The organism is Mesorhizobium wenxiniae, from assembly GCF_002284535.1.
In the GTDB taxonomy this organism is placed as follows: domain Bacteria; phylum Pseudomonadota; class Alphaproteobacteria; order Rhizobiales; family Rhizobiaceae; genus Mesorhizobium; species Mesorhizobium wenxiniae.
Map to the genome: position 1 here is coordinate 56,891 of NZ_NPKH01000004.1, position 57,671 is coordinate 114,561.

At 62.6% G+C, this 57,671-nt stretch carries 48 protein-coding genes, 1 tRNA gene and 1 pseudogene (2 of these 50 running past the window's edge); 30 read left to right on the forward strand and 20 right to left on the reverse strand.

All coding sequences use genetic code 11. From position 1 onward, the window contains the following. Together CIT31_RS01770 and CIT31_RS01775 are read right to left on the reverse strand one after the other, a co-directional pair. A protein-coding gene (locus tag CIT31_RS01770; RefSeq protein WP_095517214.1) for a cation diffusion facilitator family transporter crosses the window boundary here: on the reverse strand, window positions 1–563 show its 5' portion. 424 nt of this gene lie to the left of the window's left edge; 563 of the gene's 987 nt are visible here — the first part of the coding sequence; its start codon is at window positions 561–563; its stop codon lies beyond the left edge, outside the window. Window positions 564–614: 51 nt separating this feature from the next. Then, a complete protein-coding gene (locus CIT31_RS01775) occupies window positions 615–1,301 on the reverse strand; it encodes a GNAT family N-acetyltransferase (RefSeq protein WP_095517269.1) in 687 nt (228 codons plus the stop codon). A gap of 83 nt (window positions 1,302–1,384) precedes the next feature. Here CIT31_RS01775 and CIT31_RS01780 point away from each other — a divergent pair, with 83 nt between their 5' ends. Both CIT31_RS01780 and CIT31_RS01785 read left to right on the forward strand, forming a co-directional pair. Beyond that, window positions 1,385–2,569, forward strand: a complete 1,185-nt coding sequence (locus CIT31_RS01780) for a pyridoxal phosphate-dependent aminotransferase (protein WP_095517215.1) — start codon at window positions 1,385–1,387, stop codon at window positions 2,567–2,569. A gap of 126 nt (window positions 2,570–2,695) precedes the next feature. Next, window positions 2,696–3,076 (forward strand): YciI family protein, encoded by a 381-nt coding sequence (locus CIT31_RS01785; RefSeq protein ID WP_029349689.1) that lies wholly within the window; start codon window positions 2,696–2,698, stop codon window positions 3,074–3,076. A 23-nt stretch (window positions 3,077–3,099) separates the two neighbouring features. Here the strand turns inward: CIT31_RS01785 and CIT31_RS01790 are convergent, their stop codons facing one another. The 3 genes from CIT31_RS01790 to trhO all read right to left on the reverse strand — a co-directional run bounded on the left by CIT31_RS01790 (window position 3,100) and on the right by trhO (window position 6,071). Beyond that, a complete protein-coding gene (locus tag CIT31_RS01790; protein ID WP_095517216.1) occupies window positions 3,100–3,855 on the reverse strand; it encodes an SDR family oxidoreductase in 756 nt (251 codons plus the stop codon). A 280-nt stretch (window positions 3,856–4,135) separates the two neighbouring features. Beyond that, window positions 4,136–4,933 carry a tellurite resistance TerB family protein gene (locus CIT31_RS01795; RefSeq protein ID WP_095517217.1) on the reverse strand — a complete coding sequence of 266 codons (798 nt, stop codon included), beginning with the start codon at window positions 4,931–4,933 and terminating at the stop codon, window positions 4,136–4,138. Window positions 4,934–5,147: 214 nt separating this feature from the next. Beyond that, window positions 5,148–6,071: an oxygen-dependent tRNA uridine(34) hydroxylase TrhO gene (gene trhO, locus CIT31_RS01800; protein WP_095517218.1), complete on the reverse strand. Its 924-nt coding sequence runs from the start codon at window positions 6,069–6,071 to the stop codon at window positions 5,148–5,150. A 191-nt stretch (window positions 6,072–6,262) separates the two neighbouring features. Here trhO and CIT31_RS01805 point away from each other — a divergent pair, with 191 nt between their 5' ends. Further along, window positions 6,263–6,901 (forward strand): 2-dehydro-3-deoxy-phosphogluconate aldolase, encoded by a 639-nt coding sequence (locus CIT31_RS01805; protein WP_095517219.1) that lies wholly within the window; start codon window positions 6,263–6,265, stop codon window positions 6,899–6,901. A gap of 107 nt (window positions 6,902–7,008) precedes the next feature. Here CIT31_RS01805 and mepK read toward each other — a convergent pair whose 3' ends face one another. Further along, window positions 7,009–8,928, reverse strand: coding sequence for a peptidoglycan L,D-endopeptidase MepK (gene mepK / locus CIT31_RS01810; RefSeq protein ID WP_095517220.1), 1,920 nt, complete (start codon window positions 8,926–8,928; stop codon window positions 7,009–7,011). A gap of 379 nt (window positions 8,929–9,307) precedes the next feature. Next, complete coding sequence (locus tag CIT31_RS01815) at window positions 9,308–10,843, reverse strand: sigma-54-dependent transcriptional regulator (RefSeq protein ID WP_095517221.1); 1,536 nt, start codon at window positions 10,841–10,843, stop codon at window positions 9,308–9,310. 193 nt (window positions 10,844–11,036) lie between these two features. Between CIT31_RS01815 and CIT31_RS01820 the strand changes: the two genes are divergently transcribed. From CIT31_RS01820 to CIT31_RS01835, 4 genes are all read left to right on the forward strand, one after another. Further along, window positions 11,037–12,875 (forward strand): M3 family oligoendopeptidase, encoded by a 1,839-nt coding sequence (locus tag CIT31_RS01820; RefSeq protein WP_165778323.1) that lies wholly within the window; start codon window positions 11,037–11,039, stop codon window positions 12,873–12,875. 378 nt (window positions 12,876–13,253) lie between these two features. Continuing rightward, window positions 13,254–14,057 carry an NADH-quinone oxidoreductase subunit E gene (locus CIT31_RS01825; protein WP_095517222.1) on the forward strand — a complete coding sequence of 268 codons (804 nt, stop codon included), beginning with the start codon at window positions 13,254–13,256 and terminating at the stop codon, window positions 14,055–14,057. A 172-nt stretch (window positions 14,058–14,229) separates the two neighbouring features. Then, on the forward strand, window positions 14,230–15,375 hold the full coding sequence (locus tag CIT31_RS01830) for an aminodeoxychorismate synthase component I (protein ID WP_095517223.1): 1,146 nt from the start codon (window positions 14,230–14,232) through the stop codon (window positions 15,373–15,375). Further along, a complete protein-coding gene (locus CIT31_RS01835) occupies window positions 15,324–15,986 on the forward strand; it encodes an aminotransferase class IV family protein (RefSeq protein ID WP_095517271.1) in 663 nt (220 codons plus the stop codon). The genes CIT31_RS01830 and CIT31_RS01835 overlap by 52 nt, the downstream gene beginning before the upstream one ends. Window positions 15,987–16,119: 133 nt before the next feature. Here CIT31_RS01835 and aztD read toward each other — a convergent pair whose 3' ends face one another. Both aztD and aztC read right to left on the reverse strand, forming a co-directional pair. Next, window positions 16,120–17,331 carry a zinc metallochaperone AztD gene (gene aztD / locus CIT31_RS01840; protein WP_065007648.1) on the reverse strand — a complete coding sequence of 404 codons (1,212 nt, stop codon included), beginning with the start codon at window positions 17,329–17,331 and terminating at the stop codon, window positions 16,120–16,122. Window positions 17,332–17,399: 68 nt separating this feature from the next. After that, a complete protein-coding gene (aztC, locus tag CIT31_RS01845; RefSeq protein ID WP_095517224.1) occupies window positions 17,400–18,386 on the reverse strand; it encodes a zinc ABC transporter substrate-binding protein AztC in 987 nt (328 codons plus the stop codon). A gap of 509 nt (window positions 18,387–18,895) precedes the next feature. On the opposite strand from aztC, the gene CIT31_RS34850 reads away from it, so the two are divergent. The 9 genes from CIT31_RS34850 to CIT31_RS01890 all read left to right on the forward strand — a co-directional run bounded on the left by CIT31_RS34850 (window position 18,896) and on the right by CIT31_RS01890 (window position 27,921). Continuing rightward, window positions 18,896–19,102 (forward strand): transcriptional repressor, encoded by a 207-nt coding sequence (locus tag CIT31_RS34850; RefSeq protein WP_245316079.1) that lies wholly within the window; start codon window positions 18,896–18,898, stop codon window positions 19,100–19,102. Between the two features lie 84 nt (window positions 19,103–19,186). Further along, a complete protein-coding gene (locus CIT31_RS01855) occupies window positions 19,187–20,191 on the forward strand; it encodes a CobW family GTP-binding protein (protein ID WP_095517273.1) in 1,005 nt (334 codons plus the stop codon). 33 nt (window positions 20,192–20,224) lie between these two features. Beyond that, window positions 20,225–20,485, forward strand: a complete 261-nt coding sequence (locus tag CIT31_RS01860) for a nitrate reductase (protein WP_206073310.1) — start codon at window positions 20,225–20,227, stop codon at window positions 20,483–20,485. A 344-nt stretch (window positions 20,486–20,829) separates the two neighbouring features. After that, the gene (locus tag CIT31_RS01865) at window positions 20,830–22,275 is read left to right on the forward strand and encodes a homospermidine synthase (protein ID WP_095517226.1); all 1,446 of its coding nucleotides are present in this window, start codon (window positions 20,830–20,832) and stop codon (window positions 22,273–22,275) included. Between the two features lie 196 nt (window positions 22,276–22,471). Further along, window positions 22,472–22,846, forward strand: a complete 375-nt coding sequence (omp10, locus tag CIT31_RS01870; protein WP_065007649.1) for an outer membrane lipoprotein Omp10 — start codon at window positions 22,472–22,474, stop codon at window positions 22,844–22,846. Between the two features lie 178 nt (window positions 22,847–23,024). Next, window positions 23,025–25,139, forward strand: a complete 2,115-nt coding sequence (locus CIT31_RS01875; protein WP_095517274.1) for a bifunctional metallophosphatase/5'-nucleotidase — start codon at window positions 23,025–23,027, stop codon at window positions 25,137–25,139. A gap of 144 nt (window positions 25,140–25,283) precedes the next feature. Continuing rightward, a complete protein-coding gene (gene hemH / locus CIT31_RS01880) occupies window positions 25,284–26,348 on the forward strand; it encodes a ferrochelatase (RefSeq protein WP_095517227.1) in 1,065 nt (354 codons plus the stop codon). Between the two features lie 147 nt (window positions 26,349–26,495). Beyond that, on the forward strand, window positions 26,496–27,446 hold the full coding sequence (locus tag CIT31_RS01885) for an SPFH domain-containing protein (RefSeq protein ID WP_029349653.1): 951 nt from the start codon (window positions 26,496–26,498) through the stop codon (window positions 27,444–27,446). Window positions 27,447–27,456: 10 nt separating this feature from the next. Beyond that, window positions 27,457–27,921, forward strand: a complete 465-nt coding sequence (locus CIT31_RS01890; protein ID WP_095517228.1) for an NfeD family protein — start codon at window positions 27,457–27,459, stop codon at window positions 27,919–27,921. A 52-nt stretch (window positions 27,922–27,973) separates the two neighbouring features. Here CIT31_RS01890 and CIT31_RS01895 read toward each other — a convergent pair whose 3' ends face one another. Then, window positions 27,974–28,975, reverse strand: coding sequence for a KpsF/GutQ family sugar-phosphate isomerase (locus CIT31_RS01895; protein WP_029349650.1), 1,002 nt, complete (start codon window positions 28,973–28,975; stop codon window positions 27,974–27,976). A 151-nt stretch (window positions 28,976–29,126) separates the two neighbouring features. Here CIT31_RS01895 and CIT31_RS01900 point away from each other — a divergent pair, with 151 nt between their 5' ends. Beyond that, window positions 29,127–30,869 (forward strand): outer membrane beta-barrel protein, encoded by a 1,743-nt coding sequence (locus CIT31_RS01900; RefSeq protein ID WP_095517229.1) that lies wholly within the window; start codon window positions 29,127–29,129, stop codon window positions 30,867–30,869. Window positions 30,870–31,020: 151 nt separating this feature from the next. Here CIT31_RS01900 and galU read toward each other — a convergent pair whose 3' ends face one another. Next, a complete protein-coding gene (gene galU, locus CIT31_RS01905; RefSeq protein ID WP_095517230.1) occupies window positions 31,021–31,926 on the reverse strand; it encodes a UTP--glucose-1-phosphate uridylyltransferase GalU in 906 nt (301 codons plus the stop codon). A 212-nt stretch (window positions 31,927–32,138) separates the two neighbouring features. Between galU and CIT31_RS01910 the strand changes: the two genes are divergently transcribed. Both CIT31_RS01910 and CIT31_RS01915 read left to right on the forward strand, forming a co-directional pair. Beyond that, window positions 32,139–33,365, forward strand: a complete 1,227-nt coding sequence (locus CIT31_RS01910; RefSeq protein WP_095517275.1) for a lytic murein transglycosylase — start codon at window positions 32,139–32,141, stop codon at window positions 33,363–33,365. A 128-nt stretch (window positions 33,366–33,493) separates the two neighbouring features. Next, entirely contained in the window at window positions 33,494–34,732 is a 1,239-nt protein-coding gene (locus CIT31_RS01915) for an SGNH/GDSL hydrolase family protein (RefSeq protein ID WP_095517231.1), read from the forward strand. A gap of 173 nt (window positions 34,733–34,905) precedes the next feature. Here the strand turns inward: CIT31_RS01915 and CIT31_RS01920 are convergent, their stop codons facing one another. Then, on the reverse strand, window positions 34,906–36,360 hold the full coding sequence (locus CIT31_RS01920; RefSeq protein ID WP_095517232.1) for a glutamate synthase subunit beta: 1,455 nt from the start codon (window positions 36,358–36,360) through the stop codon (window positions 34,906–34,908). Window positions 36,361–36,504: 144 nt separating this feature from the next. Then, window positions 36,505–41,350 (reverse strand): annotated as a pseudogene (locus CIT31_RS35990) (glutamate synthase-related protein). Between the two features lie 253 nt (window positions 41,351–41,603). Between CIT31_RS35990 and CIT31_RS01935 the strand changes: the two are divergent. Next, window positions 41,604–41,822, forward strand: coding sequence for a hypothetical protein (locus tag CIT31_RS01935; RefSeq protein ID WP_095517233.1), 219 nt, complete (start codon window positions 41,604–41,606; stop codon window positions 41,820–41,822). Continuing rightward, the gene (locus tag CIT31_RS01940; protein WP_095517234.1) at window positions 41,819–42,871 is read left to right on the forward strand and encodes a threonine aldolase family protein; all 1,053 of its coding nucleotides are present in this window, start codon (window positions 41,819–41,821) and stop codon (window positions 42,869–42,871) included. The genes CIT31_RS01935 and CIT31_RS01940 overlap by 4 nt, the downstream gene beginning before the upstream one ends. A 73-nt stretch (window positions 42,872–42,944) precedes the next feature. Here the strand turns inward: CIT31_RS01940 and CIT31_RS01945 are convergent, their stop codons facing one another. Then, entirely contained in the window at window positions 42,945–43,412 is a 468-nt protein-coding gene (locus CIT31_RS01945; RefSeq protein ID WP_029349636.1) for an Hsp20 family protein, read from the reverse strand. Between the two features lie 541 nt (window positions 43,413–43,953). On the opposite strand from CIT31_RS01945, the gene CIT31_RS01950 reads away from it, so the two are divergent. Further along, window positions 43,954–44,928: an alpha/beta fold hydrolase gene (locus CIT31_RS01950; RefSeq protein ID WP_095517276.1), complete on the forward strand. Its 975-nt coding sequence runs from the start codon at window positions 43,954–43,956 to the stop codon at window positions 44,926–44,928. A gap of 188 nt (window positions 44,929–45,116) precedes the next feature. Here CIT31_RS01950 and CIT31_RS01955 read toward each other — a convergent pair whose 3' ends face one another. From CIT31_RS01955 to CIT31_RS01965, 4 genes are all read right to left on the reverse strand, one after another. Beyond that, entirely contained in the window at window positions 45,117–45,551 is a 435-nt protein-coding gene (locus tag CIT31_RS01955) for a DUF1579 domain-containing protein (protein WP_245316076.1), read from the reverse strand. A gap of 95 nt (window positions 45,552–45,646) precedes the next feature. Beyond that, window positions 45,647–46,420, reverse strand: coding sequence for a histidinol-phosphatase (gene hisN / locus CIT31_RS01960; protein WP_095517235.1), 774 nt, complete (start codon window positions 46,418–46,420; stop codon window positions 45,647–45,649). Between the two features lie 243 nt (window positions 46,421–46,663). Then, window positions 46,664–46,798, reverse strand: coding sequence for a hypothetical protein (locus tag CIT31_RS35655; protein ID WP_280950297.1), 135 nt, complete (start codon window positions 46,796–46,798; stop codon window positions 46,664–46,666). Window positions 46,799–46,824: 26 nt separating this feature from the next. Continuing rightward, window positions 46,825–47,781 (reverse strand): N-formylglutamate amidohydrolase, encoded by a 957-nt coding sequence (locus CIT31_RS01965; protein WP_065007600.1) that lies wholly within the window; start codon window positions 47,779–47,781, stop codon window positions 46,825–46,827. 146 nt (window positions 47,782–47,927) lie between these two features. Between CIT31_RS01965 and cpdR the strand changes: the two genes are divergently transcribed. Further along, entirely contained in the window at window positions 47,928–48,290 is a 363-nt protein-coding gene (gene cpdR, locus CIT31_RS01970; protein WP_006199474.1) for a cell cycle two-component system response regulator CpdR, read from the forward strand. A gap of 118 nt (window positions 48,291–48,408) precedes the next feature. Next, window positions 48,409–48,483: transfer RNA gene (locus tag CIT31_RS01975), tRNA-Val, on the forward strand. A 217-nt stretch (window positions 48,484–48,700) separates the two neighbouring features. Here CIT31_RS01975 and fcl read toward each other — a convergent pair. Both fcl and CIT31_RS01985 read right to left on the reverse strand, forming a co-directional pair. Next, window positions 48,701–49,663 (reverse strand): GDP-L-fucose synthase, encoded by a 963-nt coding sequence (fcl, locus tag CIT31_RS01980; RefSeq protein WP_095517236.1) that lies wholly within the window; start codon window positions 49,661–49,663, stop codon window positions 48,701–48,703. A gap of 144 nt (window positions 49,664–49,807) precedes the next feature. After that, window positions 49,808–50,962: a dihydrodipicolinate synthase family protein gene (locus tag CIT31_RS01985; protein ID WP_095517237.1), complete on the reverse strand. Its 1,155-nt coding sequence runs from the start codon at window positions 50,960–50,962 to the stop codon at window positions 49,808–49,810. 239 nt (window positions 50,963–51,201) lie between these two features. Between CIT31_RS01985 and CIT31_RS01990 the strand changes: the two genes are divergently transcribed. The 6 genes in view from CIT31_RS01990 to CIT31_RS02015 are tightly spaced (at most 59 nt apart) and all read left to right on the forward strand, a layout consistent with a single transcriptional unit that may run on beyond the window. Beyond that, window positions 51,202–52,245: a LacI family DNA-binding transcriptional regulator gene (locus CIT31_RS01990; protein ID WP_095517238.1), complete on the forward strand. Its 1,044-nt coding sequence runs from the start codon at window positions 51,202–51,204 to the stop codon at window positions 52,243–52,245. Then, window positions 52,242–53,258 carry a Gfo/Idh/MocA family protein gene (locus tag CIT31_RS01995; protein ID WP_095517239.1) on the forward strand — a complete coding sequence of 339 codons (1,017 nt, stop codon included), beginning with the start codon at window positions 52,242–52,244 and terminating at the stop codon, window positions 53,256–53,258. The genes CIT31_RS01990 and CIT31_RS01995 overlap by 4 nt, the downstream gene beginning before the upstream one ends. Continuing rightward, complete coding sequence (locus CIT31_RS02000) at window positions 53,255–54,856, forward strand: acyl CoA:acetate/3-ketoacid CoA transferase (protein ID WP_095517240.1); 1,602 nt, start codon at window positions 53,255–53,257, stop codon at window positions 54,854–54,856. Before CIT31_RS01995 ends, CIT31_RS02000 begins: the two co-directional genes overlap by 4 nt. Then, complete coding sequence (locus CIT31_RS02005) at window positions 54,849–55,625, forward strand: enoyl-CoA hydratase/isomerase family protein (protein ID WP_095517277.1); 777 nt, start codon at window positions 54,849–54,851, stop codon at window positions 55,623–55,625. Before CIT31_RS02000 ends, CIT31_RS02005 begins: the two co-directional genes overlap by 8 nt. 25 nt (window positions 55,626–55,650) lie before the next feature. Then, window positions 55,651–57,162, forward strand: a complete 1,512-nt coding sequence (locus CIT31_RS02010) for an aldehyde dehydrogenase family protein (protein ID WP_095517241.1) — start codon at window positions 55,651–55,653, stop codon at window positions 57,160–57,162. Window positions 57,163–57,221: 59 nt separating this feature from the next. After that, window positions 57,222–57,671: the 5' portion of an ABC transporter substrate-binding protein gene (locus tag CIT31_RS02015; RefSeq protein WP_095517242.1), read on the forward strand. It continues 804 nt past the right edge of the window; 450 of the gene's 1,254 nt are visible here — the first part of the coding sequence; it begins with the start codon at window positions 57,222–57,224; its stop codon lies beyond the right edge, outside the window.

A 57,671-nucleotide genomic window follows, 5' to 3' on the forward strand; every position in this document is an offset into this window, starting at 1 on the left:
GTTGCCAGGATGATCAGCGCAGCTATGATCGCCGCCGCCGAGCCAAGCAGGTCGCCGAGCACGTGCAGGATGGCACCGCGCATGTTCAGGCTGTCGCGGTCGCCGCCATGCAGCACGACGAAGGAGCCGATATTGACCAGCAGACCGGCGATCGCGACGACCAGCATCGGCCCGCCGAGCACGGGCGCAGGCGTCAGCAGGCGTTCCCAAGCCTCATAGATGATCCACAGCGCAATGGCGAAGATGGCGATGCCGTTGGTATAGGCGACCAGCGTTTTGACCCGGCCGAAACCATAGGTGAGGCGAACGGTGGCCGGCCGGCCGGCCAGATGAAAAGCATACCAGGCAAGGCCGAGCGCGATACAATCGGCGAGCATGTGGCCGGCATCCGCCAGCAGCGCCAGTGATCCGGTGAAGAGACCGCCGAGCGCTTCCACGACCATGAAGCCGGCGGTCAGGCAGGCTGCGATCAGCACCCGTTTCTTGTCGGTCGAGCCGTGCACAGGACCGGCGCCGTGGCTGTGGTCATGCCCTTGCGAACCATGGTCATGGGTGTGCGCCATCTGCGAACTCCTGTTAGAGCCTGATCCATCCCTGCAGAATCGGGATCATGGTCAGGCGCCGAACTCGGCGCGGAAATCCTCGAGCCGTCGCTTCTGGCGGCCGTCGCCATCGAAATTGGCCGGATCGAGCCATGCCTCATAGGCTCTGCGTAGGGCCGGCCACTCCTTGTCGATGATCGAGTACCACGCGGTATCGCGGTTTTCGCCCTTGACCACAAGATGCTGGCGGAAAATGCCCTCGAACTTGAAGCCGAAACGTTCCGCTGCGCGCTTCGACGGCTCGTTGCGGTTGTTGCATTTCCATTCGTAGCGGCGATAGCCAAGCTCGTCGAAGATGTATTTCATGAACAGAAACTGCGCTTCCGTCGCCGCCGGCTTGCGCGAGATCAGCGGCCCCCAATAGATGTTGCCGATCTCGATCACGCCATAGGCCGGATCGATGCGCATCAGCGTCTGGCGTCCGGCGACCTTGCCGCTGGCCTTGTCGATTACCGCGAAGAAGAGCGGGTCCTCGCTGGCTTCGGCCTTGTCCAGCCATGGCTGGAAGGCGGCGCGGGTCTGCGGTGGATAGTCGAACAGCCAGGCAAAGCGGCCATCGATATCGGGCACCGACGAGGCATCGAACAGGCCGTCGCCGTGCTTTTCGGCGTTGAGCGGTTCCAGCCTGACAGTGCGCCCCTCCAGGACTTTGCGTTCGGGCCGCGGGCGCGGTTGCCAATTCTTGAGATTTTCCGACACCCAAAGCTCCAATCCGTTTGACTTTTGTGAGCGGACGCTCACAAAAACGCTCGCTCGGTGAAAGAACCACACGGACGGGAAAAATGCTCCACACGATTTCGGCCTTCGATCGTCTCGGCGAGGAAAACGCCTTCGCGGTGCTGGCTCGTGCCACCGCGCTCGCCCATCAGGGCCGCGATATCGTCAATCTTGGCATCGGTCAGCCCGACTTCAAGACGCCGCAGCACATCGTCGAGGCGGCGATCAAGGCGCTGCGTGACGGCCACCACGGCTATACGCCGGCCAACGGCCTGCTGGCGACACGCGAAGCGGTGGTGCGGCGCACGCTGACCACCACCGGGGTCGAGGTTTCGCCCGAAGCGGTGATGATCCTGCCCGGCGGCAAGCCGACCATGTTCGCCGCGATCCTGATGTTCGGCGAACCGGGCGCCGAGATTCTCTATCCCGATCCCGGCTTTCCCATTTATCGCTCGATGATCGAGTTCACCGGTGCTGCTCCGGTGCCGGTGCCGATGCGCGAGGAGAATGGCTTTGCCTTCTCGGCGCAGGAGACGCTGGCGCTGATCACGCCGAAGACCAGGCTGCTGATCCTAAACTCGCCGGCCAACCCGACCGGCGGGGTTACCCCCCGCGCCGAGATCGAGAAGCTGGTCAAAGGACTGGAAGCACACCCGGACATCGCCATCCTTTCGGACGAGATCTACGACGTGATGACCTATGACGGCGAGACGCATTGCTCGCTGCTGAATTTCCCTGAAATCCGCGACCGGCTGATCGTGCTCAACGGCTGGTCGAAGACCTGGGCGATGACCGGCTGGCGCATGGGCTGGTCGATCTGGCCGAACGGCGACAAGGGCGCCCACCTCTACGACAAGGTGCGCAAGCTGGCAGTCAATTGCTGGTCCTGCGTCAATGCCCCGAGCCAATATGCCGGCATCGCCGCCATCGAAGGTCCGCAGGACGACGTCGACAAGATGATGCGCGCCTTCGACCGCCGCAGGAAGGTCGTGGTCGAAGGGCTGAACGCCTTATCAGGCGTTTCCTGCATCACACCGAAGGGCGCGTTCTATGCCTTCCCCAATGTGTCAAAGACTGGCTGGAAGGCCAAGAAGCTGGCGTCTGCCTTGCTTGAGGATGCGGGCGTGGCGCTGATTGGCGGACCTGATTTCGGCATTCTCGGCGAAGGCTATATCAGGCTGTCCTACGCCAATTCCGAAGAGAACATCCTGCGCGCGCTGGAGCGGATCGAGGCGTTTCTGGGCAAGTGAGGACAAAACGTATGACCGCGAAAATCGAAATCGATTTTTCGCTGGGGATCATGCGCAAATCAAAGTGCTACAGCGCTCATTGCGCGTCCGGCGAAAGAATTCACGACCGAAGAAAGGTGACGTCAGATGTTTTATGCCATCCTCGCCTATCACGTGGAAGAAGTGGTCGCGGCGCTGACGCCGGAGGAGGATGCGGCGCTGATGACCGACCTGCTCCAGATCAACGAACGGCTATACCGCGAAGGCTCCCTTGGCCCGGCAGCGCGGCTCGGGGCGACACAAGACGCGTGTACCTTGCGCGGGCCGGGCGCCGGAATGGTCATTGACGGGCCTTTCGCCGAGACCAAGGAGCAATTGTTGGGACTTTACGTCGTCGATTGCGCCACGCGTGATGCCGCGATCGCGATTGCGCGCGACCTACGCCGCGTCAATCCAACCGCCGTCTACGAAATCCGCCCCATTTCGCTGTATCTTCCCGGCGTGCCGCTTTCGGCTACTCAGTCTTAGACCGCCGTCGAGTCTTCGAGCGACTACCCTCGCCCGACATACGGCATCTTCGTCGCCATCACGGTCATGAACAGCACATTGGCGTCGAGCGGCAGGCTGGCCATATGGACGACGGCATTGGCGACCTGCTGTGCATCCATCACCGCTTCGGCGGCGATGGAGCCATTGGCTTGCGGCACCCCGACCGTCATCGCCTGCGCCATGTCGGTCAAGGCGTTGCCGATGTCGATCTGGCCGCAGGCGATGTCATAAGGCCGGCCGTCCAGCGCCAGCGTCTTGGTCAGTCCGGTAATGGCGTGCTTGGTCGCGGTATAGGGCACTGAGCCCGGCCGCGGTGCGTAAGCCGACACCGAGCCGTTGTTGATGATGCGGCCGCCCATCGGCTGCTGCCTGCGCATGGCGCCGAAGGCGGCGCGGGCGCACAGGAACGAGCCGGTGAGATTGACCCCGACGACTTCGTTCCACACCTCGACGGGGATCTCGTCGATCAATGTCGACTTGTAGCTTGTGCCGGCATTGTTGAAGAGCAGGTCGACACGACCGAAAGCCGCCGCCACGGTCTCGAACATCTCGTCGACCTGATCGGCCTTGCTGATGTCGCAGGCGACCGCCAGCGCCTTGGCTTGTGTCGATCCGGCGTCGGCGATCGCCTTGTTCAGCACCGGCTTGCGGCGTCCGCAGAACACCGTGTTCCAGCCGGACCTGAGCAGCGCCGTAGCGACGGCTTTGCCGATGCCCGTGCCGGCGCCGGTGACGATGGCCGTTTTGTAGTTTGTCATAACTGTCCTCCTACAGCGCCGCGTGTCCGCAAGGACGCTATAGCAGCTTGATTTCGAGCAATTTGATTTTGCGCATGATCGCTTCCAAAAATCGATTCCGATTTCGGGTTATGCGCCAGCCGGCTTCAACAAAAGGGCGGCCATTGGCGGCCGCCCTGATCTGAACCGGACTTGGGAGGAGGAAAGCCGATCCGACTACCTAAAGTTATGCGCTTCCTAGGTAAACGAGACATTAACGCGAGAGCGGCGCCCGGATTGCCGCCCTCCGCGGCCCTGAAGCCTACCAGCGCGAGCTGGCGGTTGCCTTGTCCGACTCCGGCGCCCCTGACTCCGGCACCCCTGACTCCGGCACCCCTGACTCCGGCACCTTTGCCGCCGGTACCTTTGCCGCTGACACCGTCGCCTCGACATGGTCGACCAGTGCGTCCGGCAGCCCGAGGCGGCCGGCGAGCAGATCGAGATAGCCGCGTTCGGAACGCGTATCCGGATCGATGGTGAGGCGCGAGGCGGTGTAGAGTTCGAGCTTCTGCGCGTCGGTTTGGGCGCCGGCGACCAGCGTATCCAGGTCGAGCGGCGTTTCCAGCTCCGACATCAGGAACTTCTCCGCGTCGGAGCCGATGCCCGAGAGGCTGAGCTTGCCGGCGATCTTTTGCCGTTCGTCGTCGTCGATATGGCCGTCGGCCTTCGCCGCCGAAATCATCGCCCGCACCAGCATCAGCGTGAATTCGTCCTCGCCTTGCGGCGCTTGCGAGGGATGGAAGCTGGTGTCGGCGGGCGGCGGCAACAATTCCGGCGAGCCGGCTGCGGCCGTTTCCGCAGGCGCCTTGCCGTTCTTGTAGTTCTGGTAGGCCTTGTAGGCGAGACCGCCGATCATGGCCAGGCCGCCGAGCTTCACCGCAGTGCCGGTGACCTGACGGCCAGCGCCGGTTCCGAGCAGCACGGCGGCCAGTGCGCCGGCCGCCAGCGGATTGTCCTTCGCCATCTGCACCGCCTGACCCCCTTTGTCGCGGACGGTCGACCCCGTTCCGGGAATTTGCGAGCCGAGCAGATCGTCGAGGAGCTTCTTGGGATCGAACATCAATGCCTCCAGAATTGGCCCGGCCCAACGTGGACGGGCGGGTTTTCGGACGTTGAAGAGGTAGGCCCCGCATATTGACATTACAATGACCGATGAGCGCTTTGCCAATGATGGCGGAAACGAGATGATGTCAGGATCTGCCGTCTCCTAACGCATCGGCCCGAAATGCAATGTGTTACAGCGTAATTTGTGCGTCCAGCGGACGCACGTCGCTCTAACGTCCGAGGTGCGGAGCCCTGTCTTGCGCTTCTGCAAGCTCGACCTGGCGCTGACGCTCGGCGTAGCGCGCGCGATCCTCGTCGGAACGGGCATCGAAGCAATGCGGGCATGAGATGCCGGCGGCGTATTTCGGCGATAACAGGTCCTGCCCGATCAGCGGATGCCGGCAGGCGCGACACAGTTCCGCCTCACCCTCGACCAGCCCGTGCGACACCGAGACGCGCTCGTCGAAGACGAAGCACTCGCCCTGCCAGAGGCTCTGTTCGGCGGGCACCTGTTCGAGATATTTCAGGATACCGCCCTTGAGATGGAACACATCCTCGAAGCCGAGCGACTTCACATAGGCCGTTGCCTTCTCGCAGCGTATGCCGCCGGTGCAGAACATGGCCACCCTCCGGCCGACGAGCTCGGCCCGGTGCTGCTCGACCCAGGCCGGGAATTCGCGAAAGCTCGTCGTGGCGGGATCGACCGCGCCCTTGAAGGTGCCGATCGATACCTCGTAGGCATTGCGCGTGTCGATGACGATCGTGCCCGCATCCGAGATCAGTGCGTTCCAATCGGCCGGTGCCACATAGGTGCCGGCGCTTGCCGCCGGATCGATATCCCTAACGCCCATGGTGACGATCTCGCGCTTCAGCCGCACCTTCATGCGGTGGAACGGCGTCTGCGCGGCGCTGCTGTACTTGACCTCGAGACCGGCGAGACCTTCGATGGATTGGAGATGATCGATGAGCGCGGCGATGTCAGCTTCGCTGCCGGCGACCGTGCCGTTGATGCCCTCATGCGCCAGAAGCAGCGTGCCCTTGATACTGCGTCCGCAGCAAAAGGCGGCGAGTGGTGCGCGCAACGCCTCGAAGCCGTCGAGCCGGGCAAACCTGTAGAGCGCGGCAACGCGGAAAGGTTGATTGGGCAGTGTCATCGCCGAAGCCACTAAACGCTCATGAAAGCCGATTCAAGGCTGACGCGTGGATCAGCCTCTCCCTGGTGGCTTTGACGGCCGGTGCTGACGGCATTGCCGGCAGTGCGTGACATCGCGACACGCTTCGTTTCGTGGACAGAAAAACGGCCTTCTGCTAACCGGTTGAACGGATCAATACCGGAGAGACGACAATGCCCTGCAAGACCGAAAAGCTCCTGTCGCTCCTCAACGGCCAACCGGTAATCCCGGTGCTGAAGATCGCCAACGTCGCCGATGCCGTGCCGCTGGCGCGTGCCCTGGCGCGCGGCGGCCTGCCAGCGGTCGAGATCACGCTGCGGACAGCTGACGCGCTGGAGGCGATCCGGCTTGTGGCAAGCGAAGTCGAGGACGCCGTCGTCGGCGCCGGCACCATTCTGGACGCCCGCCAGTTCGGCGAGGCGGCAGCAGTCGGCTCCAAGTTCATCGTCAGCCCCGGCATCACCCGCGAGCTTCTGGCGGCGGCGAAGGACAGCGACGTTCCGTTGCTGCCCGGTGCCATCACGCCGGGTGAGATCATGGCCGCCCGCGAGGCAGGCTTGCGTTTCCTGAAATTCTTCCCGGCGGAACAGTCGGGCGGCATCGCGTCGCTCAAGGCATTCGCCTCGCCGCTGGCCGATGTGCAATTCTGCCCGACCGGCGGCATCACCGGCAAGAACGCCGCCGACTATCTGAGCTTGCCCAACGTCATCTGCGTCGGCGGCTCCTGGGTGGCCCCGGACGATTTGGTCAAGGCCGGCAGGTGGGACGAAATCGAGGCGTTGGCGCGCGCGGCGAGCAAGCTCGGGCGGTAGAGAAACTCTTATCCCCAAGCGGACTGGCTGCATCGCGGCGTTTGTTTGCGAACAGCAAAAAGCCGCGCGGGTTGTCCGGCGCGGCTTTGTTTTGCTTGGTCGATCCGCTACTTGGTCTGGAAGCGGGCTACCGACATGAACTTGACGGCATTGCCGGTGAACCGGTTGGCGTCGGCCAGCTGATCGTTCGGCTGGAAGCCCGCGGTGTAGACCTCGGTCGGCGGCGTGTGCACGATATTGTAGGCATAGCGCGGCGCCGTCGTCGCGCTGGAGACGGTGGCGACATTCTCGCCGCTGTTCAATGCCCAGCGCGCGGCCTTCGGCTCGGCGGCGACCACCACGGATTTGGGACCAGGTTTCAGGTCACGAGCGGTTGCCCTGGCTGCCTTGCGGGTGGTCTTCACACCCGCACCGATCGCCGCGGCCGGATCCGAGCCGGCCGGACGGGTAAAGACAGCCTCGCGCGGCGATGCGGCATTGCCGTTCGTCGCATCGCTGAGAATCGAGCTCGGCTGGGAGAGCGAAGCGACCTGGTATTCGTCGGTTGCGCTGACCCGCTCGAGGACGGCCTTGACAGCATCGGATTGAACCTGGTCCGTCTGGGCCAAATCGGGCCGCTCCAAGTCGGGCTGGGCCAAATCAGGCTGGGCCAAATCAGGCTGGGCCAAGTCAGGCTGCGCCAGATCGGGCCGAGCCGACGGCAGCACCGGGAACGCATCGGTAGCGGTCTTGCGGTGCCCGGCCGTATCCGCCAGCGCCAGAAGCACATCCTTGTCCTGCGGGGCAAGGTCGGCCGCTGCAAGGTCGGCCGGCAGCGAGTGATCGGGACGCCAGGTCGGCAACGGAATGTTGTTGGCCGCAACCTGCGCCGCATCGGCGACAGCGGACGGCTCGGCCATGCCGAAGGGAGCGCTTGCCGGCGCTTGCGCGGTCGCCACCGCCTGTTCAGTGGTGGCAGTGGCATCCGCCACGCCGAACGGAACGTTTTCGGGCGGCTGAGCGCCGACATCGGTCTTCGGACGCGGGGCGAAATCAGGCAGCGGCACACTGCGCGCCGGCAGCGCCGCGATGATCGTTTCCGGCGTGTCCTCCTCCGGTTCCGGAGCAGGCGCATCGGCGATTTGCGGAATCTCGGCGCGCTTCGCATCCTGAGGCGACACGATGGCAATGCCCGGAAGCTTACTGTTCTTGGCGGCCGGCGTCGGCTTCGCGGTCGCCAGCTTCACGCTCTTTGACTTCGGCGCTGGCGCGGCTGCCACATCGGCGCTGTCATCGGCCTCGTCTTCACCGCCGCCGAAGAAAGCCGCCAGCAGACCACCGGACTTTTTGAAACCGCCACCTGCGCTGGCCAGTTCGATGGCGGGAGCGCCGGCGCCCTTGCGCGCCTTGTAGGAGGCGAGCGCCTGTGAATAGCCGGGCAGCGGCTTGCCGTCGCTCGGCACATGCAGCGTCTTGCCATTGGGGAACACACGCGCCAGTTCCTGGCGGCTGATGCCCGGCCAGTGGCGCACATTGCCGACATCCATGTGGACAAAGGGCGAGCCGGACCTCGGATAATAGCCGACGCCGCCGCCCTGCATCCGCAGACCGATGTCGCGCAGTTTCTTCAGCGGCACGCCGGGAATGTAGAAGTCCATGGCCTTGCCGAGCATATGCTGGCTTTTCTTGGCGACGCCCCTGCTGCGGCTGCGCAGCATCGAGTTGGTGGACGACGAACGATAACCGCAAACGACCTGGATATAGTCGGTGGCACCGCTCTGCCGATAAGCCTCCCAGACCAGGTCCAGCAGGCGCGGATCCATCTTGGTCGGCTCGTTGCGGCGCCAGTCGCGCAGGATGACGTTGATCTTTTTCAGACCCGCCTGGTCGTAGCGGCCGCCGCGCTTGAAGACGATCTCCGCCTTCTCTTTGGTGTGGAGGTTATAGAGTTTCAGCGAACGTGTCTGGGCGCTGGCGCCGGTCGCAGCCGCTGTAAGGAAGCCAAAGGCGAGAATCACTGCTGCCAGCCATCTCGGCCAGACGCTCATGTGATAATGCCGCCCGTTTGTGTGTCGTTCGACTTTGTTCAAATCAAAAGGCCTTGCAGGCTGCCGTTTGTCCCCGGATTTGACCAACGGATGCGGTGGTGTTCGCATCCGAATATCGATCCTAATGGTTAATCATCGCTTATTGAAGCCGAAATGCGGTAACACCGTGGCAATATCCCGTCAAAAATATTGCGCGGGGTTTCTTGGTAAACTGCTGGTTTAGATCATGTTTCGGCCTTTGCCTGAACACGATCTGTTACCGGCTGCCTCAATGCGTGAACACTGCCGGCAAGCGCGTCACCCCGACGCGCGTCACGCCCGGTCGATGACTGTCGATTGTCCTGGTGCCAGGCTGACAAGCTGGTCCGGACTTGCTTAGTCAGGAAGCAAGCCGGTCGATACGGCCTGTTTCCGGATCGATGCCGTACTCCTTGAGCTTCCTGTAGAGCGTGGAGCGGCCGATGCCGAGGCGGCGGGCAACTTCGCTCATCTGGCCGTTGTAATGGTCGATGGCGAGCTTGATCATTTCGAGTTCGACGTCGGCCAGCGCGCGCACATTGCCGCGTTCGTCGAGTGCCCGCAGCGTGCCGAATCGGGGCTGCGGCCTGGCCGGCGGATCGAGCTCGGTTGCAGCGATGCCGTTATCGGCCGGCACGTCCTCGCCAGGCGGCTCGATGACCAAAGGCGACGCGTGCAACGCGCCATCCGCATCGAGGTTGACGGTGCCCTCGACCTGCGCCCGGATCTGCGGAAACTCCTCTTCGGTCAGCACATCGCCTTCGCAAAGCACCGAGGCCCGGAAGACGGCGTTTTCCAGCTGCCGGATGTTTCCCGGCCAGTCGTAGGCCTGCAGCATGGCGAGCGCCGCAGCCGAAATGCCGTGCAGGCGGTGACGTGGATCGGTGGGCGCAACCTTCTCCAGGAAGTGCTCGACCAGATACGGGATGTCGTCGCGACGATCGCGCAGCGGCGGCACGAAGATCGGATAGACGTTCAGGCGATAGAACAGATCCTCCCGGAATTTGCCGTCTTTGACCTGCTGCAGAAGATTGCGGTGTGTCGCCGAGATCAGCCTGATGTCGACCCTGATGGTCGAACGCCCGCCGACCGGATCGACTTCACCGTCCTGCACGGCGCGCAACAGCTTGACCTGCACGTCGAGCGGCAGGTCGCCGATCTCGTCGAGAAATAGCGTGCCCGAATGCGCTTCGACGAACTTCCCGGTGTGTTTTTCGGTGGCGCCGGTGAACGAGCCCTTCTCGTGGCCGAACAGGATCGATTCGACCAGATTGTCGGGGATGGCGCCGCAATTGACGGTAACGAAGGGTCTGGAGCGGCGATCGCCGCTGCCCTGGATGGCGCGCGCCACCAGTTCCTTGCCGACACCGGATTCGCCCTCGATAAGGATCGGGATGTTGGACGCGGCCGCCTTCTGGCCGAGACGGATCACCCGGTCCATCGCCGGGCTGTGCGTGATCATGTCCTTGAAGGTCAGATGGCCGCCGCGCCGCCGCGACGTGCGCTTCACTTCGCCCTCGACCGCCTCGACCTTGAGCGCATTGCCGATCGATGCCTGCAGCCTGTCGGGAGATGCCGGCTTGACGACGAAATCGAAAGCACCATGACGCATGGCCGAAACGACGGTCTCGATGCCACCCTGGGCGGTCTGTACGATGACCGGAACTTGGATGCCGCGCTCACGCATCGCCTTCAGCACGCCGATGCCGTCGAGGCCCGGCATGACGAGGTCGAGGATGACCACCGACACGTCGCGCGCGTTGGGCCCGTCGAGCGCGTCGAGACCGGCCTCGCCGCCATCCGTGATAATCGCGCTGTGGCCGAATTTCGTCACGGCCGCCTCGAGCAGCCTGCGCTGCACGGGATCATCATCGACTATGAGTATGGAACCTGTCATGACTGGTTCAACGATGTTCGCCCAATATGCCCACCCAAGGGAATCCGCCCTATGGATCATCTTGGCACAGGGTTCTAAATAAGGTTTCAAAAAACCCGGTGAACGAATTCCTTAGGATTTGACCGGCTTTCTCATACCCATTTGAATCTTTGAGTCTGGCCGCTTGGGTCCTGCAATCTGGAAAGTATCGGCAATGCGCATGGTTTTTGGTCGGCAGCTTGCGGCGGCAGCGTCCGGTCAGGGCGCGGCGGAGCTTGGCGACCTGCCGGAATGGGATCTCGCAGATCTCTATTCGGGGATGGACGCCCCCGAGCTGAAGCGGGACATCGCCAGGGCGGCGGCCGATGCCATCAGCTTCGAGAGCCGCTGGAAAGGCACGCTCGCAGCCGAGGCGGAGCGTGCCGACAGCGGCAGGCTGGGCGAGGCACTTGCCGAATATGAGGCGCTGGAGGAACTGATCGGCCGGATCGTCTCCTATGCCGGACTGATCTATGCCGGCAACACCGCGGATCCGCAGCGCGCCAAGCTCTATGGCGACATTCAGGAGAAGATGACCGACGCCAGCGCGCATCTTCTGTTTTTCGCGCTCGAACTGAATCTCATCGACGACGCCGCGATCGAAACCGCGCTTGCTGCCGATCCCGCATTCGCTCACTACCGGCCGTGGGTGCTCGATCTGCGCATGGACAAACCCTACCAGCTGGAAGATCGCGTCGAGCAGCTTTTCCATGAGAAGTCGATTACCGGACGCGGCGCCTGGAACCGCTTGTTCGACGAAACGATGACCGATCTGCGCTTCGACATCGATGGCGAGGAGCTTACCCTGGAGCCGGCGCTGAACCGCCTCCAGCACGCCGATGGCGAGGTGCGCCGCCGGGCCTCTGAAGCGCTGGCCGCAACCTTCCGCAACAATCTGCGCACGTTCACGCTGGTCACCAACACGCTGGCCAAGGACAAGGAGATTTCCGACCGCTGGCGCGGCTTCGAGGACATCGCCGATTCTCGCCATCTCGCCAACCGCGTCGAGCGCAGCGTGGTGGATGCGCTGGCCTCAGCCGTTCGCGACGCCTATCCGCGTCTGTCGCACCGCTACTACCAGATGAAGGCGCGCTGGCTCGGCATGGAAGTGATGAATCACTGGGACCGCAACGCGCCGTTGCCGGAGACCCCGCAAGCGATCATCGGCTGGGAGGAGGCCAAGAACACGGTGCTTTCCGCCTATCAGCGCTTTTCACCTGACATGGCGGAGATCGCCCGGGTTTTCTTCGACCGCAACTGGATCGACGCGCCGGTAAGGCCTGGCAAATCGCCGGGCGCCTTCGCGCATCCGACCGTGCCGTCGGCGCATCCCTATGTTCTGCTCAACTACATGGGCAAGCCGCGCGACGTGATGACGCTGGCGCATGAGCTTGGTCACGGCGTGCATCAGGTGCTGGCTGCAGGCCAGGGCGCGCTGATGGCCTCGACGCCGCTGACGCTGGCCGAGACCGCATCCGTTTTCGGCGAGATGCTGACCTTCCGTTCGCTGCTGGACCAGACCACGGACAAACGCGAGCGCAAGGCCATGCTTGCCCAGAAGGTCGAGGACATGATCAACACGGTCGTGCGCCAGATCGCTTTCTACGAATTCGAACGCAAGGTGCATGCCGAGCGCAAGAACGGCGAACTGACATCCGACAGGCTCGGCCAGTTCTGGCTGGAAGTGCAGGCGGAAAGCCTCGGGCCGGCGATCAAGCTGCGCGACGGTTACGAGGTCTTCTGGACCTATATTCCACACTTCATCCATTCGCCCTTCTACGTCTACGCCTATGCTTTCGGCGACTGCCTGGTGAATTCGCTCTATGCGGTCTATCAGAATGCCGAGCGTGGCTTTCAGGAGAAATATTTTGCCATGCTGCGCGCCGGCGGCACCAAGCATCATTCCGAGCTCCTGGCACCCTTCGGCCTTGACGCCACAGACCCTGCCTTTTGGCAGATCGGACTTGGCGTGATCGGCGGGCTAATCGACGAGCTCGAAGCTTTGGACAATTGACGCACGGCGCTGAACATCCGGGGCTGACAGAACAGTTTAGCCGCAATGCATATTGAGACCATTCTATTCTTGCCCCTAAATATCTGTTCTTAAATAACTCTCCGTGGAATTTTTCCGTTAGCTTTCCGGAAGCTGTATGATAGCGTCCCGCCTCAAGCTCAGTCGGGCGCGGGGCTCAGGCCAGGAAAAAATCTTCGGTCCGGTCACGGCGCTTCGGCAAATGCGACAGCGGCCGTTGGCCATGGCAGGAAAAGCCGGTCGCCGACAGCTCGATCTAAGCCGGCTGTTCCGCGAACAGCGGAGCCACCATTGAATGGTCCTTGTGCCAAGGTCACCACTCCAGGCCACGGCAGATGGATCGGACTGGAGAGAAAGACAATGGGCACTTTTTTCTACATGCTCCTGGCGTTCCTGGTAGGTGTGTTGGTTGGCTGGTTCATCTGGGGACGCCTGCGTGGCGAGCTCGACAGCCTGCGCGGTGACATGGACCGCACGCGCAGCGAGCGCGACAGACTGCGCGCCGACGCCGACCGCCTGACCGGTGAGCTGGAAGTCTGCCGCGGCGCCCGCGCCGACCTGGAGCGCCAGTTGGGCGAGGCACAAGGCACCAAGACCGGTGCGACAAAGGCAGCAATCCCGGCTCCGTCGGCATTGATGGCGACATCCGCGCCGGCCAAGACCGCGCCGGCCAAGTCGACGCCGGCAAAGACCGCGTCCAAGAACGGGCCAGCAAAGACCGCGCCAGCCACGACCACGTCCAAGAAACCGGCGGCCGCGAAGGCCGCAGCCGCGCCGAAGGCCAGTGCGTCGAAAGCGAGCGCGTCGCAGGCAAGTGCGCCAAAACTTCCCGCATCGAAAACGGGTGCTGCACCGAAGAGCGCTGCGCCAGCGGCAAAGAAAGCCGCGACAACAAAGGCGGCGGCTGGCAAAGCCAGCAATCTGCGCCGCCTGATCGGCATCGGCCCGGCCAACGAGCGACTGCTCAACGGGCTCGGAGTCACAACCTATGCGCAAATCGCCGCCTGGACGGCCGCCGACGTCAAGCGAATCGAGGAGACGTTGAACTTCGACGGCCGCATTGAGCGTGAGCGCTGGATCGAGCAGGCGAAACTGCTTGCCGCCGGCGATGAGGAGGAATTCGCGCGTCGCTTCCCGACCGGGGGAACCGCGAGCAACACCTGAATTGCCTGCGGTATCGAGCACATAACAGACCGGCGGTCCCTTCGAGGTGCCGCCGGTTTGCTTTTGCACCAAGGCTGCCTTTGCGTCTTGAGACGCCGCTCTCTCGATTGCGCGCGTTCGAGCCCCCATATAGAGCGATAGCTGGCGTCATCGATCGCAGCATCCGAGTCACATGCCCCTGCCCTCTGCAATTTTCAGAAATGACGAGCGCGCGCATCAGCTCGTTTTCGACCGTCCGGCCGACATCATCGTGGCGCATGAGGCGGAGGATTTCCTGCCGGCGCTGGAAATCGCGCAGGCCGCGCATGACGCCGGCAAATGGCTGGCCGGATATTTCTCCTACGAGGCCGGCTACCTGCTCGAACCGAAGCTCGTTCCGCTGCTGCCGGGCGGACGCCGCGCCCCGCTTGTCTGCCTGGGGATCTTCGACGCGCCTGTCGAACAGGCGGTCGTGCCCAGCAACGCGCCGGCGACCAACGGTCCGATCTTCGATGCAAGGGCTGCCTGGTCTTCAGAAGACTACGCAAAACGCTTTGCGCGGCTCCACAATCACATTCGCAAGGGCGATTGCTATCAGGGCAATCTGACCTTCCCAGTTCATGCGCAGTGGTCGGGCGATCCGCTGGCCGCCTTCGACGCGCTGACGGAGCGCCAGCCGGTGAAATACGGCGCGCTGATCGCGCTCGGCGATCCGGTCGTCTTGTCGCGTTCGCCGGAACTGTTCTTCGAGGTCGACGCCGAAGGCATGATCGAGACGCATCCGATGAAGGGCACCGCCCCGCGCGGCGCGACCAAGGCGGAGGACAAGCGGCTGAAGGCGTTCTTGCGCAATGACGAGAAGAACCAGGCTGAGAACCGGATGATCGTCGATCTCCTGCGCAACGACATCTCGCTGATCAGCGAGGTCGGCACGCTGGAGGTGCCGGAGCTTTTCCGCATCGAGAGCTACCCGACCGTCCATCAGATGGTGAGCCGCGTGCGGGCCAAGCTCTTGCGCGACCTCACCATCCGCCAGATCTTCGCTGCGCTGTTTCCATGCGGATCGATCACCGGCGCTCCAAAAATCCGCGCCATGGAAATCCTACACGACCTGGAAGCCACGCCGCGCGATGTCTATTGCGGCGCCATCGGCTGGATCGCGCCCGGCGGCAGGATGCGCTTTTCGGTGGCGATCCGCACCATATCGCTCTTTTCCAGTGGCGAAGCCGTCTACAATATCGGTGGTGGCGTCGTCTTCGATTCGACCGCCGAGGAGGAGTATCAGGAGTGCCTGCTGAAAGCACGCTACGCGACGGGAACACCGCCGATTTCGAGCTGATCGAAACCATGCGCTGGCAGCCGGGCCAAGGCTTCCTCCGTTTCGACCGCCATTTGGCCCGCCTTTATGGCTCGGCAGCCGAACTGGGTTTTGCCTGCGATCCGCAGAAGGTCGGCGAGATGCTCAGGAACGCCGTCGACCGGCCGGACATGGCCTTGCGCACACGCCTCGTCCTGTCGCGCAGCGGCAAGGTGACGGTCTCGGCGCTGCCTTACGAGCCGCATGCAGCCGACAAGGTGTGGAGGCTGCAACTGGCGCGGGTGCGGCTCGAATCAAGCGACACGCTGCTGCGCCACAAGACGAGTCGCCGGGACACCTATCAGCGGGCGCGAGCCGAATATCTGATCAGCCGGGCCGACGAGGTGCTGCTGGCCAACGAGCGTGGCGAAATCTGTGAGGGCACGATCACCAATCTCTTCGCCGATTTCGGCGACGGCGCGCTGGCAACGCCGCGGCTCGATTGCGGCCTGCTGCCTGGCGTACTGCGCGGCGAATTGCTGGACGAAGGCCGCGCCCGCGAAGCAATCTACACCTTGGATGATCTGAAATCGGCCAAAGCGCTGTTCGTCGGCAATTCCCTGCGCGGATTGATCCCGGCGCGGCTGGGCTGAAAACGCAGCGAAAAGGCACCAGACGACACGCCCATGACTTTGTCTCGAGCATGGTTTTGCTTTGCGAGTTGGGAAGATGCGTCCGGCCCGGCAAGAATGGGCCGGACGCGCGGCAGCCGCTTGGGAGGAGCGACTATTCGCCTTCGTGGGTCTGACCGGAGCCGCCGACGGAAACGATGTTGAAGGGTTTGCCTTCGACAGCCATGTCGCCGGTTTTCTCGAACGATGTCGCATCAACGAGACGCAGCACGCCTTTCAAAGGATCCGTAACCACGATCCTGTCGCCGGCCACCGCGACGCGCGGCCTCGGCTCGCTCCAGTGACCGTCCATCGAATAGGGATCGGTCAGCTTGAGCGAGTTTGCGATCTCCCCCTTCACCACGTCGAGTTGGTGAAGCTGGCCGTCCTCGGTGAAGACGTAGGCGAACTTCGCACGAACGGGATCGACCACGAAATGCACGCGGCGCGTCGGAAGGCTGATCAGCCGGAATGCGTCGCTCTCGACCGTCGGATCGATCAGCACCACCTTGTCGGCGCCGTAGTTGCCGAGGAAATATTGCAGGCCTCTGCCGCCGATCAGCGTCGTCGTTTTGCCGTCCGGCAGGCTATCGGCATAGGGTAGGTGACGGATCGCCGGGGTGCCGTCGCCATCGGTGACAACAAGCAGACCGGTCGCGCAGGCGAAAGCCAGGATATTGCCGGAAGACGCCTCCCCGTGGAGGTCGGGGCAGGCGTGGATGCCGCCGATCGGCGCGCCGGCTTCGTCAGCGACCCTGATGCCGACCGGGAGTTCGTCCGGCTTTTCCCTGTTCGGCTCCGACAGGAGAACATGGGAGCCATAGGCGACTGCGACGCCGTGCTGCGGCGCGTCCGTCTTCACTTCCCTGAAATCCGATTTGCCTTCCAGAACGGCCTTCTCGGAGATGATGCGGGCGACACCTTCGCCGTCGAAAAAAGCGGCGAGGTCTCCGTCATGCTCGACGAAATGCGACGGCTTCTTGCCTGCGATCTCGACGCCGGCAAGCTTCGGCGCTTCGACGTCGATGTCGCCGTGCTCGCCGTGGTCCTCGAAGGAAATGCCGCTCGCGATCCCGGTAACGACGCCGGCCGCGCCCTGCACGGCGAACACGGTCCGGCCGCTTTCGCTCCGATGGAGCGATGCCGGCCCTTTGAGATGGAACGTGTCGAGCTTTTCGCCATCGACTGCATCGACTACGGTCACCTTCGGGTCCGCGTGATCTGAGATGAAGAGGCGCCAGGCGGTCACCTCCTCGGCATGGGCAGCACTTGTTGATAGAGACAGAAACAGCGCGATGGCCGTGGCTGACGCCCAATTTGTCCTCACGGTATTCTCCTTGAATGTTATCACACAACTGATTGTGGTCGACGAAGAGGCGGATTGCTCCGTGGCGGTCAGCTTCCGAGGATCGCGCCTTTCATCGTCGTGATGTTGTGCCGCATCATCTCGAGATAGGTCGCAGCCGGGCCGTTCCTATCCGACAGGGCGTCGGAGTAGAGTTCACCGCCGACTTTCAGGCCCGTCTCGCTGGCGATCTGTTCGATCAGGCGGGGATTGGTGACGTTTTCCACGAAGATTGCCGAAGCCTTGTCTTGCCTGATCTGTTTGATGAGGGCCGCGACGTCGGAGGCCGAAGCCTCAGATTCGGTGGAGACGCCCTCCGGTGCGAGGAATTTTATGCCGTATTCGTGCTCAAAATACCCAAAGGCGTCGTGGGAGCTGATGATCGTGCGCTTGTCCTCGGGGATCTCAGCTACAGCAGCTTTGATCCCCGCTTCCAGTCCCTCGAGCTGCCGGCCGTATGATTGGGCATTGGCCCGATAGGTGTCACAGCCGGCCGCATCGGCGGCACAGAAGGCATCGGCGATGTTCTTCACATAGAGTTCGGCATTGTGCACCGACTGCCATGCATGAGGATCGGACTCGCCGTGATGATGGTGCCCTTCCTCACGGCCCTCTTCCGCCTCCGCGGCGTGCCCTTCCCCGCCCTTGGCGGCCTTATCCTGTTCGTGGTGACCTTCTTCCTCAATGTTGCGCAACACCTCGCCGCCTTTGGTCAACTCCACGACCGGCGCCTTCGTCGCGCTCGCCTCGACGAGACGCTGAAGGAAGCCCTCGAACTGAAGGCCGTTGACCAGCACCACGTCGGCAGAACCGACGGTGGCCGCGTCGGCCGGCTTCGGTTCGTAGACATGGGCGTCACCATTCGGGCCGACCAGCGTGATGATGTCGACACGGTCGCCGCCGACATTCTTGGCGAAATCGGCGATGATCGAGAAGCTCGCGACAACCTTGAGGTTGTCGGCCGCGGCCACCGACGGGATGATTGGCAATGATGTTATGACGCCCACCACGGCGGCAAGCTTAAGCGTCCAGGACATTCGATCAGCTCCTTCTGTTCAAGTGGCTCTGTGGGGACATATGCCGGACGCGTGCCGAGCACGCTGCGCGCCGGCAAAGATGGAAGAATGTACGCCCGCCGACCGGATGACCGCCGGGCCGGACCATTCCGTCGGGATGGCTGTTGTAGCCCAGCGTGAGGTCTTGAAAGGTCACACCGACCGCCATTTGCTCCATCTCCACGGAAAGCATCAAAGTCAGCCCCGCTCTTGACGATTCGTTATGTTATGTTATCACGTTCGTCAATCGAAAACGTGATGTTATAACTCACGGTGACCGTTGTGCTCGAAACTGCGTGGAACACTAAGGAACAACGGATGCCTGGACGTAATCAGCAGTTGGTTCTCGGTGCGCTCGCGCGCTCCGAGCGGCCGATGGGGGCCTACGAACTGCTTGAATTCCTTCGTCAGGAAGGGCTCCGCTCACGCTACAGATCTATCGCGCGCTGGATCGGCTCATCGAGGAGGGCCTGGTTCACAGGATCGAGAGCCTGAGCGCGTTCTCGCTTTGCGTCCACAGCGAATGCACCCATGGGCGCGCCGCCTTTGCAATCTGCGCGAATTGCGGGCGGGCAAGTGAGGTTCACGATCCGGCATTGGAGCGGGTGCTACGCCGGATTGCCCGACGGCAGGGCTTCCGAACCAAATCGGCCACGGTGGAGCTTTCGGGTCTGTGCGGGGCTTGCGCGCATGGATGAGACACCGGCCTTCCGTCCGCGGGCGATCCAATTGGCTTGTGCATGACCCAGCTGAAATCCGCAATCGAACATTTGGAGACGACTATGCCTCTCAAAGCCCCCCAGCAAATGCCAGTCACGGTTCTTACCGGTTACCTCGGCGCCGGCAAGACGACGCTGCTCAACCGCATCCTGACCGAACAGCACCGCAAGCGATACGCCGTGATCGTCAACGAGTTCGGCGAGGTCGGCATCGACAACTACCTTATCGTCGATACTGACGAAGAAATCTTCGAGATGAACAACGGCTGCATCTGCTGCACCGTGCGCGGCGACCTGATCCGGATCATCGAGAGCTTGATGCGGCGCAGGGATAGCTTCGACGCCATCCTGATCGAGACAACCGGCCTTGCCGATCCCGCGCCAGTCGCCCAGACCTTCTTTGTTGACGACGATGTGAGGCAGAAGACGAAACTCGACGCGATCGTCACCGTGGTTGATGCGAAGCATCTCCTCGGCGAGTTGTATCATGCGCACGAGGCGCAGGAGCAACTCGCCTTCGCCGACATCGTCATACTCAACAAGACCGACCTGGTAACGCCGACCGAACTCAATGCAGTGGAGGCGCGCATTCGCAGGATCAACCCGACGGCTGCAATCAAGTATTCCACACGTTGCAATGTTCCACTCGACGAGGTTCTGGATCGCGGCGCGTTCGATCTGAACCGTGTCCTCGAAGTCGAGCCGGACTTTCTCGACGCAGAACACGAGCATGAGCATGACGATCACGTCACCAGTTTTTCTCTCGTCACAGAAGCTTTGATCGATCCGGGCAAATTCTTGCCGTGGATCCAGATGATCACACAGAAATTCGGCACCGACATGCTACGCATGAAGGGCATCCTGGCATTCAAGGGCGATGACGACCGCTTTGTCGTCCAGGCCGTCCACATGCTGCTCGAAGGCGACCACCAGCGCCCCTGGAAAGCGGGGGAGAAGCGCGTGAGCCGGCTGGTGTTTATCGGCCGCAACCTGCCCAAGGGCGTGATTGAAGACGGCTTCCTCAAATGCTGTGTCGACGTGGCCTCTGTAGAGGCTCTGAGTGCGTAGATTCGGCAAGGCGCCTTTGGGACAGGATTGTCTATGAATCGCCTCGCGAACCCACTCGCCCCGCGCGGGCTTGCCCTTCCCGAGAAGACCAGCCAGATCAAGGTCTGGGTTCGCGAGGCCCGCGGGCTCGATGGCGACGTCGTGGTGTCCGTCACGGAGCTCGTATGCCGCAAAGACGGCTGTCCCGACATCGAAACGGTGATCGGCATAATGCGTCCCGGCAAGAAAATCGAGACGATCCGGATTCACAAGTCAATCGCCGATGTCACCTCGCGCGATCTGCCGCAAGGGTGAATAGATTGGCGTATCCGCAGAATGCTTGGCCTGTAGGCCAAAGCTGTGAGCGCTTGCGGAAGAGTCGCCGAGGCATCGTGCTGCGACCCGGATCGGGAACCGTCGACGAGAGCTAATGCTCGCCGCATCTTTCGCCGCGCAATTTGCTGGCGCTCGACTTTGCCCAACGCGACTACAAGGTTCTGACGGCCACGATCGGCTGGTCGTCCTCTTAACCACGTGGCGAATGCGGCGTAGCTCGCGGTTTTTCGCTGGTTTATGACAATGATCTGTGGTTGTAGCGCTTGGCCGTCCGGCAAAGAACGCCCCGGCTTTTCAGCGTGTCTGAGGGAGTAATCGATAAAATGGCGAATGAAAACTGGCCCGTTTACGGCGAGATCACCGGCCCTGTCGTGATGATCGGCTTCGGCTCGATCGGGCGGGGAACGCTGCCGCTGATCGAGCGCCATTTCAAGTTCGACAAGTCCCGCATGACGGTCATCGACCCACGCGATACCGATCGCAAGCTGCTCGACGAGCGCGACATCACCTTCGTGCAGGATGCGGTGACCAAGAAGAACTACAAGAAGCTGCTGGCGCCTTTGCTGACCAAAGGCGGTGGCCAGGGCTTTTGCGTCAACCTCTCGGTCGACACCGGCTCAGTGGATTTGATGCGGCTCTGTCGCAAGCTGGGTGTGCTTTACATCGACACCGTCGTAGAGCCGTGGCTCGGCTTCTATTTCGATACCAAGGCCGACAATGCCAGCCGCAGCAACTACGCGCTGCGTGAATCCATGATCGAAGAAAAGCACGCGCGTCCCGGCGGGGCGACCGCAATCTCTACCTGCGGCGCCAATCCAGGCATGGTCTCGTGGTTCGTCAAGCAGGCTCTGGTCAACCTCGCCACCGATCTCGGCCTCGAGTTCTCGGAGCCCGCGCAGCACGATCGCGAAAGTTGGGCCAGGCTGATGAAGAAGGCCGGCGTCAAGGGTATCCACATCGCCGAGCGCGACACACAGCGCACCAAGAAGCCGAAGCCGATGAACGTGTTCTGGAACACCTGGTCGGTCGAAGGCTTCATCTCGGAAGGGCTTCAACCGGCCGAGCTAGGCTGGGGCACGCATGAGACGTGGATGCCGAAGAACGGCAAGAAGCACAAGCATGGCTCGAAGGCCGCGATCTATCTGGAGCAGCCGGGCGCCAACACGCGTGTGCGCAGCTGGTGCCCGACGCCCGGTCCGCAATACGGTTTCCTGGTGACGCACAACGAGTCGATTTCGATCGCCGACTTTTTCACCTTGCGCGGCAGGAAGGGCAAGGTTCAATATCGTCCGACCTGCCACTACGCCTACCACCCCTGCAACGACGCCGTGCTGTCGCTGCACGAGATGTTCGGTGCCGCCGGCAAGGCGCAATCCGTGCATCACGTGCTCGATGAAAACGAACTGGTCGACGGTGTCGACGAGCTCGGCGTGCTGCTCTATGGCCACGACAAGAACGCCTATTGGTACGGTTCGCAACTGTCGCTGGCGGAAGCGCGCAAGCTGGCGCCTTATCAGAACGCCACGGGCATGCAGGTCACGTCTGCAGTGCTGGCGGGCATGGTCTGGGCGCTGGAAAATCCCGAGGCCGGCATCGTCGAGGCAGACGAGATGGACTACAGGCGCTGCCTGGAAGTGCAGTCCCCCTATCTGGGGCCGATCAAGGGCTACTACACCGATTGGACGCCGCTCGATAACCGCCCTGGTCTGTTCCCGGAAGACCTCGACAAAAACGACCCATGGCAATTCCGCAACATCCTCGTTCGATAGTGCAACATCCTCGTTCGATAGCAATGTTTCACTGCCTTGCAATCGCCTGGAAATCGGGCGATTGAAGGAAAGGTGGGGCCTAGAGCGACGTGCGTCCATTTGGACGCACAAAGTATAGCGCTTTGAATGTACGCATCGTGCTTACCGAAAAATCGGATCGATTTTCCGGCCGATGCGAGAGGAGAGGATTTTGATGATGACGATTGCGCGCAAACAGCTTTCGGCCGGCATTGTCGCGGCCGCTGCCGTCGCCTTGGCGGCGTGCACCACCGCGGGCCCGGGCGGGCCGTCATTGGCCACGCGCAACGCGGTCGAAGGCTCATGGATCGACGCGCAAGGCACCGGCCTGTCGACCTTCGCCGCCGGCAGCTTCAATACCGTCGCGACCGACACCGGCCAGAAACTTGCCGACGGCAGCTACACCATGACCGGCGGTACTTCGGTCGCGATCAATGGCACTTCGCTGATCCGCCAGACGCCGATAAGCTTCAACTGCTTGTTGATCTCCACCTCGCAGCTTAATTGCACCAGTGCGAGCGGGCAGAACTTTGTGCTGACGCGACGCACCTGAGCCCATACTGAACTGCTTTGCAAAGGACGGCGGCTTGAGGACGCCGTCCTTTTTGCGCCGGCAAAGCTGGCCCCGATTCCGCTTGCATCACCTAAAAAGCGATGTGAACATGGGCGAAAAGCTGGCTGTTATGTTCCAGTCGAGCAAGGGCGTTAAACAGGTCATCCGGGAGACGAAGATGAAGAAGATCGCCGCCATTGCCGCCCTGTCGGCGTCTACGCTTGGCCTGTCAGCCGGCGTGTCCTTTGCCGACTACACGCTGAACATCCTGCACATCAACGACTGGCATAGCCGCATCGAAAGCAACAACAAATATGAATCGACCTGCTCTGCCGAAGAGGAGGCCAAGGGCGAGTGCACCGGCGGCGCGGCGCGGCTGATCACGGCGATCGGCCAGGAGCGCAAGAAGCTGGAAGGTCAGAACGTGCTGCTGCTCAGCGCCGGCGACAATTTCCAGGGTTCGCTCTTCTACACCACCTACAAGGGCAAGACCGAAGGCGAATTCCTCAACCAGATGAAATTCGACGCCATGGCGGTCGGCAATCACGAGTTCGACGACGGCGAGGCGGCGCTGGCGCCGTTCCTGGACATGATCAAATTTCCGGTGCTCGGCGCCAATGTGAAGGCCAACGCGCAATCCAAGCTGGGTGACCGCGTGAAACCGTCGATCGTGATCGAGGTCGGCGGCCAGAAGATCGGCGTCGTCGGCGCGGTCACCAACGACACGCCGGAGCTCGCTTCGCCAGGCCCTAACGTCACGATCGAGGACGACGTCAAGTCGATCACGTCAGAGGTCGAGAAGCTGAAGGGAGAAGGCGTCAACAAGATCATCGCGGTCACCCATATCGGTTACAAGCGCGAGCGCGACGTCATCGCCAAGATCCCGGGTGTCGACGTGGTGGTCGGCGGCCACAGCCATTCGCTGCTGTCCAACACTGACCCCAAGGCTGAAGGCCCCTACCCGACGATGGTCGACAATCCGGACGGCTACAAAGTGCCGGTCGTCCAGGCGGCGTCCTATTCGAAATATCTCGGCGAGTTCAAGGTCGTGTTTGACGACAACGGCGTCGTCAAGCAAGCCAGCGGCGACCCGATCTACCTCGACAAGTCGATCACGCCAGATCCCGCGGTGCTTGCCCGCATCAAGGAGCTCGGCGCGCCGATCGAGGCGTTGAAGAACCAGGAGGTCGCCGAAACCACCAAAGCGATCGACGGCAGCCGTGAGAACTGCCGCACCCGCGAGTGCGAGATGGGCAATCTCGTCTGCGATGCCGTCCTTGACCGCGTCAAGGACCAGGGTGTGGAGATCGTCATCACGAATGGCGGCGGTCTGCGCGCTTCGATCGACCAGGGCACCGTCACCATGGGCGAAGTGCTGAACGTGCTGCCGTTCCAGAACACATTGGCGACCTTCCAGATTTCCGGCAAGGATCTGATTGCCGGGCTCGAGAACGGTCTCAGCCAGATCGAGGACGGCGCCGGACGCTTCCCGCAGGTTGCCGGCCTGAAGTACTCATTCGACAAATCGGCTGCCCCGAATGCCGGGCGCGTCAAGTCGGTCGAAGTCATGCAAGGCGGCGCGTGGACCCCGATCAATCCGGACAAGGATTACCTGGTCGCCACCAACAACTATGTGCGCCAGGGCGGCGACGGCTACAAGGTGTTCGCCGACAAGGCCAAGAACGCCTATGATTACGGACCGGGCCTCGAACAGGTGGTCGCCGATTATCTCAGTGCACATCGGCCCTATACGCCGAAGCTCGATGGCCGCATCACCGAGATCACGGCCGCCGCCGCGGCGGAACCGGCCAAGGAACCGGCCCAGGAACCGGCCCAGGAACCGGCGAAGCCGGCCGAGGCTGCGCCCGCTCCGGCCGAGCCCGCAAAACCAGCAGAAACGGCTCCAGCCGCGACTGCGGAGCCAGCGATGCCCGAACCGCCGGCCGGTTCGGACGATATCGCCACGACGCCGCCAGCCGTGCCGGCGGAGCCCGCCCCGGCAACGCCGGCACCTGCCGAGCCGGCAAAGCCAGCCGAGACGGCGCCCGCGGCACCGGCTCCTGCGGCGGAACCGGCCCAGGAACCAGCCAAGCCAGCCGAAGCTGCGCCTGCCGAGCCGGCAAAGCCGGCCGAAAGCAGCCATGTGATCGTAGCCGGCGACACCTATTGGGATCTGGCGGAAAAAGCCTATGGCGATGGCGCCAAGTGGAAAACGATCTCCGACGCCAACAAGGACTATGAGGCGCGCCGCCTTCCCGTCGGCGTGACCTTGACCATCCCGGCCGCAAACTAAATTCTTCCGTCATTGTTGGAAAACCCGTCCGGGTAACCGGGCGGGTTTTCTGCTTTCCGCCTGAGGTAAGATAAGGTGCGGCCAGACGCTGCATTGAAAACCGGCGCGGCATCGCTAGTTTCGCGCGGAGTCCGGAGATCCCTTATGACGCTTTCCAACCCTGTCGATCCCAAGGCTGCGAAGGTCCTCGGCCCGCCGCCGGCAGGACAGCCGCCGGTCGGGGCGGGCAGGATCGGCGTCATGCTGGTTAATCTCGGCACGCCCGACGGCACAGAATTCAAGCCGATGTGGCGCTATCTCAGGGAATTCCTGTCCGATCCGCGCGTCATCGAGCTCAACAAGGCGATCTGGTACCCGATCCTCTACGGGCTGGTTCTCACCACGCGGCCGAAGAAGTCGGGCGCCAACTACGCCAGGATCTGGAACCGGCAGCGTAACGAGTCGCCGCTGCGCACCTACACCCGCGCTCAGAGCGAAAAGCTGACCGAGGCGCTGCGCGACCTGCCCGGCGTCACCGTCGACTGGGCGATGCGTTACGGCAATCCTTCCACCGAGAGCGTCGCCAAAGGGCTGGTCGGGCAGGGCTGCGACCGCATACTCTCTTTTCCCCTTTATCCGCAATATTCCGCGACCACCACCGCGACCGCCAACGACCAGCTGTTTCGCGCGCTGATGAAGATGCGCCGCGCCCCGGCGATCCGCAGCGTGCCGCCCTACTATGCCGAACCGGTTTATATCGAGGCGCTTGCCCGTTCGATCGAGCGTCATCTGGCGACCCTCGCTTTCGAGCCGGAGGTGGTCATCGCCTCCTATCACGGCATTCCGAAACCCTATTCCGACAAGGGAGACCCCTATCAGGCCCATTGCCTTGAGACGACCCGGCTGCTGCGGGAAAAGCTCGGCTGGGATGAGAAGAAGCTGATCACCACGTTCCAGTCGCGCTTCGGTGCGCAGGAGTGGCTGCAGCCTTACACCGACAAGACGGTCGAGAAATTGCCTGGAGAAGGCGTGAAATCGATCGCCATCGTCAATCCGGGCTTTTCCGTCGACTGCATCGAGACGCTGGACGAGATCGGCAGGGAAGCGGCCGAGACTTTCCATCATGCCGGCGGCGAGAAGTTCGCGCACATCCCTTGCCTCAATGACAGTGCCGAGGGCATGGCGGTGATCGAGGCGATGGTGCGGCGCGAATTGTCGGGCTGGATCTGAAGCGGATACAATCGCGCGCCGCTAACCCGCTTTCTATGCACCGTAATCCACTATCACCTGATTGTAACGTTCCTGAAACACACTTAAGTGTTTGGTGAAGTCGGCCGCGTGAAACACTTCCGTGGCCGGCATCTGAGGGAGGGCCAAATGGATTTCAGTGGTTTCGATATCGCGCTTCTTGTTCTTGTCGCTCTTGTCGTGCTCGTGCTTTTCAAAGGCATCCGGACAATCCCGCAAGGCTATAATTATACCGTCGAACGCTTTGGCCGCTATACCAAGACATTGAGCCCCGGCCTCAACCTAATTGTGCCGTTCGTCGACCGCATCGGCGCCAAGTTGAACATGATGGAGCAGGTGCTCGACGTCCCGACCCAGGAGATCATCACCCGCGACAACGCCACCGTCGCCGTCGACGGCGTGGCCTTCTACCAGGTGCTCAACGCCGCGCAGGCCGCTTACCAGGTCGCCGGGCTGGAGAACGCCATCCTCAACCTGACGATGACCAACATCCGTACCGTGATGGGCTCGATGGACCTTGACGAGCTTTTATCGAACCGCGACGCCATCAACGAACGCCTGCTGCGCGTCGTCGACGAGGCGGCGCATCCCTGGGGCATCAAGATCACCCGCGTCGAGATCAAGGACATCAACCCACCGGCCAATCTCGTCGAATCGATGGGTCGCCAGATGATGGCCGAACGCAACAAGCGCGCGCAGATCCTCGACGCCGAAGGCCTCAAGCAGTCGCAGATCCTGGAAGCCGAGGGCCGCAAGGAAGCCGCCTTCCGCGACGCCGAGGCGCGCGAACGCTCGGCCGAGGCCGAGGCTCGCGCCACGCAGGTGGTGTCGGAAGCGATCGCCAAGGGCGACGTGCAGGCGCTCAACTACTTCGTTGCGCTGAAATACACCGAAGCGCTGACCAGGATCGGCTCCGCCACAAACAGCAAGGTCGTGCTGATGCCGATGGAAGCTTCATCATTGATCGGCACGCTCGGCGGCATCGGCGCGATCGCCAAGGAAGTCTTCGGGAGCGAGGGCAATGCCGGCCCGCCGCGGCAAGCTTCACGTCCGCCGGTAGTTCGCCCGAGCGAAAGCTGAGGCCGATCCGATGTTCGACCGCATCATTTCGGAACTCGGTCCCTGGAATTGGATGGTTCTCGGCTTTGTTCTCCTCGTAATGGAGGTCATCGCACCGGGCATCTTCATGCTATGGATCGGCATCGCCGCGCTGCTGATCGGTGCAGTCTCCCTGCTCATCTGGGACGCAGGATTCTGGACCTGGCAGATCCAAGTTCTCGCCTTCCTCGCTTTGTCGCTGATCTCAGCCTATGTCGGCAAGAGACTGGCGGGCGGACGCCATGACCCGACCGACCAGCCGCTGCTCAATCGCCGCGGCGAACAAATGATCGGCAGAATGGCGACACTTGCCGAGCCGATCAAGGACGGGCGCGGCCGCATAAAGCTGGGCGACACGCTATGGCGCGTCTCAGGCCCCGATCTGCCGGCCGGCACGCAGGTGCGCGTGACGGGCGCGGCCGACACCGATCTGGAGCTGACGGTCGAGGCGGTTTAGGATCGATCCTACCCATCTCGGCGGGCGACTTTTCAAACAGGCCTGAGGTCTGTCAGGCCGCGCCGATGCGCAGCAGGTCGTGCAGATGGACAAGTCCGACCGGCCGTCCTCCCTCGACAACCATCAGGCTGGAGATGGCCGAATTGTTGATCGTCTGCAGCGCCGTCGCCACCAACGTATCCGGCCCGGCGGTCTTCGGCTTCTTGGTCATGACCTGATCGACACTCATCGCCAGAAGATTGCTGCCGATGTGGCGCCTGATATCGCCATCGGTGACGATGCCGATCAGCGCACCATCCGCGGCGGTTATCGCCACGCAGCCGAACCCCTTGCGCGACAATTCGAGGATCGCTTCGCGCATTCCGGTGCCCGAAGGCACCAGCGGCAGCCTGTCGCCGACATGCATGATGTCGCGGATCTGCGTCAGATTGGCGCCAAGTTGCCCGCCGGGATGGAAGGTGCGGAAATGATCCGGCGTGAAGCCGCGCGCTTCGAGCAACGCGATGGCCAGCGCATCGCCGATCACCAGTTGCAGCAGCGTCGATGTCGTCGGTGCCAGGCCGTGCGGGCAGGCTTCCGGCGCACGCGGCAGCAGGAGCACCACATCGGCCGCACGCGCCAGCGCCGATCGCTCTCCGGCGGTGACCGCGATCAGCGGAATCGAGAAGCGCCTGGAATAGGCGATGATGCCCTTGAGCTCGCGGCTCTCGCCCGACCACGACATGGCGATGATGGCATCGTCCTTGGCGATCATGCCGAGGTCGCCATGATTGGCCTCGGCAGGATGGACGAAGAAAGCCGGCGTGCCGGTCGACGCGAGCGTTGCGGCGATCTTTGAGCCGATGTGGCCGCTCTTGCCGACGCCGGTGACGATGACGCGGCCCTCGATTTGCGACACCATGTCGACGGCGTGCGCGAACGGTTCGGTCAATCCGTTTTCGAGCGCGGCCGCCAGCGCCGCGACACCGGCCTGCTCAGTCGCTACCGTTCTAAGCGCCGAGGCGATCGAAGCTTGCCCATCGAGCCGCTTCTTGTCTGGGGATCTCGCATGCATGGCTGATGCGATTAGCGCTTTGCCGCGCGCCTGTCCAACGGAATTGCCATCCAGCGAGGCCTGATCCACCGCTGCCTCAACCCTCCGTTAACCATCCCCATTTACGGTTCGGTAAGTATGGCGCGCGTGCGCCGCGCAAGCAGTGGTGGCGATGTCCGGGGCCCAGCCTGAAAAGAAAAGAAGACGAAACGGCAAAGCGGTCTGCGCCTTGCTGCTGGCGACCAGCGTCTTCGCCTTGCTGCGGCCTGCGCAGCCCTATGCCCAGGTAACCGAGCTGCGCGGCGAGGTTTCAGAATCGGCAATTCTGGACGACCAGCAGCGCAAGACCAGGCAATTGAGCATGGCCAGCGCCGAGGATCAGACGGCGCAGGCCGGCGCAACCACCCAGAGCACTGCGCCGGCGCCGACCTATCAGCCGGCCAGCCCGGGCGCCGTACAGGACGACGACACGGCACCCGCGACTGGCAGCATTTTTGATCCGCCGGAGGCCACCGACGATGCGTTTGCGGACACCCCCGCTCCCGTCCCGCCGCGCCGGCCATCGAGCGCAACGCAAGGGGCGGCCGATCAAGACGAAGCCGCCGAGACACAAGCCACCGCCGCGACTGCAGCCACGACGGATGACACGGACACCGGCGAAACTGACCAGGACGCCACCAATCGCCGTGCCATGACCATTGATTCCGCCGACAGGCAGCAGCTCGATCCGGGCGCTGAGCGCGCCGAAGCCATCGAAGGCCGCGATAAGAGGGCCGAGGACGACCCGTTCGCCGCCACCGGCATCAACCTCGGCTCCTTCGTGATCAGGCCAACGCTCGAGCAAGGCCTGACGGCGACATCAAATGCCGATTCAAGCAGCGAAGGCAAGCCGGCCCTGCTGTCGGAAACGACGCTGCGCTTCAATGCCATCTCCGACTGGCGGGAGAATTCGGCTGTCATCGACGGCTACGGCACCTTTCTCAAGACTATATCGGGCGACGAGGTTCAGGAGGCACGGGGCCGTGTCGATGGCACGCTTAATGTCGACCTCGACAACGATCTGCGCGCTATCGCCAAGCTCGGTTACGAGTCGGCGCCGGAATCGGCTTCGTCGCCAGTCGTCATCGAAGGCACCGTCGAGCAGCCGGTGCGCCAGACCATTGACGGCAGCCTTGCGCTCGAGAAGGATGCCGGCAAGATGCGCTTCGCCCTGACCGGCGCTGTCGAACACGACATTTACGGCGACGCCAAGCTTTCGACGGGCGGAACGCTGTCGCAGAAAGACCGCGACTCGACGCTTTATACCGCCACCTTGCGCACCGGCTATGAGATTTCTCCCGCCATCACCCCTTTCACCGAGGTCGAAATCGGCCGCCGGGTCTATGATTTGCGCGTCGACACCAATGGTTTCGAACGATCCTCGACGCGGCTCGGCGTTCGGGCTGGCGCCGAGGTCGATCTTGGCGAGAAGCTTGCCGGCGAATTCTCGGCCGGCTGGCTGCGGGAGGCGATCGACGACGACCGCCTGCCGGCAATTTCGGGTGCCACGGTGAACGCCGACCTCAGATGGTCGCCGGAACGCGGCACCACGATCGGCCTCACCGGGCAGACGATCGTCGAGGGCACGACGACCGCCAACGAAAGCGGCGACATCCTTTACTCCGGCCGCCTCACCGGCGAGCGGGAAATCCGTGCCAACCTGATCGGGAACGCAGCTCTCGGCGTGGACTGGCGCGACTACATCGGGTCGGACGGCCATGATCTGACGCTGAGCGCCGAGGCCGGACTGACATGGTGGCTGAACCGGTATGCCGGACTGACCACCCGCGCCAGAACTGAAAAACAGACCAGCAATCTGGAGGGCCGCGACTACACCGCCCACAGCATCTTCGTCGGGGTGACACTGCAGCCGTAAAGCAAACCGTTGAAGGTTGGGGCATGTCGAGATTCAAGTCAGGCCGTGGCGAGAACGGTGGTTTCGAGAACCTTGTTCTTATGCTTGTCGTTGTCCCAAAACCGTTGCGCACCATCGGTTCAAGCCCGAGGGCATGCTTTGGGCGACATAGCTAGACCGCCGCGCCCCGCTGCTCTGAGGGTTTCATCTCGTCCAGAAGCTGGCGGATAACGCCCGCCATGCGTCCGTTTATGTCGCTGCGCCACAGCGCGAAGGCGACATTGGCCTCGACAAAGCCTTCCGGCGATCCGCAATCGAAGGTGCGCCCCTGGTAGTGGCACCCATAAAAGGGCTGTTGCTTCTCCAGCTTCAGCATCGCATCGGTGAGTTGTATCTCGTTGCCGGCGCCCTTCTCCTGGCCCTCGAGAATCCCAAATATCTCCGGCTGCAGGATGTAGCGCCCGTTGATGTATAGATTGGAGGGTGCCGTGCCGGTCTTCGGCTTCTCCACCATACCGGTGATACGGAAACCGTGATGTGTATCCTCGCCACGGCCGACGATGCCGTATTTATGGGCCTCGGCGGGGTCGCATTCCTGAACCGCGACGATGTTGTTGCCGGTCTCGGCATAAAGCTCGACCATCTCTTTCATGCAGCTTTTTTCCGACTGCATGATCATGTCAGGCAAAAGCAGCGCGAAAGGCTCGTCGCCGACCAGTTCGCGGGCACACCAGACGGCATGGCCAAGGCCGAGCGGCACCTGCTGGCGCGTGAAGCTGGTCTGCCCAGGCGAGGGTTGCAGCCGCTGCAGGCGGGCGAGCTCGTCGTCCTTGCCGCGCTGGGCGAGCGTGTCATAGAGTTCGAACTGGACGTCGAAATGGTCCTCGATGACCGCCTTGTTGCGGCCGGTCACGAAGATGAAATGCTCGATCCCGGCTTCGCGTGCCTCGTCGACCACATACTGGATGACTGGCCTGTCGACGACGGTCAGCATTTCCTTGGGTATGGCCTTGGTGGCCGGGAGAAAACGCGTGCCGAGACCAGCGACCGGGAAAACTGCCTTGCGAACTCTCTTCATGCTGTCAATTATCCGCTTCTAAGCCTGTTCGGCAATCCCGCTTCAAGACATTTTCGTGCCGGAATCGAGGATTATGGAACGGCTGGTCAGAAGAAATTCGTAGTCTGTAAAGCACCAACCCGCCTTTTCGTTCCCAACGGCACCTATGGTAAACTAAATGCTAACCGGGTTCGGCGATGAATAGTCTTCCTGTGATGAAGAAGGAGGAAAAGATGTCCGTTCGCAACGCCGCAAAGCGCTTCACAAGCATCGTTGCGGCCGCCAGCCTGTCGCTTGCCTTGCTGATGCCCACCGGATCGGCTTTTGCCGACGCCGGTTTCCGGCAATGGGTGGCCAGCTTCCGCGCCACCGCGGTGCGGAGCGGTGTTTCCGGCGCCGTTTACGACCGGGCATTCGAGGGCATCAGCGATGCCGACCCGGTCGTGCTGGAAAAAGCGCGTTATCAACCCGAATTCACCGCGCCCGCCTGGGACTATTTCGACAACCGCGTCCATGACCAGTCGGTCGCTGTCGGCCAGCAGATGGCCAGGAAGTGGAAGCCGTGGCTGGACAGGATCGAGGCAAAATACGGCGTCGACCGTCATATCCTGCTGGCAATTTGGTCTATGGAATCGAATTACGGCGAAATCCTCAAGCGCGACGATGTCATGCGCAATGTCGTGCGTTCGCTGGCAACGCTTGGCTATGCCGACTCGAGACGATCGAAATTTGCCCGCACCCAGTTGATCGCGGCGCTGAAAATCCTGCAAAGGGGCGACATCGACAAAAGCCACCTCAGCGGCTCATGGGCCGGCGCCATGGGCCATACCCAGTTCATTCCCACCAGCTATCAGGCCTATGCGGTCGATATGGACGGCGATGGCAAGCGCGACATCTGGAATTCGATTCCCGATGCATTGGCAACGGCCGCCAATCTGCTCAAGAAGAACGGCTGGCAGGCCGGCAAGACCTGGGGCTATGAAGTCAGCCTTCCCGACGAAAAGAAGTTCCCGGCCGGATCGAAGTCACTGTCGCAATGGCAAGCGCTGGGTGTCAGGCGTGTCAACGGCAAGCCGTTCAAGAATAGCGCGGAGAAGGCCACGCTGAAGGTGCCAGGCGGCCGCGGCGGCCCGGCTTTCCTGATGATCAAGAATTTTTCGGTCATCAAGCGCTACAACAATGCCGACAAATACGCGGTTGCCGTTGGCCTTCTTGCCGACGAAATCGCCGGCCATGGTGGGCTGGTGCAGGACTGGAAGCGGCCTTTCACGAAGCTCTCCTTCGAGGAGAGGCAAGAGCTTCAGCAGCGGCTTTCCCAGTACGGCTACTATGACGGCAAGTTCGACGGCAAGATCGGCGAGGGATCGAAAGCCGCCATCATGGCCTTCCAGGCGAAGGCTGGCTTGACCCAGGACGGACATCCGAGCATGGAAGTGCTCAAATGGCTCAGGCAGAACTAGCCTCGCATAGGGAGACGACCTAGAGCCTCGGACCCAACCGGTTTTTGGGATCCGATGCTCAAACTAAGATAGAGCGGCGGCCGGGTTGGATTTGAGGGTCCGGCGCTCTTAAGGGATGGAGAGGGTAATTGGTTTCGGCTGGGCGTATCCGGGTGATCCTTCGTCGCGTGCCGATCCTGATTCTGGCTATTGCCGTTCTGGCCGTCAGCACTGCCGCCGTCTTTCACACGCCGGCCATTGCGCAGGAAGAACAAAGGCGTGGCTGGTCGCTGCGCGACTTGTTGTTTCTGCGCCGAAGCGAGCGGGTGGGCCGAACCGAGTGGATGGAACCACCGCGACAGATCCAGAGGGCCGGGCCACGGAAGCTAAAAGCAAGAAAGCCCCGCGCCGCGCCGCGCCGGCCGGCTGAGCCGGCAACCCCGATTGTCGAGAAGGCGCCGGATGCCCGCACCGTTCTGGTGGTCGGCGATTTCATGGCGAGCGGCCTCGGCGAAGGTCTCGATACCGCCTTTGCCGAAAACACCAACGTCAGGATCGTCGTCCGCAGCAACGGTTCGTCCGGTTTCGTGCGTGACGATTTCTACAACTGGCCCGAACAGATCAAGTCGCTGATCGAGACCGAAAAGCCCGCGGCCGTAATCGTCATGCTGGGCTCCAACGATCGGCAGCAAATGCGCGTGAACGGTGAACGCGAACAGCCGCGGTCCGAGGCCTGGACCAAGGAATACGGACGCCGGACCGAAGCGTTCGGTAAGGCCATTGCAGCGGCCAAGGTGCCGTATCTATGGGTCGGCATGCCGGCATTCAAGGCGCCGAAGATGACCTCAGACATGCTGGCTTTCAACGACATTTACCGCTCGACGGCCGAAAGCCATGGAGGCGAATTCGTCGACATCTGGGACGGTTTCGTCGACGAGGACGGCGCCTTTGTCACCAGCGGGCCTGATATCAACGGCCAGCCGGTGCGCCTGCGCACCGACGACGGCATCTATGTGTCGAAAGCCGGCAAACGCAAGCTCGCCTTCTATGCCGAAAAACCCTTGATGAAGATCCTTGGAATGACCGCGCCCACGGGCACACCGGCAGCTTACGCGCCAGCAGGCGCTCCCGTCGGGGCGCCGGCACCGGCACCCATGGCCGTCGATCGCACCGTGCCGATGCTGCTCAACGATCCGGCGCTCGATGGCGGTTCTGAACTTCTCGGCGCCGCATCGCCGGCGAAGGCGGACGGGCCCGGCGAAAAACTTGTCGTCGAGGGCAAGGCGCCCGCTGCTTCGCCCGGCCGCGCCGACGATTTTTCCTGGCCGCCCAGGGGACAGCCTGCGGCGGCGGCCGCAACCGAAACGACCACGGCGATCACTCCCTAAAGCGCGTCGCGTGTGACCGGCCTCATGCGACGCGCTTTAGGTTGTTGTTTTTTAGCATGTCGTTATCGCAAAACCGCTGCACACTTTTGCGCGACATGCATTAAACCTGCCCCGGGCACCGGAAGGGCAGAAAGCGCCTTCAGATGGCCGCAGGAGTAGCGCTCGAGACAGACTCAGCGCGGCAGCACGCTCGATCCCATCAGCGCCTCGTCGATCGAACGAGCCGCCTGCCGGCCCTCGCGGATCGCCCAGACGACCAGCGATTGACCGCGGCGCACGTCGCCCGCCGCATAGAGCTTTTCGACGCTGGTCTTGTAGTCGCGGTCATTGGCCTCGACGTTGTTCGAGCGGCGGCTGTCGATGACGATCTTCATCTGGCCAGCCAGTTCCGACACCGGTCCGACGGTAGCCGGCCCGGCAAAGCCGATGGCGATGAAGGCGAGATCCGCGCGGATGACGAATTCCGTGCCGGCGATCGGCTTGCGCTTTTCATCGACCTCGCAGCATTTGACGCCGGTCAAGGCGCCGTCCTCGCCGATGAATTCGAGCGTCGCCACCTGGAACTCGCGCTCGGCGCCTTCGGCCTGCGAGGACGAGGTGCGCATCTTCGTCGCCCAGTAGGGCCAGACCGAAAGCTTGTCCTCCTTTTCCGGCGGCTGCGGCCGGATGTCGAGCTGGGTGACACGAACGGCGCCTTGGCGGAAGGCGGTACCGACGCAGTCGGATGCGGTGTCGCCGCCACCGACGACGACAACATGCTGGCCGCCGGCGACGATCGGCCGCGAGGGCCACGCCACCGACTGGATCGGCTCGCCGCCGATGCGCTTGTTCTGCTGCACCAGATAGGGCATCGCATCATGCACGCCGTCGAGATCGTCGCCGGGAATGTTGGCCGGGCGCGGTGTTTCCGAACCGCCGCAATAGAGCACCGCATCGTATTCGGCGAGCAGCTCCGCCACCGGTTTGTCAACGCCGACATTGACGCCGCAATGGAAGCTCACGCCCTCGCCCTGCATCTGCTCGATGCGCCGGTCGATATAGTGCTTCTCGATCTTGAAGTCGGGGATACCGTAGCGCATCAGCCCACCCGGCCGGCTCTCGCGCTCATAGACGTGAACGTCGTGGCCGGCGCGGCCAAGCTGCTGGGCGGCCGCCATGCCGGCCGGCCCCGAACCAATGACGGCGACGCGCTTGCCGGTCTTCTTTTCCGGCGGATAGGGCCGGATATGACCGGTTTCATAGGCCTTGTCGGCGATCGCCTGCTCGATCGTCTTGATGGCGACCGGAATGTCCTCGAGGTTGAGCGTGCAGGCTTCCTCGCAAGGCGCCGGACAGATGCGGCCGGTGAACTCCGGGAAATTGTTGGTCGAGTGCAGGTTGCGGATCGCATTGTCCCAGTCGCCATTGTAGACGAGGTCGTTCCAGTCCGGGATCTGGTTGTGGACCGGGCAGCCGGTCGGCCCGTGGCAGTACGGGATGCCGCAATCCATACAGCGCGCGGCCTGTTTCTCGACCTCCTTGTCCGACATCGGCAGCGTGAACTCGCGAAAATGCCGGATGCGGTCGGAAGCCGGCTGGTACTTGTGCACCTGCCGGTCGATCTCGAGAAACCCTGTTACCTTGCCCATAGTCCAGTCCCTGCTGTCCAGATGGCGCGCTCGAAGACGCACCCGTTAACCTCATAAGGCAGCCATGGCAACCTTCAGTCCGAGGCTAGGATTGTTGATGAAGGCGTCGACAGGGAAGCCTGGCTTCCCGGCAACTCCCAAAGCCTATTCCGCCGCCACGCCCATGCGCATGCGCTCCATTTCGATCAGCGCGCGGCGGTATTCGACCGGCATGATCTTCCGGAATTTCGGCCGGAAAGTCGCCCAGTTGTCGAGGATCTCGCGGCCGCGCATCGAACCCGTATAATGGACGTGGTTCGAGATCAGCTGATAGAGCCGCTCCTCGTCGTGGCTGGTCATGTCGCCGGACACGTCGACGCGGCCTTTGTGGTCGAGGTCGCCGCCATGATGGAGCAGTTTCTCCATCAGGTCGTCTTCTTCGGGAACGGGTTCCAGTTCGACCATCGCCATGTTGCAGCGCTCGGCGAAATCACCTTCCTCGTCGAGCACATAGGCGACGCCGCCCGACATGCCGGCGGCAAAGTTGCGGCCGGTCTGGCCGATGACGACGACAATGCCGCCGGTCATGTACTCGCAGCCATGGTCGCCAACGCCTTCGACGACGGCGGCCACGCCCGAATTGCGAACCGCAAAACGCTCGCCGGCGACGCCGCTGAAATAGGCTTCGCCCTCGGTCGCGCCGTAGAGCACCGTGTTGCCGACGATGATCGACTCCGCTGCGACGATCTTGGTGTTCTCCGGCGGGCGGATGACGATGCGGCCGCCCGACAGGCCTTTGCCGACATAGTCATTGGCCGCACCGACCAGCTCGAACGAAACCCCACGCGCCAGGAAGGCACCAAAGGACTGGCCGGCGGTGCCGGTGAGCTTCACCGAGATCGTGTCCTCGCGCAGGCCCTTGTGCTTGAAGCGCTTTGCCACTTCGCCGGACAGCATGGCGCCGGTCGAACGGTCGACATTTCGGATCGGCAGCTCGATGCTGACCGGCTGCCTGGCTTCCAGCGCCGGCTTGGCCAACTCGATCAGCTTGCGGTCGAGCACGTCATCGATCGGATGCTTCTGCCGCTCAGTCCAGTGCACCGCCTCATGCGGGGCATCCGGCTTGAAGAACATCTTGCCGAAATCGAGCCCGCGCGCCTTCCAGTGCTGGATCAGCGCCCGCTTTTCCAAGAGATCGGTGTCGCCGATGATCTGGTCGAGATGGGTGTAACCCATCTCGGCGAGCAACGCCCGGACCTCTTCAGCCACATAGAAGAAGAAGTTTATGACATGTTCCGGCGTACCCTTGAAGCGCTTGCGCAAGACCGGATCCTGCGTCGCGACGCCGACAGGGCAGGTGTTGAGATGGCACTTGCGCATCATGATGCAGCCGGCCGCGATCAGCGGCGCGGTCGAGAAGCCGAATTCGTCGGCGCCAAGCAGCGCGCCAATGACCACGTCGCGGCCGGTGCGCAGGCCGCCATCGACCTGCAGCGCGACGCGCGACCTGAGGCCGTTGAGCACCAGCGTCTGATGCGTCTCGGCAAGGCCCAATTCCCACGGGCTGCCGGCGTGCTTGAGCGAGGTCAGCGGCGATGCGCCGGTGCCGCCGTCGTAGCCGGAAATGGTGATGTGATCGGCGCGCGCCTTGGCGACGCCGGCCGCAACCGTGCCGACACCGACTTCGGACACCAGCTTGACCGAGACATCAGCCGCCGGATTGACGTTCTTGAGATCGTAGATCAGCTGCGCCAGATCCTCGATCGAGTAGATGTCGTGATGCGGCGGCGGCGAGATCAGGCCGACGCCGGGCGTCGAATGCCTGACCTTGGCAATGGTGGCATCGACCTTGTGGCCGGGCAGCTGACCGCCCTCGCCGGGCTTCGCGCCTTGCGCGACCTTGATCTGCATCACATCGGAATTCACCAGATATTCCGCCGTCACGCCGAACCGCCCGGAGGCAACCTGCTTGATCGCCGAACGCTCGGGGTTCTTGCCGCCGCCCGGCAGCGGCAAGTAGCGGTCGGCCTCTTCGCCGCCCTCGCCGGTGTTCGACTTGCCGCCGATGGTGTTCATGGCGCGCGCCAGCGTGGTGTGCGCTTCCCTGGAGATCGAGCCGAAGGACATCGCTCCGGTCGAGAACCGCTTGACGATATCGGCCGCCGACATGACCTCGTCGAGCGCGACCTTCTTGCGCCCGGTTTCTTCGGCGAGCCTGATCTTGAACAGGCCGCGAATGCTCTGCGCCCGCGCCGTCTCNGATATCGGCCGCCGACATGACCTCGTCGAGCGCGACCTTCTTGCGCCCGGTTTCTTCGGCGAGCCTGATCTTGAACAGGCCGCGAATGCTCTGCGCCCGCGCCGTCTCGCTGTCGATTTGAGCGGAATAGTCCTTGAACGTCTCCCTCGACCCCTGGCGCACAGCGTGCTGCAGGGTGGCCACCGCATCGGGCGACCAGATATGTGCTTCGCCGCGCATGCGGAACATGTATTCGCCGCCGACTTCGAGGCTGTTGCGCAACACCGGGTCGTTGCCGAAGCCGTCGGCGTGGCGGCTGACCGTTTCGGCCGCGATCTCTTCCAGCCCGACGCCTTCGATCAGCGTCGCGGTGCCGGTGAAATACTTCTGCACGAAGTCGGTCTTCAGCCCGATGGCGTCGAAGATCTGCGCGCCGCAATAGGACTGGTAGGTCGAGATGCCCATCTTCGACATCACCTTGAGAATGCCCTTGCCGATCGACTTGATGTAGCGGGACACAACCTCATAGGCGTCGACCTCGGCCGGCAGCTCGCCGCGCTTATGCATGTCGAGCAGCGTGTCGAAGGCGAGATAGGGATTGATCGCCTCGGCGCCATAGCCAGCAAGGCAGCAGAAATGATGCACCTCGCGTGGTTCGCCGGACTCGACAACGAGCCCCACCGAGGTGCGCAAGCCCTTGCGGATCAGATGATGGTGGACCGCCGCTGTCGCCAGCAATGCCGGGATGGCGATGCGGTCCGGCCCGAGCTGACGGTCGGACAGGATGATGATGTTGTAGCCGCCGGCGACCGCCGCCTCGGCGCGCTCGCACAGCCGGTCGATGGCGCCCTGCATGCCGGCTGCGCCTTCGTTCGAAGCATAGGTGATGTCGATCGTCTTGGTGTCGAAACGGTCCTCGGTATGACCGATGGAGCGGATCTTTTCGAGATCGCCATTGGTCAAGATCGGCTGGCGCACTTCGAGCCGCTTGCGACGCGAATTGCCGACGAGGTCGAAGATGTTCGGCCTCGGCCCGATGAAGGACACCAGGCTCATCACCAGTTCCTCGCGGATCGGGTCGATCGGCGGGTTGGTGACCTGGGCGAAGTTCTGCTTGAAATATGTGTAGAGCAGCTTCGATCTGTCCGACATCGCCGAAATCGGCGTGTCGGTGCCCATCGAGCCGACCGCTTCCTGGCCGGTGGTCGCCATCGGCGACATCAACAGCTTGGTGTCTTCCTGGGTGTAGCCGAACGCCTGCTGGCGATCGAGCAGGCTGACGTCCCTGCGCAATGCGCGTGGCTCGACCGGCTTCAGGTCTTCCAGGATAAGTTGGGTGTTGGCGAGCCAGTTCTTGTAGGGATGCCTGGTCGCGATCTCCGACTTGATCTCCTCGTCGGAAACGATGCGGCCCTTTTCCAGGTCGATCAACAGCATGCGGCCGGGCTGCAGCCGCCACTTCTTGACGATCCTCTCCTCCGGCACCGGCAGCACGCCGGCTTCCGAGGCCATGATGACGCGATCGTCGTCGGTGACGATATAGCGCGCCGGGCGCAGCCCATTGCGGTCGAGCGTGGCGCCGATCTGGCGGCCATCGGTGAAGGCCACCGCCGCCGGCCCATCCCACGGCTCCATCAGGGCGGCGTGGTATTCGTAAAAGGCCTTGCGATCTTGATCCATCAACTTGTTGCCGGCCCAGGCCTCCGGGATCAGCATCATCATCGCGTGAGCGAGCGAGTAGCCGCCCTGCGTCAGGAATTCGAGCGCATTGTCGAAACATGCGGTGTCCGACTGCCCCTCATAGGAGATCGGCCACAGCTTGGAGATGTCGTTGCCGAACAGTTCGGAATCGACCGAAGCCTGCCGCGCCGCCATCCAATTGACGTTGCCGCGCAGCGTGTTGATCTCGCCATTGTGGGCGACCATCCGATAGGGATGCGCTAGCTTCCACGACGGGAAGGTGTTGGTCGAGAAACGCTGGTGGACCAGGATCAGCGCCGTCTCGAAACGCGGATCGGTCAGGTCCTTGTAATAGGCGCCGACCTGATAGGCCAGGAACATGCCCTTGTAAACGATGGTCCGCGATGACATCGACACGACGTAGAAGCCATTGTCGACGCCCTTGGTCTCCTCGTGGATACGACCGGAAATCACCTTGCGCAGGATGTAGAGCCGCCGCTCGTAATCGTCGTCGCTCTCGATCTCAGCGCCACGGCCCAGGAACACCTGCCGCTGGACCGGTTCGGAAGCCGCAATATCAGGCGCCTTGGACAGCGATGAATTGTCGACCGGCACATCGCGAAAGCCGAGCAGCGGCTGGCCCTCGAGCTGCGCCACCTCGGCGATGATGCCTTCGATATGCGCCTGAAGCTCCGGATCGCGCGGCATGAACACATGGCCGACGGCATAATGGCCGAGCTTGGGCAATTCGACGCCCTGGCTAGCCATTTCCTCGCGGAAGAAGCGGTCGGGAAGCTGCACCAGCACGCCGGCGCCGTCGCCCATCAGCGGATCAGCGCCGACGGCGCCGCGATGCGTCAGGTTTTCGAGCACCGCAAGGCCGTCCTTGACGATCTGATGCGACTTCACGCCCTTCATGTTGACGATGAAGCCGACGCCGCAGGCATCGTGCTCGTTGCGCGGATCGTACAGGCCGTGCGCGGCGAAGCCGGTGTCGGTTCGCTCAATTTTGGTTCGGGACCGATTTTTGACGGCTGGCGCTTTCGTCTGCGCGGCCGGGCCGTTCGTCGCAGATGGCGTCACTTCCGTCATCGTCCTGTCCTCCATCCCCAGCCCTTAGGGCGCTGGTTTCCGTTGGGAAGCGCATGAGCTTCCCTCTCATCCTTACGGCACGTCTTGCGAAATCCTTGCCGAACCAGGCGGCCTGGTTCGCATCCGGTAATCATACAGGCCAGAGCCGGCCGTCTATCTGTCGCTCGCGGCAGCGGCCGGAGAGGCCTAATGATACGCCAATCCAGCCTGTTTTGTGCGACAAAATAAGACAGCACTACTGTCCTAAATTTTTATGACAGAAATCACGTATGCGCACAAGACCGATTCACAACAATCTTGGGCTGTCCGCGACAGAAAATTACGCGCGGCCACGCCAAAACGCAACCTTCGCCTGTATGTCCTGTTTTCCGCTCTCGCTGGCGTTACCGGCTATCCGGTGCTTGGCACTTGCGAGCGGCATGCGAAAGCGGCCAAGGTTGCATCGATTTTTCTAGCGCAGGCAAACGTATGAATTTCGCTTCCGACAATTGGGCAGGCGCCCATCCCAGCATCGCCGCGGGCCTGTCAGCCCACGCCGGCGGCTTCTCCACCGCCTATGGCGACGGCGCCCTCGACCAGGCTGTCTACCAGAGCTTCAACGAAATTTTCGAGCGCGAGGTCGCGGTGTTTTTCGTGGCGACCGGCACCGCCGCCAATTCGCTGTCGCTGACCGCCTATAACAAATCAGGCGGCATTTCCTTCTGCCAACGAGAGTCGCATGTCATTGAGGATGAATGCGGCGCGCCGGAATACTTTACCGGCGGCTCACGGCTCTATCCCGTCGACGGTGCGCTGGGCAAGATCGATCCGAACAACCTGGACAGGGCGGTGGGCAGATTCGCGCCTGAAATCGTCCATTCCGGGCGCCCGATGGCGGTGTCGATCACCCAGTCGACCGAAGTCGGCACCATCTACACACTGAACGAAATTGCCCGGATTTCGGCGATCGCCAAGCATCACAAACTGCCGCTGCACATGGATGGCGCCCGCTTCGCCAATGCGCTGGTCGCGCTAGAGACGACGCCGGCGGAGATGACCTGGAAGCGCGGCGTCGACATCCTCTCTTTCGGCGGTACCAAGAACGGCTGCTGGTGCGCCGAGGCTATCGTGCTATTCGATCTCGACCGCGCCAGGGAACTGGCCTTCCTGCGCAAGCGCGCGGCGCAATTGTTCTCGAAATCGCGCTTCGTCGCCGCGCAGTTCGAAGCCTATTTCAAGGACGACCTGTGGCTTGAAACGGCCCGGCACGCCAACGTTACGGCAGCACGCCTTGCTGCACTGATCGAGAATTCCCCGTCGGCTCGCCTGGCCTGGCTGCCGCAAGCGAACGAAGTGTTCGCGGTGATGAAAAAGGCCGAGGCTGAACGGGTGCAATTGGCCGGTGCCGCCTTCTACGACTGGCACAAGCCGCATGGCTTCGACGGCCATATCGGCGAGGACGAGGCGCTCTACCGTTTCGTCACCAGCTTTGCGACCACGGCCGAAGAGGTCGACCGCTTTGGCCAGCTAGTTGCTGGATAGCGGCACCTTATCCACCAAAAAAGGGCGGCGCCAGGCGCCGCCCTTCGTCCCTGAGGTCGTCTTGTCACGCGGCTTACGCGGCGGTGTTAGCCTCGATCTGCTTGGCCTTCGCCGAAGACGCGGTGATGGCGATCTTGCGGGGCTTCAGCTCCTCGGGAATATTGCGCTTGAGGTCGACGAAGAGCAGGCCGTTCTTCAGCGAGGCGCCGACGACGTCAACGTGGTCGGCAAGCTGGAAGCGGCGCTCAAAGGCCCTGCCGGCGATACCGCGATAGAGCAGTTCGGAGCCTTCGCCATTGCCCTCTTCCTTGCGCTCACCTGTGACAGTCAGGACGTTGCGGTGAGCCTCGATCGAGAGCTCGTCGTCCGAGAAGCCGGCGACCGCCATCGAGATGCGATAGGAATCCTCGCCGGTGCGCTCGATGTTGTAGGGCGGATAGGTCTGCGCACTTTCAGGCTGCGCAAGCGAATCGAGCATGGTGAACAGCCGGTCGAAACCGACGGTCGAACGATAGAGCGGGGAAAAATCAACGTGACGCATAGTGTGTTCTCCTGTTGAGCAACAAGGTTTGCGTATGGCCGGTGCGAAACCCGTGACGGCGTTCCGGATAGGCCAGCGGCCCCGACATTGGCGGCCGCAACAGACATTTGGGGAACACGTGAAAGCATTTCAAGATTTCTCGATGAACGGCAGATGAACCGCGGCTTCGGCGGGCGTTCAGCTAAGTCGCGCTAGACTGGTTCCAGGATCAAGGAACAGGCGGCGGTTACGGCGTCGCGCGTCCTCTCGGACACGCAAAGGACGCTGTACCACTTTGATTGCGCATGATTCACAGCGAAAATCGGGTGCGATTTTCGGGGTTATGCGCGAGATACCGCAACGAGGCCGACCGGGTGTAACGTCCCTTCCTCCCGGATCGACGGGGGCCGGAAGCATGCCGCAAGCTGCTTTCGGCCTCACTTGCTGGCTGCCTCGTTCAGCCTCTCCAACGCGTCCGGAATTCCTTTGCTTTTGCTGCATGGACGTCTATGCCTACCAAAGCTTGCGCCATGCAGGCAGCGACACACAAACGCAGCGCCGAATGACGGACCTTCTTAACGAAATTCCCCTCTTCCGCGAAATTCCGGGCAATCCGCTACCGGAAAATGCGGCCGGTGGTTTCTTCACCACGCGCGACGGCAAGAAGGTCCGTTATGGCCTCTTTCCCGCCGTTGCCCGCCCGATGAAGGGCACCGTGGTCGTGCTGACCGGCCGCAACGAGTGCATCGAAAAGTATTTCGAGACCATCCGCAACCTTGCCGATCGCGGCTTTGGCGTTGCCACCCTCGACTGGCGCGGCCAGGGCGGTTCCGATCGGCTGATCAGCGACCGTGAGCGCGGCTATGTCCGGAGCTTCTTCGACTACACCGGCGACCTGGAAAAGTTCTTCGAGGAGATCGTGCTGCCCGACTGCCGGGGCCCATATTACATATTGGCCCATTCGGCTGGGGCGGTGATTACGCTGCTTGCTGCGCCGTCGATGGTGAACCGAGTACGGCGCATGGTGCTGATCGCGCCATTCCTGGCCGTGCCCGACCTGCCGGTCTCGACAACCACCGTTCGCCGCCTCTGCTCGCTGTTCTGTCTTCTGGGCCTTGGCAAGCTTTATGCCGCCTGGGGTCCGCGGCCCAGAAGAACCATTCCGTTTGCTGCCAACATGGTGACATCGGATCCGGAGCGGTATCGGCGCAACACGCTGATCTACGAAACCTACCCGCAACTGGCACTCGGCGGCCCGACGATACGCTGGCTGAAAGCGGCGGCGGAGGCGTCCGAGGCCATCAGCGACCCCGACTTCATGGCCAGGATCCAGGTACCCTTGCTGGTGATCGCCGCCGGCGCCGACCAGGTCGTCTCGACCAAGGCGGTGGAAACCTACACCAGGCGTCTGCGCCTCGGTTCGCTGCTGGTGATCGATGGTGCACGCCATGAAATATTGCAGGAAGCCGACTTCTATCGCGAGCAGTTCTTTGCCGCCTTCAATGCTTTCATCCCGGGAAGCGACGACACGAGCTGATTGAGTACTGCACTCCCTCCGGACGCGCAAAGAGCGCTTCAACTCATTGAAATCCATGCCTCGGCTTGAAAAAATGCCTTCCAAGTCGATCGGCCGCCTACACTTGCCGGGCGAAATCCATGATCCAATTGGTCTCCCAGGTCTTGCCGACATCCGGTGAAAAACCCTGCTCCCAGCGCGCCGATTTTTCAGTGATCCGCGACCACAGGAAGCGAGTAGATATTGCGTCCGTCGAAGACGTCTTCGCACAGGAACGTGCCGACGCCTGCTTCGAAGGTGCCGCGCATCGGAATATCGATGGTCGCCGGGTTGCGGCCGTCGATCCACCAGATCGACCATTGGCTCGTCGCCGGATCGAACGTCCGCAACGTGGCGGCGCGATAGGCCTCGACGGGCAATTCAATCACATTGTCATCGACATTGCCGAGGCCGCCAAGGATCGGGCGCACTTCGCATGTCCCGCCAAACACGTCCCAGTTCGTGTCGTCTTGCAGGCGCTTCTGCAACCTCCGATGGCTGACGTTCCAGCGGCCAAAGAAGAAATCGAAATCGGGCCGCCCGTCTGCTGGAGCGTTTTCTGCCGACGCATCTTCGGGATGGTTGGTTGTTGGCTGCGTCGGCATGTGAATCCCTCCGGGACATCACTTCCATAGCGGAGAGCTGCTGACATCCTCCTGTCAGGAGGGTCGGGGAATCACCGCCCGAACGCTTTCCACGCTCAGCCACGCAGCGCCGCCATCGCGGCGGCATGAAGCTCCGGCGTTGCCGCAGCCAGGATGTCGCCACCCCTTTCCGCCGGTCCGCCTTCGAAGGTGGTGACGACGCCACCGGCGTTCTCGATGATCGGGATCAGCGCGACGATATCGTAGGGTTTCAAACCGGGATCGGCGACGATGTCGACGCTTCCTGCCGCGACCATGGCGAAGGCATAGCAGTCGGTGCCGTAGCGGGCGAGCTGGACCTGCCGCTCGAACAGGTCGTAGCGCAGACGCGCGTCTCCCTTGAACAGTGCCGGCGTGGTGGTGAACAGCGTCGCGTCGGCAAGGCTTGTCGTCTTGCGCGTCGTCAGCCTTCGCGGCCCGCCCGGGCCTTCATAATGGGCACCGGAAGCGTTGGCGTAGAAAAGCTCGCCGGTGAAGGGCTGCGACATCATGCCGGCGACGGCATCGCCGTCGACCGTCAGCCCGACCAATGTTCCCCACACCGGCAGGCCGGAAATGAAGGCGCGCGTGCCGTCGATCGGATCGATCACCCACACATGCCTGCTGGATATGTTCTCGCTGCCATGCTCCTCGCCGAGGATGCCGTGATCGGGATATTCCGCTGATATAAGCGCCCGGATGACCCGCTCGGCCTCGCGGTCGGCCTCGGTGACCGGGTCGAAGCTGCCTTGCTCCTTGTTGGCGACCGCGCCTTGGCTGCGGAAGCGCGGCAAGGTTTCAGCTGCGGCGGCATGCGCAATGCGCCGCATGAAATCGATGCTGATGTCCAACTGATTCTCCCGCGTTGTAGCGTGCAACCGTCGTTTGCCTGTGGTTTTCCGCCAAAACAAGGGCGTGCGGAACTTTTGCGCATCGTCAACTGTTGCTCGAATGCAACGCTAGCGCCCCTCGAATCCAGTTTCAACATAACGGTGAATTAAAACGCCGGTCGACGGCTTGACATTTGTGCATCGCACAATAGATTTGTTCTCGGACAGGCGTTCCTGTCCATGCCCTCCTTGGGCGTTTCCTCCCTAGACTTCGACCGTGTCGTGCAAACGATGCGGTCTTTTTTTCGGCGCGGCATCCAGCGCATCGCGCGCCTTTCCGACCCGCACACCGATGCCTTTATCTGGCGCAAGACCTGTTATTTGGCCCAGAATTCCCATGTAAAAATCGATTCCGATTTTTGGCATCATTCGGCGGCAAGCGGCAGATCGATAAAATCGTGATCGGGCATCGCCATCAGGTCGGCCGAGAATTGCGCCAGATCGTCGGCGAGCGCATCGAAGCCGGCGGATTTCTGGAACGTCCGCTCGTTCATGTAAAGCCCGCGATTGACCTCGATCTGCAGTGCATGGAGATGGCGCACGGGGCGGCCATAATGCTCGGTGATGAAGCCTCCGGCATAGGGTTTGTTGTGGGCGACGGTGTAGCCCATGCCGATCAGCAGGCCGATCGCCGTCTCGGTCAACGCTGCCGAGGCGGAGATGCCGAAACGATCGCCGACGATGAAGTCGGGTCTGACACCGCTGTCGCCGACCCTGATGCTCGCCGGCATCGAGTGGCAATCGATCAGCACGGCAAAGCCGAACCGCGCATGGGTCCTGGTCAAAAGCCGTTTTAGCGTCTCGTGATAAGGCTTGTAGACAGCCTCGATGCGCGCGACGGCTTCCGCCAGCGGCAGGCGGCCGGCATAGATTTCGAGCCCCTCCCCCACCAGCTTGGGCACCGTGCCAAGCCCGCCGGCTACGCGCGCCGAGCGGATGTTGCAGAACGACGGCACGGGTTCGGCGAACATGCGCGGATCGAGTTCCCACGGCTCCCGGTTGACATCGAGATAGGCGCGCGGGAAGTTTGCCGCCAGCATCGGCGCGCCGAGCGCGACGGCGCCGCCGAACAATTCGTCGACGTAGCAATCTTCGGAGCGGCGGATGGCGTTTCGATCCAGCCTTGCCATCGCCAGGAACCGGTCCGGATAGTGACGGCCGCTATGCGGTGAGTTGAAGAGGAAGGGGACGCGCTGTTCGGCGCCCGACCGGATTTCGAAGGGGGGAACGACCGAAAAATCCTCGGCTGCCGTTTTCAATTTGAACGAATCCGGAAACACCAATGCATCATGATTGGAAAAGTGCCACCTCGCCGGCCGCATGTCCAGCGTTTCGGCGTCCGGACCGCTTTGTTAAAGGCCGATCGGGCCTTTATCGTTCACTTGATGTTTACCCTCACCTCCTCATATACAGGATGGTTAACGGGCTGCCCACGGCAGTCTCGGGCGGGTGATTCGAGCGGGATAAGATGGCACGCATTCTACTGGCGGAAGACGACGATGACATGCGCCGGTTCCTCGTCAAGGCGCTGGAGCGTGCCGGCTATCAGGTCAGCGATTTCGACAATGGCGCCAGCGCCTATGAGCGGCTGCGCGAAGAGCCTTTTTCGCTGCTCTTGACCGATATCGTCATGCCGGAGATGGACGGCATAGAACTCGCCCGCCGCGCCACCGAGATCGATCCCGACCTCAAGGTCATGTTTATCACCGGCTTCGCCGCCGTTGCGCTCAATCCGGATTCCAAGGCGCCGAAAGACGCCAAGGTGCTGTCGAAGCCGTTCCATCTGCGCGACCTCGTCAACGAGGTCGAAAAGATGCTGCAGGCGGCCTGACGCGCTTTCCGCTGCCGGCTTTCGGCGCGTCTCCAACGGCGCGGCAAGGCGAACCGTTCTTTCCCTTTTCCTCCTATTGACGCGCCGTGGCAAAAATGGTGTATGCGCGGCTTCGGATGGGCGTGTAGCTCAGCGGGAGAGCACTGCATTGACATTGCAGGGGTCACAGGTTCAATCCCTGTCACGCCCACCATCCAGGCAATCCACCGTCTCTCGTGCCCCGTAGATTTCCTCGTCTTGCGGGCGTTTCTATGCTGGGCGGCGTGTGACGCATTTTCGAGAATGCCAAAATTCGGACGCCTTGATTTTTTAGCCCAGCCAATGCTTCGGCGAGCGATTTTGCATTGGCCATGGCCAACAGACCGCCCAAACCGTCATGTCCTGGTAGCAGCAACCAGCGTCGATTGAGATCAGGCCGCGCCGAGGCGGAGATCGCCCGTCTCAATATGCCGGAGAAACCAGGCATAGGTCTCCTCCAATCCGCTCTGAAGCGAGTATCGCGGACGCCAGCCCGTGGCAAACAGGCGCGACACGTCCATCAGCTTGCGCGGTGTGCCGTCCGGCTTCGTCGCATCGAATGTGAGCACCGCCTCGGCGCCGACGACGGACAGCATGGTGCGGGCCAGCTCGGCGATGGTGATGTCTTCGCCCGAGCCGACATTGACGTGGCTGTCGCCGGAATAGTTTTTCAGCAGCCAGACCAGAGCGTCGGCGGCGTCGTCGACATGCAGGAACTCGCGCATCGGCGTGCCAGATCCCCAGACCTCCAGGGTTTTGTCGCCGGCGCGCTTGGCCTTGTGCGCCTTGCGCATAAGGGCTGGTACGACATGGCTGGTGGAGAGGTCGAAATTGTCGCCGGGGCCATAGAGGTTGGTTGGCATCGCCGAGATGTACTCGACACCGTATTGGCGCCGATAGGCCTGGCACAGCTTCAGCCCGGCGATCTTGGCGATCGCATACCATTCGTTGGTGGGTTCCAGCGGACCGGTCAGCAAGGCGTCCTCGGAGATCGGCTGCGCCGCAAATTTCGGATAGATGCAGGACGAACCGAGGAACAGTAATTTCTGCACCTCGTTGCGAAAGGCGCTCTCGATGACATTGGTCTGCATGATGAGATTGTCCTGCAGAAAATCGACCGGCAACCTGTTGTTTGCCAGGATACCGCCGACCTTGGCCGCTGCCATCACCACCGCATCGGGCCTGTGGCCAGCCATCCAGCGCCGAACGCCGGCCTGATCCATGAGATCGAGTTCATCGCGGGATGCGGTCAGGACCTCGCAGTCCTCGTCCGCCAGCCTGCGCAGGATGGCCGAGCCGACCATGCCGCGATGCCCTGCCACGAAAATGCGCTTGCCGTGAAGGTCGAAATCCATTGGCGTATCCCTATGCAGAACGGCTGCTGTGACCAACGGGCGTCGGCGCGCCGGATGGTCCTGCCCTCGGACGCATACCGCATACAGATTTGCCCGGACAAGGCAAATCGGAGACTTGGACGAACTCTTCTTGTGGTATGGCGGTCAGACACCCGCCACGGCGCACAGGCTCTTCATTCTTGCGACGGCAAGCTCCGGGTCGGCCAGCAACCCGGCCTGGTCGGCAAGGCGGAACACATCGGCGTAGTGGCAAATGCCGCGCGCCGATTGCATGCCGCCGACCATCGAAAAATGGTCCTGGTGGCCGTTCAGCCACGCCATAAAGACGATACCGGCCTTGTAGTACTCGGTCGGCGCCTCGAAGATTTTCCACGACAGAGGGACCGTCGGCGCCATCAGCGCGTCATAGCCGGCGCGGTCGCCGTCGGCCAGCCTCGCCAGCGCGGCATTGGCGACCGGCGCGATGGCGTCGAAAATCCCGAGCAGCGCGTGCGAATGTCTTTCGCCATCGCCGGCGATCAGCTCAGGGTAGTTGAAATCGTCGCCGGTGAACATGACGACCCCTTCAGGCAACCGGTTGCGCAGGGCAACCTCTTTGCCGGCATCGAGCAGCGATATCTTGATCCCCTCGACCCTGCCGGCGTGGCTTTCGATGACGGCGATCACCGTGTCGAGCGCGGTGTCGAAATCAGGGCTGCCCCAATAACCCTTCAGCGCCGGATCGAACATGTCGCCCAGCCAGTGCAGGATGACCGTGCCGGACGCCTGAGACAGGATGCGGTCATAGACGCTGATATAATCGTCGGGACCCTTGGCGACAGCTGCCAGCGCGCGGCTGGCCATCATGATCGCCTTGCCGCCCAGGCCTTCGATGAAACCGAACTGCTCTTCATAGGCCGCGATGACATCGTCGAGCGTCCTGACGGTGCCTGGCGCCAGATGGTCTGTTCCGGCACCCGAGGCGAGATCGGCGCCGTCGACGGTTCGCGCCTCGGCGGTCGAGCGGCGGATCAATTCCATGGCGTTTGTCCAGTCGAAACCCATGCCACGCTGTGCGGTATCCATCGCCTCGGCGATACGAAAGCCGAGCCGCCACAGATGATGGCGGAACGCCATCGTGCGCTCCCAGTCGACCGCTGGATGAGACCACGGATCGGTCATCGCGAGGGGGTCGGCAACGACATGGGCGGCGGCATAGGCGATGCGGGAAAACCGCGCGCCGATCACCGGCTGTGCCGGCTGGCCGACAAGGCGGTAGCGAGTGCCGCGACCGCCGTCCTCGGGCAAGGCAATGTCCATCGATCTCTCCCTTGACCGCACCCCTATAAATGGAACGTTCCAATAAATCAACCTTCTACGATTTCTCAGTCCACGAGGCCAAAATGCTGCACGCAACGAGAAAGACCTTTAAAGTGTGGCCTTTAACTCCTAAGAACTCGCTTTTCTGAATTCGGGAAAAATCCTGATTGACTCAAATCCAGCTCGGAATTAGAACGTTCCAATAATCTGACCAGAAAAAACCGGGAGGACGGATCTGGATGGCCAGCAGGCCCAAGGCGACGATACTCGACATTGCCCGCGAGGCGGGCGTGTCCAAGTCGACGGTGTCGCTCGTGCTGCAGGGCAGCGATCTGATCCGGCCTGAGACCGCGCTGAAGGTCCGCAAGGCGATCGAGGATGTCGGCTATGTCTACAACCGCGGTGCCGCCAATCTGCGCAAGGCCCATTCCAACGTCATCGGCATGGTCATCAACGATCTCACCAACCCGTTTTTCGCCGAAATGGCGGTCGGCATGGAGCGTGTCTTCCAGTCGGCGGGCGTCGTGCCGTTCATCGCCAACACGGCGGAGAACCCGGTGCGCCAGGAAGAACTGCTGAAATCGCTGATGGAGCAAGGTGTCGCCGGGCTGATCGTGTCGCCGGCGCGCGGCACGACTCCCGGTGCGTTCCGCCGCATCGAAATGGCGGGCCTTCCGATCGTCTTCACTATGCGCCGCCTTCCTGAAAGCCGCATTCCGGTGATCGCGCCCGACAATCATCGCGGCGCCTGGCTCGCCACCGCCCATCTGATCGGCAAAGGGCATCGCCGGCTGGCGTTCTTCGGCGGCTCATCGGACCTAGTGGTCTATCATGAGCGGCTGGGCGGATTTCGTGAGGCCTGCGAGGCGCTCGGCATCGCCAAGCGCGATACACTGGTCGTCGAAGGCGAAACCAGCCGCAAGGGCGGCATTGCCTGCCTGGAAACAGCTCTCGCGATGGCCGAGCCGCCGACTGCGGCGCTGTGCTTCAACGATGCGGTCGCCTTCGGCGTCATGCTGGCGCTGCGCAAGCGCGGCCTCGAGCCCGGCGCGGATTTCGCCGTCGTGGGCTTCGACGACGTGATCGAAGCCCAGCATTACATGCCGGCGCTGACCAGCGTCGCGGTGGATTCGGCAGGCCTGGGCGAGCGCGCCGCCCACGTCATGCTCAAGATGATCCAGTCGCGCACCACGCGCGCCGAGGATCATATCGGCGCCGTCAACCTTGTCATCAGGGACAGTTGCGGTCCTGATCGCCGTGCTGGAATGGGAGACGCGGCATGACCGTCAAATGGGGACTGATCGGCGCAAGCACGATCGCCAGGCAATTCATGATCAACGCCATCCGCGCGCAACCGAACAGCGAGATCGCGGCGGTGATGAGTTCCAGCCCGGAGCGCGCCACTTCCTATGCCAAGGAGAACGGCATTCCGCTTGCCGTCTCGACGCTCGATGAATTGCTCGGCTCCGACATCGACGCCGTCTACATCTCGACCACCAACGAACTGCATCTCGAACAGGCACTAGCCGCCATCAGGGCGGGAAAACATGTGCTGTGCGAAAAGCCGTTGGCGCTGACCAGCGCCGATGCGCGCGCAATGGTCGCCGCCGCCAAAGCGGCCGGCATCGTGCTCGGCACCAACCACCATCTGCGCAATGCCGGCTCGCACCGGGCGATGCGCGAAGCCATCGCCGCCGGCCGCATCGGCAGACCGATTGCCGCGCGCGTCTTCCACTCGGTCTATCTGCCTGAGAATCTGCAGGGCTGGCGTATCACCAGGCCGGAAGCCGGCGGCGGCGTGGTGCTCGACATCACCGTGCACGACGCTGATACGCTGCGCTTCGTGCTCGGCGACGATCCGCTCGAGGTTTCGGCGTTCACCCAGGCCGCAGGCATGGCCGCCGGCGGCCTGGAGGACGGCGCCATGTGCATCTGGCGCTTCAAATCGGGCGTCATCGCCCAATCGCATGAGGGTTTCACTACCAAATTCGCCGGCACCGGCTTCGAGGTGCATGGCAGCGAAGGCTCCCTGATCGCGAAGGATGTGATGACCCAGAAGCCGATCGGCTCTGTGCTGCTGCGCACGGCAAAGGGCGAGGAGGAATTGAGCTTCGACCGCGAAGATCTCTATGTCCGTTCCCTGCGCCAGTTCCATGCGGCGATCCGTGGCGAAGGCCAGCCGTCGGCCACCGGCGAGGACGGCGTCTGGTCGCTGACATCAGCCGAAGCGGCGTTGCAATCCGCCAAGTCCGGCAAATCAGCCGCGATCGATCCGAAACTCGGGGGCGCAGGGTGAGCAAGCTCGTCTCCGCAGCGCAAGCCGCCAGCCTGATCAGGGACGGCATGGTCGTTTCGGTGTCGTCGTCGAGTGGTCTCGGCTGCCCGGATGCGGTCCTTGCCGCCATCGGCGAGCGTTTCGAGGCAGAAGGCCATCCGAAGAACATCACGACGCTGCACCCGATTGCCGCCGGCGACATGTACGGCATCAAGGGCATCGACCATCTGGCCAAGCCCGGCCTGTTGAGGCGGACGCTGTGCGGCTCCTATCCCTCCGGCCCGTCATCTTCGGAGCCGCCGCAGATCTGGAAGATGATCGGCGACAATTCGGTCGCCGCCTACAACGTGCCATCCGGCATATTGTTCGACATGCATCGCGAGGCCGCCGCCAAGCGCCCCGGCGTGCTGACCAAGGTCGGCCTCGACACGTTCGCCGACCCGCGTCACCAGGGCTGCGCCATGAATGCGGCCGCGAGCGAGCCGATCGTTTCGGTGCAGCAGTTCGACGGCGAGGAATGGCTCTATTTCCGCTCGATTGTGCCTGATGTGTCGATCATCCGGGCGACGACGGCCGATGAGCGCGGCAACCTCACCTATGAGCATGAGGGCGCCTATCTCGGCGGGCTGGAACAGGCGCTCGCTGCCCGTAACAACGGCGGCATTGTCATCGCGCAGGTCAAGCGCGTCGTCGAGAACGGCACGCTGAAACCGCATGACGTGCGCGTGCCCGGTGTGCTGGTCGACCACATCGTGGTCGCGGCCGATCAGTTGCAGACGACACTGACACCCTACGACCCGGCCATCTCGGGCGAGATCTTCCGACCGCTGTCAAGCTTCCGCAACGCCGAAATGAATGTCCAGAAGGTCATTGCCCGCCGCGTCGCCATGGAGCTTGCCGACGGCATGGCGGTCAACATCGGCTTCGGCATCTCGGCCAATGTGCCGCGCATCCTTCTCGAGGAAGGCCAGCACGGCAAGGTCACCTGGGTGATCGAACAGGGCGCGGTCGGTGGCGTGCCGCTGCTCGACTTCAAGTTCGGCTGCTCGTCGAACGCCGACGCCTTCATGCCTTCGCCACACCAGTTCATCTACTTCCAGGCCGGCGGTTTCGACGCGTCGCTGTTGTCCTTCCTGCAGATCGACCGCCACGGCTCGGTCAACGTGTCGAAGCTTTCAGCGAGGCCGCACGTCACCGCCGGCGCCGGCGGCTTCGTCGATATCACCGCGCGGGCGAAGAAGATCGTGTTTTCCGGTTTCTTCACTGCTGGGGCCAAGCTGTCGCTGGCCGATGGCGGCATCCGCATCGACGGGGAAGGCAAGGTCAAGAAGGTGGTCGGCGAGGTTGAGCATATCTCCTTCTCGGGCAAGCGCGCCGTCGCGCAAGGGCAGGACATCACCTATGTCACCGAACGCTGCGTCATGAAGCTGACGCCGGATGGGCTGATGGTGACTGAGCTGGCACCCGGCATCGACCTTCAGCGCGACGTGCTGGCGCAGGCCGAGATCCCGCTCGGTGTCGCCAACGACCTGATAGTGACACCGGACGCGCTCTATCGTGACCGGCCGATCGGACTGTCGCTCAATGGCGGCGCCTCCCTTGGAGGCGCGCATGGCTGAGCGTCTCGTCACCTTTGAAACCGACGGCGACCTCGGCATCGTCACACTGCGCCGGCCGGAGAAATTCAATGCGCTCGACATCCCGATGCTGCGCGCGCTGGAGGCCGCGCTTGACGCGGCCGAGGCCGCGGACGGTGTCCGCGTCGTGCTGCTGTGCGGCGAAGGCAAGGGCTTTTGTTCGGGTGGCGATGTCGAAGCGTGGTCGCAAATGAGTGCCGCCGATTTCCAGGTGCAATGGGTGCGCTACGGCCACCGCGTCTTCGACCGGCTGGCGCGGCTGCGGCAGCCGACCATCGCCGTTCTGTCCGGCCATGCGCTGGGCGGCGGGCTGGAATTGGCGGTCGCCTGCGACTTCCGCGTCGCCGAGACGCAGGTGAAATTAGGTTTTCCGGAAACCTCAATCGGCGTAGTGCCCGGCTGGTCCGGCACGCAGCGCGCGGTACGCCGTTTCGGTGCGCAGACGGTGCGGCGCGTGGCAATCGGCGGCGAAGTTTTCATGGCGGCTGAAGCACTAACACTGGGCATCGTCGACCGGGTGGTCGACACAGGCAAGGCATTCACCCAGGCCCAGGGCTGGGCCGGCAAGATTGCCGAGCGCGGCCCGCTGGCAACCGAGGCCGCCAAGCTGATGATCGCGGTCGCCGAGGGCGAGGAAAGTGCTGCCGCGACAGAGGCGCTGGCCAGCGGCTTCATCGCGCTGACCGGCGACCTCAAGGCCGGCATCGACGCTTTCAAGACCAAGCAGAAACCAGCGTTTTCAAGATCCTAAAAAGCATGCGGAACCTGGAAATCACATGAACTTGCCCCTCACCATCGCCATGCCCGCCGAGGCATCCGCAGGACCGAAGACCTACCGGCTGCTGATCGACGGCAAGTTCGTCGATGCCCGCGACGGCCGCACACTGGAGCGCAACAGCCCCGGCCACGGCTTCACCGTTTCGCGCTATGCACAAGCCGGCGCGGCCGAAGTCGAGGCGGCGGTGACCGCCGCGCACAAGGCTTTTGAGACCGGCCCGTGGCCGCGCATGAAGGCAGCAGAGCGCGCCGCGATCCTGCTCAAGGCGGCGGACCTGATCGAGGCGCGGCTCGAGGAGATTGCCCGGCTCGACGCGCTGGAATCCGGCAAGCCGATCGCCCAGGCGCGCGGCGAGATCGGCGGCGCCGTCGACATCTGGCGCTATGCCGCAGCGCTTGCCCGCACGCTCCATGGCGAAAGCTATGCCAATCTCGGCGACGCCATGCTGGGCGTCGTGCTGCGCGAACCGATCGGCGTCGTCTCGATCATCGCGCCGTGGAATTTTCCGTTCCTCATCGTCAGCCAGAAATTGCCGTTCGCGCTCGCCGCCGGCTGCACGACGGTGGTGAAGCCGAGCGAGATGACCTCGGCCTCGACCTTCGTGCTCGGCGACATCCTGATGCAGGCCGGCTTGCCGGATGGCGTCGTCAACATCCTCGCTGGCCTGGGCGCCGATGTCGGCGCGCCGATGGTCAGCCATCAGCTGGTCGAGATGGTGTCGTTCACCGGCTCCACCCGGGTCGGCAAGATGACCATGGCGTCGGCTGCGAACTCTCTGAAGAAAGTCTCGATGGAGCTCGGCGGCAAGAACGGGCAGATCGTCTTTCCAGACGCCGACCTCGAAGCGGCGGCCGACGCGGCGGTGTTCGCCGGCTTTTTCAACGCCGGCGAATGCTGCAACGCCGGCAGCCGGCTGATCGTCCACGAGGCGATCGCCGACGACTTCCTCGGCGCAGTGAAGGCGCTCACCGCAAGGGTCACCGTCGGCGATCCGCTCGATATCAGCACCAAGGTTGGCGCGATGATCTCTTCCGAGCACCTGGCCAAGGTGACCGGCTATGTGGCGGCGGCGGCAAACGACGGCAGCAGCGTCTACAGCGGCGGCAAGCAGATCGCCTCCAGTGCCGGTCAGTATCTCGACCCGACCATCCTTCGCGGCGTCACCGAAGACATGGCCATTGCACGTGAAGAAGTGTTCGGCCCGGTGCTCTCGGTACTGACGTTTGAATCGATTGAAGGGGCGTTGCGCATCGCCAACAACACGCCCTATGGTTTATCGGCGGGTGTGTGGAGCGCCAGCATCGACACCTGCATGTCGGTGGCGCGGAATGTGCGTTCGGGAACCGTTTGGGTGAACACGTTCATGGAAGGTTATCCCGAGCTGCCTTTCGGAGGCTACAAGCAGTCCGGTCTCGGACGCGAACTCGGCAAGCGCGCCGTCGAGGACTATACCGAGGAAAAGACGATCCAGTTTCATCGCGGCCAGCGCACCGGATGGTGGGTCGGCTGAGTTGGGAAGAACCCGGCGGACAACCGCCGGTCGTGTAGCTGCAACAAGGGAGGAAGTACATGTTGCGCAAATTGCTTATCGGAACGGCTCTCGGCTCGGGTCTTGCGTTCGCGGCTCACGCTCAGGACGTCAAGGAAGTCGAGATGCTGCATTGGTGGACGTCTGGCGGCGAAGCGGCTGCTTTGAACGTGCTCAAGGAGGATCTGGCCAAGCAAGGTTTTGCCTGGAAGGACGTGCCCGTGGCCGGCGGCGGCGGCGACGCCGCCATGACCGCGCTGAAGGCGATGGTCGCGGCTGGCAACTACCCGACCGCCTCCCAGATGCTCGGCTATACCGTGCTCGATTATGCCGCGGCCGGCGTGATGGGCGACCTGACCGAGACGGCGGTAAAGGAAGGCTGGGACAAATCCGTTCCGGCCGCCCTGCAGAAATTCTCGGTCTATGACGGCAAGTGGGTCGCGGCTCCGGTCAACGTCCACTCCGTCAACTGGCTGTGGATCAACAAGGCG

What these genes read in the sequence shown, in the direction of transcription:
- fcl (WP_095517236.1), bottom strand. Translation starts at nt 49,663, where the DNA reads ATGGATTTCGACCTTCACGGCAAGCGCATTTTCGTGGCAGGGCATCGC.
- CIT31_RS01860 (WP_206073310.1), top strand. Translation starts at nt 20,225, where the DNA reads ATGAATCGCCTCGCGAACCCACTCGCCCCGCGCGGGCTTGCCCTTCCC.
- CIT31_RS01895 (WP_029349650.1), bottom strand. Translation starts at nt 28,975, where the DNA reads ATGCATGCGAGATCCCCAGACAAGAAGCGGCTCGATGGGCAAGCTTCG.
- CIT31_RS01855 (WP_095517273.1), top strand. Translation starts at nt 19,187, where the DNA reads ATGCCTCTCAAAGCCCCCCAGCAAATGCCAGTCACGGTTCTTACCGGT.
- CIT31_RS01940 (WP_095517234.1), top strand. Translation starts at nt 41,819, where the DNA reads ATGAATTTCGCTTCCGACAATTGGGCAGGCGCCCATCCCAGCATCGCC.
- CIT31_RS01805 (WP_095517219.1), top strand. Translation starts at nt 6,263, where the DNA reads ATGCCCTGCAAGACCGAAAAGCTCCTGTCGCTCCTCAACGGCCAACCG.
- CIT31_RS01995 (WP_095517239.1), top strand. Translation starts at nt 52,242, where the DNA reads ATGACCGTCAAATGGGGACTGATCGGCGCAAGCACGATCGCCAGGCAA.
- CIT31_RS01785 (WP_029349689.1), top strand. Translation starts at nt 2,696, where the DNA reads ATGTTTTATGCCATCCTCGCCTATCACGTGGAAGAAGTGGTCGCGGCG.
- galU (WP_095517230.1), bottom strand. Translation starts at nt 31,926, where the DNA reads ATGAAGAGAGTTCGCAAGGCAGTTTTCCCGGTCGCTGGTCTCGGCACG.
- CIT31_RS01820 (WP_165778323.1), top strand. Translation starts at nt 11,037, where the DNA reads ATGCGCATGGTTTTTGGTCGGCAGCTTGCGGCGGCAGCGTCCGGTCAG.
- CIT31_RS01900 (WP_095517229.1), top strand. Translation starts at nt 29,127, where the DNA reads ATGTCCGGGGCCCAGCCTGAAAAGAAAAGAAGACGAAACGGCAAAGCG.
- omp10 (WP_065007649.1), top strand. Translation starts at nt 22,472, where the DNA reads ATGACGATTGCGCGCAAACAGCTTTCGGCCGGCATTGTCGCGGCCGCT.
- CIT31_RS01985 (WP_095517237.1), bottom strand. Translation starts at nt 50,962, where the DNA reads ATGGACATTGCCTTGCCCGAGGACGGCGGTCGCGGCACTCGCTACCGC.
- hemH (WP_095517227.1), top strand. Translation starts at nt 25,284, where the DNA reads ATGACGCTTTCCAACCCTGTCGATCCCAAGGCTGCGAAGGTCCTCGGC.
- CIT31_RS01950 (WP_095517276.1), top strand. Translation starts at nt 43,954, where the DNA reads ATGACGGACCTTCTTAACGAAATTCCCCTCTTCCGCGAAATTCCGGGC.
- CIT31_RS01815 (WP_095517221.1), bottom strand. Translation starts at nt 10,843, where the DNA reads ATGACAGGTTCCATACTCATAGTCGATGATGATCCCGTGCAGCGCAGG.
- CIT31_RS01780 (WP_095517215.1), top strand. Translation starts at nt 1,385, where the DNA reads ATGCTCCACACGATTTCGGCCTTCGATCGTCTCGGCGAGGAAAACGCC.
- CIT31_RS01910 (WP_095517275.1), top strand. Translation starts at nt 32,139, where the DNA reads ATGTCCGTTCGCAACGCCGCAAAGCGCTTCACAAGCATCGTTGCGGCC.
- mepK (WP_095517220.1), bottom strand. Translation starts at nt 8,928, where the DNA reads ATGAGCGTCTGGCCGAGATGGCTGGCAGCAGTGATTCTCGCCTTTGGC.
- CIT31_RS01990 (WP_095517238.1), top strand. Translation starts at nt 51,202, where the DNA reads ATGGCCAGCAGGCCCAAGGCGACGATACTCGACATTGCCCGCGAGGCG.
- CIT31_RS01885 (WP_029349653.1), top strand. Translation starts at nt 26,496, where the DNA reads ATGGATTTCAGTGGTTTCGATATCGCGCTTCTTGTTCTTGTCGCTCTT.
- CIT31_RS01795 (WP_095517217.1), bottom strand. Translation starts at nt 4,933, where the DNA reads ATGTTCGATCCCAAGAAGCTCCTCGACGATCTGCTCGGCTCGCAAATT.
- CIT31_RS01935 (WP_095517233.1), top strand. Translation starts at nt 41,604, where the DNA reads ATGACAGAAATCACGTATGCGCACAAGACCGATTCACAACAATCTTGG.
- CIT31_RS01865 (WP_095517226.1), top strand. Translation starts at nt 20,830, where the DNA reads ATGGCGAATGAAAACTGGCCCGTTTACGGCGAGATCACCGGCCCTGTC.
- CIT31_RS02010 (WP_095517241.1), top strand. Translation starts at nt 55,651, where the DNA reads ATGAACTTGCCCCTCACCATCGCCATGCCCGCCGAGGCATCCGCAGGA.
- cpdR (WP_006199474.1), top strand. Translation starts at nt 47,928, where the DNA reads ATGGCACGCATTCTACTGGCGGAAGACGACGATGACATGCGCCGGTTC.
- CIT31_RS01875 (WP_095517274.1), top strand. Translation starts at nt 23,025, where the DNA reads ATGAAGAAGATCGCCGCCATTGCCGCCCTGTCGGCGTCTACGCTTGGC.
- CIT31_RS01945 (WP_029349636.1), bottom strand. Translation starts at nt 43,412, where the DNA reads ATGCGTCACGTTGATTTTTCCCCGCTCTATCGTTCGACCGTCGGTTTC.
- aztC (WP_095517224.1), bottom strand. Translation starts at nt 18,386, where the DNA reads ATGTCCTGGACGCTTAAGCTTGCCGCCGTGGTGGGCGTCATAACATCA.
- CIT31_RS01955 (WP_245316076.1), bottom strand. Translation starts at nt 45,551, where the DNA reads ATGCCGACGCAGCCAACAACCAACCATCCCGAAGATGCGTCGGCAGAA.
- CIT31_RS01920 (WP_095517232.1), bottom strand. Translation starts at nt 36,360, where the DNA reads ATGGGCAAGGTAACAGGGTTTCTCGAGATCGACCGGCAGGTGCACAAG.
- CIT31_RS01890 (WP_095517228.1), top strand. Translation starts at nt 27,457, where the DNA reads ATGTTCGACCGCATCATTTCGGAACTCGGTCCCTGGAATTGGATGGTT.
- CIT31_RS35655 (WP_280950297.1), bottom strand. Translation starts at nt 46,798, where the DNA reads ATGGGAATTCTGGGCCAAATAACAGGTCTTGCGCCAGATAAAGGCATC.
- CIT31_RS01790 (WP_095517216.1), bottom strand. Translation starts at nt 3,855, where the DNA reads ATGACAAACTACAAAACGGCCATCGTCACCGGCGCCGGCACGGGCATC.
- CIT31_RS01965 (WP_065007600.1), bottom strand. Translation starts at nt 47,781, where the DNA reads ATGCGGCCGGCGAGGTGGCACTTTTCCAATCATGATGCATTGGTGTTT.
- CIT31_RS01825 (WP_095517222.1), top strand. Translation starts at nt 13,254, where the DNA reads ATGGGCACTTTTTTCTACATGCTCCTGGCGTTCCTGGTAGGTGTGTTG.
- trhO (WP_095517218.1), bottom strand. Translation starts at nt 6,071, where the DNA reads ATGACACTGCCCAATCAACCTTTCCGCGTTGCCGCGCTCTACAGGTTT.
- CIT31_RS02005 (WP_095517277.1), top strand. Translation starts at nt 54,849, where the DNA reads ATGGCTGAGCGTCTCGTCACCTTTGAAACCGACGGCGACCTCGGCATC.
- CIT31_RS01830 (WP_095517223.1), top strand. Translation starts at nt 14,230, where the DNA reads ATGCCCCTGCCCTCTGCAATTTTCAGAAATGACGAGCGCGCGCATCAG.